Genomic DNA, 57,671 nt, shown 5'->3' with positions numbered 1-57,671 from the left:
CCGTGAAGCTGGTCGACCGCGTCTTCGACCAGTTGCTCGAGCGTATCCGCGGCGGAAACTATCCGCCGGATTCACGCCTTCCCGGCGAGCATGAGCTTGCCTCGATGCTGGGTGTGTCGCGGCCGATCGTCCGCGATGCGCTGGCGCGCCTGCGCGATCAGGGCATGGTCTATGCCCGGCAGGGCGCCGGCACCTTCGTCAGCGCGCATGGATCGCCGACGACGCAGCTTGCCTATTCACCGGTCAAGACGATCGCCGATATCCAGCGCTGCTACGAGTTCCGCCTGACGATCGAGCCGGCGGCGGCCTATTTTGCCGCCAAACGCCGCAATGAGCAGGCGATCCAGAAGATCGCCAGCGCGCTTGCGGATCTGCGCGAGGCGACCAGCCATCAGCTTCACCGCACCGACGCTGATTTTCTCTTCCACCGCGCGGTGACGGAGGCTGCCAACAATCATTATTACACGGCCTCGATCGATGCGCTGAAGGCCCATATCGCCGTCGGCATGCATCTCCACGGCCTCTCTTTGCTCGGCCCCCGCCAAGGGTTGGAACAGGTCTATGAAGAGCATAACGCCATCTACAAGGCGATCGCCGACGGGCGACCTGACGATGCGCAGAGACTGATGAAAGCGCATCTCGAAGGCTCCCGGGACCGTCTGTTCGAGGGCAGGGTGCTCGACCTATCCTTCTGAAGCGCATCCCGCTCGAAAAAGCAGAAAGATCATCACGATGTTTTCGCTGCTGCCTCGGCAATGCCGATAAGCGCGCTTTTGATCATGCCGCCCTGATCGTCGGGATGCTGGAGACGTCCACCTCCCGTTCGGCGTGCCAAGCATCATAGGCAGCCTGCATGCGCAGCCATATTGCGGGGCCATCACCGAACAATTTCCCAAGTCGGGCAGCGACATTGGGCGAAACCGGCTTCTTCTCGTTCAGAATATCGTAGGGTTGCTGGCGCGAGATTCCGAGCAGATTGGCGATTTCCACCTTGGTTTTTCCCGTTGCAGGGATGATGTCCTCAAGCAGTGCCCCAGGGTGGGAAGGGCAACGCGTCGTCGGCCTCGTCGTTTCATATACGGGCATTAGGTCATTCCCCAGTCAGAGCCACCTCAGTAATGTGACAAGATCACATTTGATCTTTTGATGCCAGAGATCGATTGTCAGCCGGATTTCTGCTTCTTGATGATGCTGATGTTGCCGCTCACTTCGAGGATGGCAAATTTTATCTCCGTCACGCTCTCGATGCCTTCCTGGCTTCGAGCCGCTTGCATGACATCTTCCTTCTGCAGCCGGGCACCTTTGAGTGCGCCTTCGTCGTAGACGCCATCCGTCACCAGAATGGTTGGAACACCATCGATGATATGAGCTGCGCGAGGCCACCACCTCTTCACGTAGGACAGGCCGATATCGGTCGTAAACAGCGTGAGGATCAAGATGACGGCGTTGGTGATCGAGAAGTCATCGCCCAGCATCGCCTGCTGGGTGGTTTCGGCGATCACCAGCACGATGACCAGATCGAACGGTGTCATCTGGGCCAATGTCCGTCTTCCCGACAGACGGATGATCACGAGTAGCGTGAAATAAATTGCCAGTCCGCGTAATACCGCGTCCACCGTACCGCCCTCATGGAAAGATGAAAGTCGATTGGGTGCGCGTCTCGCCGCCCATGCCGATGAGGGCGCGACGAGGGCCGGGGAGTTGCGTTTGCAGACGGAAGACGATCTGCGTCGGCCCAGACGCGTCGGCCGGGAAGACATAACCTATCCGGCCGTCGCGCGCGAAGGTCGCTTTTTGGGGCGGATCGACCCCTTGAACTGAAAAGCTTTGAAGAAAGGCGGCATCGATCGTGAGGACCCTGTCTTCGGATGATGGCGTGAAGGTCACGGTCATGTCCTCGGGGGCATTCCATCGGGAGATGACGGGAAAATCCACGGAGCCATCGGGCAACAGCAGTGTTTGCCGCGAAAACGGACCACCTCTTCCCAGCAATCCCAGCAAGCAGGTCACCAAAAGAAGCATGAACACGATCCAGGAAATACGTTGAACAGCCCAGAACCTTTGCTGAAATTCGCTATGATCGAGCACGCCTTCCGGCAACGCGGGCAACTTGTGTATCTTTTCCATGCTCCCTCCCTGTGCGTTTGGCGGAGAACTTGGCTTGGGCGCAATAGTTCCCGGCAATGAGGGGGTCGTCGCCGTGTACATCGGATGTGAAGCTGTCCAGGCGTCTTCGCCGATCAAGGGAACGAAGAGTACCCCGCCTAGATCTTCTTCCTCGAATGCGGCGGCGCCGGTGCGCGTGAACCGTTTCAGGCGCTGCCCTTCACCGCCGCCGACCGGGATGATGAGCCGCCCTCCGAGGTGCAGCTGTTCTTTCAAGGCGGTTGGCACCTCGGGTGCGCCCGCAGAAACGATAATGGCATCGAACGGAGCGGCTTTCGCCCAGCCCTTGCTGCCATCGCCGACGCGAACGTCAATGTTGCGGTATCCCAGCTTCTCGAACCGTTCCCTGGCCTGAAACGCCAGCTTTTCATGACGCTCGATGGAGTAGACATGTCTTGCTATCCGGCTGATGAGGGCCGAAGCATAGCCGGAGCCGGTTCCGACCTCGAGCACTTTGTCACCGACATTCAGATTGGCCTTTTCGAGCATCAGCGCCACGATGAACGGCTGCGAAATTGTCTGGCCCTCGCCGATCGACAGCGGTGCATCCTCATAGGCGAATTCCTCGGAGCCTGGAGGAACGAATTTTTCGCGCGGTACCATGCGCATCGCTCCGATGACGCTTTGATCGCGAATGCCACGACGCGTCACGTGGTGCTCCACCATGCGATCTCGGATGCGCGTCATATCCATGGATCAGCTCCACTGTCGCCGATTGCACTGGGGGCAAACTTCTGGGCGGTGCAGAATATAAAACAAATGGGCGACCGGAGAGTTCCTGAGATGCGCAGGCTGCGGAACGGAGCGGCTTGCTAGACGACTGGCCGAAGGCGAAAATGGAAGAGGCGCTGGCCAATGCAGCCTGATGCAGCCGCAAGAAGTGGCCGACGCCGTCCTTTTCATGCTGTCGCGACCGCGTAATGTGACCGTCCGCGATCTGGTGATTCTGCCAAATAGCGTGGATCTGTAAACACCAGCCCAGACTGCAGCTAGCCTGATCCTTGCCGATTTCAAAGGAGAGACCATGAGCGACACATCTCGCACGCCAGAAGCAGATGCCAAATATGTCATCGGCGTCGACGTCGGCACCGGCAGCGCCCGCGCCGGCCTGTTCGACCTGACCGGCCGGATGCTGGCGTCCGCCAAGCGGAATATCACCTTGTTTCACGAAGCGGGTTCCATGGTTGAGCAATCGAGCACCGAGATCTGGGCGGCGGTTTGCGCGGCAGTGCGCGAGGCGGTTTCCTCGGCCGGGGTCGATCCGGCGTCCGTCAAGGGGCTCGGGTTCGATGCCACCTGTTCGCTCGTCGTCCTTGGCGAAGGCGGCAAACCGCTTCCCGTCGGGCCTTCGGAAGATCCGAACCGGGACATCATCGTATGGATGGACCACCGCGCCGTCCCGCAGGCGGAGCGTATCAATGCACTCGGTCATGACGTCCTGCGTTACATCGGCGGCCGTATCTCGCCTGAGATGGAAACGCCCAAGCTTCTCTGGCTGAAGGAAAATCGTCCTGAAGTTTTCGACGCTGCGTGGCAATTCTTCGACCTTGCAGATTTCCTGACCTGGCGGGCGACCGGCGATCTGTCGCGTTCGACCTGCACGGTCACCTGCAAGTGGACCTATCTCGCCCATGAAAAGCGCTGGGATGGCGATTATTTTCATCAGATCGGCCTCGGCACGCTTGCCGACGAAGAGTTTGCCCGCATCGGTCAGGCTATCGTCGAGCCCGGTTCGGCACTCGGTCGAGGACTGACCACGGCTGCAGCCGGCGAGCTCGGCCTGAAGTCGGAAACGCCTGTCGCTGCCGGACTGATCGACGCCCATGCGGGCGGAATCGGAACCGTTGGCACGGGTGCCGGTCCACAAGCCAATCTGGCCTATGTTTTCGGCACTTCCTCCTGCACGATGACATCGACAGCTGAACCGTCGTTCGTGCCCGGCGTCTGGGGGCCTTATTATTCGGCCATGGTGCCGGGACTATGGCTGAACGAGGGTGGTCAGAGTGCCGCCGGCGCGGCGATCGACCAGCTGCTCTCCTTCCATCCGGCTGCCGCGGAAGCGAGGGAGCTTTCTAAGAGGGCCGGCGTTTCGCTGCCGGTTCTGCTTGCAGATATGGCCGCCCGAAAGGCGGGCCGTTCTTCCGACGCCGTCACGCTTGCGGCCGGATTGCACGTCGTTCCCGAGTTCCTCGGCAACCGCGCGCCCTTTGCCGATCCGCATGCCCGCGCAATCATCGCCGGTCTCGGGATGGAGGATGATATAGGCAGCCTGGTCTCTCTTTACGTCGCGGGGCTTTGCGGTATCGGCTACGGCCTCAGGCAGATCATCGAGACGCAGGCCGATGCGGGCGTTACCATCGAAAACATCGTCATCAGCGGTGGCGCCGGCCAGCACGATTTCGTTCGCCAGCTGCTCGCCGATGCGAGCGGCAAGCCGGTCATCGCGACAAAGGCAGAGGAACCGGTACTCCTGGGGGCCGCCATCCTGGGCGCGGTCGCCGGCGGGCTGTTTGCGGATGTGCGTGAAGCGATGACGACACTCTCGGCGGTCGAAACGACATTCCTGCCATCAGAAGGGCCGATCCCTGATATTCATGACAAGCGCTATGAAGGGTTCAAGGAGCTTCAGGCTCTGGCGCGCAAGCTGCGTATCGGCATTTAAGATATCCCAACGCCAAGTCAGGCGGCGCGGTAGCTCGAGGGCCGCTGGATTATGATTCCGTCAGCCCCTTATGTAAGCTTAGATCTGCAAGCTGTAGGAGGCGGGCTGATGGCGAGTTGTTGTGGTTTTCCATCTACGGGCGGACAGGAAGTTCCGCACGGGCCGCGGGCCTCGATCCACTCTGCTTCATCCCGCCCGGTGTTGCAAACTGCCCGAATTGAAGGTGGTCGCGTTTCGGTCGGAACAAGCCAGCCTTTGTTGCCTCAAGACGGTGAGGGACCGGTCAGGTCGGTTCGAATAAACGCGTTCGAACTCTCTGTCGGCGCAGTCACCAACGAAGAATTCGGGCGGTTTGTCGAGGCAACCGGATATGTGACCGAGGCGGAGCGACTTGGCTGGTCCTACGTTTTCTATAAATTCCTCGATGGAGATGTTCCGACATCGGGAGTAGTCGGCGCCGAATGGTGGCGGAAGGTCGAGGGCGCAAATTGGGCCCACCCAAGCGGTCCTGGTTCGTCGCTTGAAAAGCTCGGGAACTTTCCTGTCGTGCACATCTCCTGGCAGGATGCGTCGGACTATTGTCACTGGGCGGGCGGACGATTGCCGAGCGAAGCTGAGTGGGAACACGCCGCACGCGGTGGCCTCGACCAGCCTGTTTACCCATGGGGCGATAAACAGCCGACCGAGACGTTCACCCCCTGCAACATATGGCAAGGACGTTTTCCCGACTTTGATACCGCGGTGGACGGATATGCCGGCCTGGCGCCGGTACTCTCCTTCGAGCCCAACGGATATGGCCTCTACAACATGGCCGGAAACTGTTGGGAATGGACCGCCGATCCATTCCGCGTCCGTTCTCTGCGAAGGGCGGCAACTTCAACCAATTCGGCATCCAAAGAGGAAGGCAAAAGAGTTCTGAAAGGCGGCTCTTACCTTTGTCACGCGTCTTATTGCCATCGGTATCGCATCGCCGCTCGAATGGGCAGCACAGGGGACTCCACAACGGGCCACATAGGCTTTCGCATTGCTTTCGACATCAACGCGTCGGCAGATTGACAGTTCGGACATGTTAAGTTAATCCATTAACTGACTGGCTGCAGGACGTTCTTGAGGAGGGGCGTCCTGCGACTTACGGCCAGCATTGCGCTAGGAGGAGACAGATGAAACTCGTCAATCGCATAGCCGTTACCGCGCTTGGCCTCGCGCTTTGCGCACCAGCAAAGGCCGAAACCCTAAAAATCTATTGGAACGCCGGCCACGCTTACCAAGCTTATGCCGACGTCATCAAACAGTTCGAAACGGATCATCCCGGCTGGACCGTGGAGTGGGGCCGTTTTCAATGGCCGGATCTGCGCACGAAGCTGGTGGCCGACCTGTCTGTTGGCAATGCGCCGGATCTTGTTGCCGAACCTGGTGGCTGGGTGCCGGAATTCGCGTTGCAAGGAAAGATAACCACCCTCAACGACTTCGTCGCTAAAGACGGAAAGGGGATGGGTTATCCTGATGACTGGCAGGACTTTTCGGTGGCGAGAAATACCATCGACGGAAAGTACTACGGCGTCCAATTACACCTGACATGCGCGACGCTGGTTTATAACGTCGATCTGCTGAAAGCGGCAGGTTTTGAAAAGCCACCTGCCAATTGGGAAGAGTTCCGCAACGCTGCCATCGCCGTAACGAAAACCGGAAGATTTGGCTTTGCTCCCAACCAGGTGGCCGCCTATTTCACGCCGTGGATCTATCAAAATGGCGGCAAGTTTTACGACAAAGCCTCCAATAAAGTGACGTTCGACAGCCCTGAAGCCGCGCAAGCGCTCCAGTTCGTCGCGGATCTGATCCACAAGGATAAGGCCGCAACCCTTCCTGTCGCCGGCGCCGATTACGAGGGCCCGCAAAAACTATTCACGGCTGGACGGGCAGCCATGATCCTGACAGGACCATGGGATGTCGGACCCATCAAAACAGGCAATCCGAAACTGCATTGGGATGTTGCGCCTTCGCTGACAGAGAAGGATCAGGCAACGATGTCCGGAGGCGTCAGCCTCTTCATTCCGAAGGATGCCAAGCATCCGGCGGAAGCGTGGGATCTGTTGAAGCGCTTCGTCTCGCTCGACGCCGAACTCGCTGCCTCGATACCAAATGGCATGACGATGCCGCGCAAATCCTGGGCTGCCGATCCAAAGGTCAAATCTGATCCGGTGCTTGGGAAATTCAGTCAGTGCCTTCCATACGCAGTGGACTCGTCGGCAGAACTCTCCCTGACGGGCAAGAATGCGACTGTTCAGGACCTTTTCAAAGCCGCTGTTCAGGACATTCTCTATAACAACAAACCCGCCCAGGCAGTGCTGTCGGACTACGCTGCGAAGGCAAACGCAGAGCTTCAGAAAAAGTGACGAAAACTAGAACCGGAGATCGCCGGCATGAAGTTCTTGAACAGCCACCAAGGCCGTCAGGCAACGTTTGCCTACATCGTACTGTCGCCGGCGATCCTCTATTTCACCGTCTACTTCTTCTACCCGATTGCCGTCGAACTTTGGGCCAGCTTCTTTCGCGGGCAGCCGCTGATCGGTGATTCCGAATTTGCCGGATTTGACAACTATATGCAGGCGCTGACGGATGAGAGAGTTCGCGATGCCTTCATCCGGACCGCTGTCTTCGCAATCTGCGGAACGATCGGGACTCTGCTGCCTGCCCTTTGCCTGGCCGCCATCCTCGTCGGGCCCGTCAAGGCTGCAACGACGATCCGGGCGATCATCTTTTTCCCCTACATCATTTCCTTCGTCATCGTTGCGCTGATGTGGAAAAGCATTCTCGACCCATACACCGGCATGTTGAATGCAGTGTTGGCCTCCCTGGGGCTGCCGATGCAGAACTGGCTGAGCACACCGTCGACCGCCTTGCCAACCATCATCGCAGTCACGGTATGGAAGGATATCGGATATGCAATGCTGATCTACATTGCGGCGATCCAATCGATTCCCAAGGATCTTTACGAGGCGGCTGACGTCGATGGGGCATCGGCCAGGCAGAAGTTTTTCCGGATTACCGTTCCGCTGTTGACGCCTACGACGCTCTTTCTCGCCGTCATCAGCATGATCGCCCACCTCCAGGACCTTTCGGCCCCATATCTCTTGACGGGAGGCGGCCCTGCTGAAGCGACAAGATTGTATGCCCTGCATGTCTACGAAACGGCTTTTGTCGAACTCAACATCGGTTATGCATCGGCGCTGTCATTTCTGATGTTGATCGTCATCCTGATCGTCACTGCCTTGCAGTTCCGCTTTCTGAACCGGGAGATCTCTTACTGATGGCAGGTGTGGCAAACCAGCGCCCGGTCGCGGCGTCTCTGATCACCTATCTTGTGCTCGCATTCTTCGTGATCCTGGCGCTTTTTCCTTTCTTCTACATGGTGTCGTTGTCACTGCAGAGCGATGCCGATCTGTTCAGTGGCGTGCCCGTCATCATTCCCTCGGAACTGCAATTCTCGAACTACATCACCATTTGGGACAAAGCTCCCTTTGCCCGCTTCATCGTCAATAGCTTCGTGATCGCCGGAGGCATAACCATACTCCACCTCCTGTTCGATCCCCTGATCGGATACGTGTTTGCCAAGCTTGAATTCCCGGGCCGGCGCTTCATGTTTGTCGCCTTGCTATCGACCCTGATGCTGCCCTTCTTCATCAGAATGATCCCGCTTTATATTCTCACGGCCGAGCTCGGCTGGCTCAACACCTATCAGGGGCTGATCATGCCGTTTGCGATGAGCGCCTATGGCATCTTCATGATGCGCCAGTTCATCCGGCCAGTCCCTTCGGAGCTTCTCGATGCGGCAAGGGTGGATGGAGCGTCGGAGTGGCGGATCTATCGTGCAATCGTCCTTCCGCAGCTTGGGCCCCCAATGGCCACGCTCGGGCTTCTCACATTCGTCTTTCAGTTCAACGAGTTTCTCTGGCCGCTGGTCGTCGTCAGCTCGGTCGAAATGCGGCCAATCACCACAGGGCTCACTCTGTTCAATTCCGAATTCTTTACACAGTGGAATCTGACTGCAACGGGCGGGGTCATTCTCTTCGTCCCGAGCCTTCTGCTGTTCGTGTTTATGCAGCGTTATTTCGTCCAGTCGGTGATGATGTCCGGGATGAAATAGTCGAACGAGGACCACCATGAACTCTTCTCCGAATGTCATCGTATTCTTCACGGACCAGCAGCGCTGGGACACCGTTGGACTTCACGGTCATCCACTCAGGCTTACGCCGAATTTCGACCGCTTGGCCCAAGCAGGCATGTTTGTTCCCAATTCCTTTACCTGCCAGCCGGTTTGCGGTCCGGCTCGGTCCGCGCTTCAGACCGGGCTCTATCCGACGACGACCGGCTGCTTTCGAAACGACATCCCGCTTCCTCCGCAACAGAAGACGCTGGCCCACCATTTCGCCAAGGGCGGCTATGAGACGAGTTATATCGGCAAGTGGCATCTTGCCTCCAGGGAACCGGTGCCGCCGGAGCAGCGGGGTGGGTATCAACACTGGTTGGCGTCCAACATCCTGGAATTCACGTCCTATGCCTACGACACCACCATGTTTAATGCGGCAGGCGAGGCGGTGAAGCTGCCGGGCTATCGGGTCGATGCTTTGACAGACGCCGCAATCCGCTATGTCGCCCAGCCGCGGGACAAGCCGTACTTCCTGTTTCTCTCGTTCATCGAGCCACACCACCAAAACGAGTTTGACGATTATCCAGCTCCGGTTGGCTACGAGGAGCGTATCCGAGAGAAAATGGAATTGCCTCCGGATCTGGCCATGCTTGGCGGATCGTCCTCAGAGCATTATCCCGGCTACATGGGAATGGTACAGCGGCTTGACGAAGCGCTGGGGCGGCTCGTCGATACGTTGATCAGTCTCACGCAGCTCGACAACACTGTGATTCTATTTACCTCGGACCACGGCTGCCATTTCAAGACGAGAAACAAGGAATACAAACGGTCATGCCACGAGGCATCGATCAGGGTTCCGACGTTTTTTCATGGGCCCGGATTTATGAACCGCGGCCCCTACGACGGGTTGGCAAGTCTTATCGATCTGCCCCCAACCTTGCTCGCGGCCGCCGGGCTGCCGGTGCCGGACGAGATGCAAGGACGGTCGATATTCCGAAATTCGCCGTTGGAGAACGAGAGTATTTTCGTGCAAATAAGCGAGAGCCATGTCGGACGAGCCTTGAGGACCAGGCGCTGGAAATATGAGGTGGGTGGACCGGAACTAAGTGGCTGGGACGACATGAACGGTTCCGCTTATGTCGAGACCCATCTTTACGACCTCGAAAAGGATCCGTATGAGCTGGATAATCTTTGCAGGCACGGCGAATTCGAGGACGTTCGCGAGAGCCTGCGAACAGAACTCCTACGCCGGATCGCCGACGCAGGTGAACCTCTACCGACGATAACGCCGATATGAATGAACACGGGAAACAGGCGCGGCCGTTGCAGCCGGTGTCCAACGAGAGGAACGTGACGGTCGCTGACGTCGCGCGCCATGCAAGCGTTTCTACAGCTGCCGTTTCCTTTTACTTCAGTGACAGGGCCGAACATCTGAAGCGTGTCGGCCCCGAGGCCCGGGAGCGTATCCGAGCAGCGGTTGAGGCGCTTGGATATGTGCCAAACAAGACTGCGCGTCATTTGCGCCGCCAGAAGAGCGAGCGCCTGTGCATCATTCTGCCGAAACTTGGCATCCCTTACGCCGATAAGATGGTGCAGGATCTGGGCCAGGCTGCCGTAGAACGTGGTTTGCTGCCAATCGTGTCAACGGCATCGAACATCGCTGAGCTGCAGAAAGTCCTTGCGGAAGTGGAAGCCGGCTTGGCCGATGGTGTAGTCGCTGACGTTGAATATCTGAGCGAAGAACAGGTCGACGGAGTTTTCGCCGGCATGGGCAAAGATTGTCTCATCATACACCCGACGGCCCGATCAATGCGATTTAGCGTGCTGAACAACGGCCTCGTGGCGGCACTCGAAACAGCATTCGAGGATCTTATTTCGAAAGGGCACCGAATATTTGCCTATGTTCAAAATACCGGCCTTAGTCCCAATCACCGTCTTCAGGCCATCATGGACCGCCGGAGGCGGCTCAAGGGTGATGTCGTCATCGACACGATGGTGGGGGCCAGCGAAAGATCGTTAGCCGCCGACTGCGCGCGCAAGATCGTGGCTCTCGAGCCACGCCCAACCGCGGTTTTTGTCGAGTCGGACTATACTGCCGTGACGGTGATCGAGGAGTTTTCCCGCCTGGGTATCGCGGTGCCCCGGGAGATTGCCGTCGTGGGATGTGGCAATGCGGAGGAGGGCTTCTATTGCGAGCCGCGCCTCACCACGATCGGTCCGGAATGGGGATCGTTGGAGGAAGCGGGGCGCTATCTCATAGACAGCATCGCGACAAGCGAGCGTCAGCCGCCCAGGGCGTTCCACACGAGTTGGACGTATATCCTGCGAGCGAGTGCTTAAACTGTCGAAGCTGAGCAGTCGGCCCTCTCCAGCAGTCGGCGTCAGCCCGGGCGCGCATACAACCATATGCACCGGCACTGCGACAGAGTTTCGCCCTTGGGCCGGTCATCCGAGGAAGCACTTGTGGACAACCGGCGAATCCACCCTGGCATCCGGCCTATACGGCGTCTATTGGCGCGACCGACTGGCGCACGATCATTTCGCACTCCAGCTTGACCTTGTGATTGTCATGCCGCATCCGCGGCGCGGCGATCATCTCGGCAAGTTTCTCGACGGCATAGCGCGCCATGTCGGCATGGGGCAGTTGCATCGTCGTGAGCGGCGGCAGCATATCGCCGGAATAGGATTCATTGTCGAAACCGATGACCGAAAGGTCGCGCGGGATAGACAGGCCGGCTTCCTTTGCGGCTTCATAGACACCCATGGCGATGCGGTCGCAGAAACAGCATATTGCCGTGGGCTGGTCATCGAGCGCTTGCAGGCGCTTGAAGGCTGCATAGCCTCCCTGAATCGTCCAACGCCCCTTGATGATGAGATGGTTGTCGACAGGAATGTCGCGCATTGTCAACGCTCGGCGATAACCCTTGATGCGCTCGCGAGAAGCTTCGATCGCGTCCTCCCCACCGATATAAGCAATGCGCGTATGCCCGGCATCGATCAGCGACAGCGTTGCCTTCATGACAGCCGACAGGTCTCCGGGCACCACGCTCGGCAGGGGCTTGTCGACCGTATAGCAGTTCAAAAGTACGGTCGGCCATTCCGCGAGCTGCGGAGCAAGCGTCACTTGCTGCGTGATCAGCCGCGCATAGATGACGCCGGCCGCGGGCAGCGTCGCGAGATGGCTCAGAGCTGCCTGCTCTGCCTCCTCGTCGGCGTCGGTCGGCATCACCGAGAGCAGATAGCCCAGCTCGTTCGCCGCCTCTCCGGCTCCGTCGATCAAGCCGGCGACATGGGGCGAACTTGTCACCTCGTTGATGAGCATGGCAATCAGCGGACGCCTGTCGATGCGCCGAGCTTGCGTCCTGTAACCCATCCTGGCCGCCGCACTTAGAACAGCCTCACGCGTTGCCGGCGATATGCGCGTTCCCGGAGCATTGTTGAGCACAAGCGACACGGTCGCCTGCGAGACGCCGCAGGCGGCAGCGATGTCGGACATCGTCGGCTTTTTGATCACGCGAACCCCTTGCAAGACTGACTATCCGCTTAGCACGAAGTTTTACCAACGCAAAAGCGGCGAGGGCTTGCTTGATAATAATTTTAGTTATAACTAGTGATTTATAACTAATCACTCTGGGAGGAGTGCATGGCAGGCGTAACGCTCGCTGGGGTATCCAAAAGCTATGGCACGGTAAATGTCATCCGTGACATTTCGCTTTCGATCAACGACGGCGAGTTCCTGGTTTTCGTTGGACCTTCCGGCTGCGGGAAATCGACGCTTCTGCGCATGATCGCCGGTTTCGAAACCATCACCGGCGGCGACGTCCTGCTCGGCGGCAACCGGGTCAATGACATGGCCGCCCGCGATCGCGGGGTGGCCATGGTCTTCCAGAACTACGCACTGTACCCCCACATGACAGCTCGCGAGAACATGGCCTTCGGTCTGCGCAATATTGGTACGCCGAAGGTCGAAATCGCCTCACGCATCGACAAGGCCGCCGCCATCCTCCAGCTTGAGCCTTACCTCGACCGCAAGCCGAAGGCGCTTTCCGGCGGCCAGCGTCAGCGTGTTGCGATCGGCCGCGCCATCATGCGCGAACCGGATGTCTTTCTATTTGACGAGCCGCTCTCCAATCTCGATGCCGCTCTTCGCGTCTCGATGCGCACCGAGATCGCCAAGCTCCACCACCGCCTCGCCGCAACCATGATCTACGTGACTCACGATCAGACGGAAGCCATGACCATGGCAGACCGTATCGTGGTCCTCAGGGACGGGCAGATCGAACAGGTCGGCGCGCCGATCGAGCTTTACGAGCGCCCTGCCAATGCCTTCGTGGCTGGTTTCCTCGGTGCGCCGCGCATCAATCTGCTCCCGGCAACAGTCACAGCCGTCGACGGCGAAACGGTCGAACTCGCCTGTGCGGGAGATGCCCGCCTTACTGCCAAGGTTCGTGCCAGTCCCGCCAAAGGCGACACGGTGACGATCGGCCTGAGGCCGGAAATCCTGTCGCCGGCCGATGAAGGAGCGCTCAGCGGAATCGTTGATGTCGTTGAGCAGCTCGGCTCGTTGCAACTTGTCTATGCGACACTTGCTGATGGCACCGCCATCGTCTCCGAACTGCGCGGCGGCGCGGCGCCTTCGATCGGCTCGGTCGCCCGGTTCGCGATCGGCCCCGGCACGCGCCACGTCTTCGATGCAAACAAGGTCTCGATCACCCTGCATTCTGAGGTGGATGGAGCATGAGCGCCAGCAGCCTGACCGCCGCGCGCAGGCGCGATGCACTCGCCGCTTACATCTTCCTCGCGCCTTTCGCGGTGATCTACGCCACGTTCCTGGTCTACCCGTTCTTCAAGGGCTTGTGGATCAGTCTCCACGACTGGGAGCTTGCCGGCAGCTACCGGAAATATATCGGCCTCCTCAACTATGAGGACATGTGGTTCGACACGATCTTCTGGAAGACCGTGGGCAATACGCTGGCCTTCGTCGCCATGACCGTGCCGACCATGACAGCACTGGCCCTGGTGCTGGCTCTTGCCGTGTTCGGGCAGGGGCGGCTCAAGGGTGTGCTGCGGTCCGTGTTCTTCATGTCGAGCGTGTTTTCGGTATCGGTCGTGACGCTGATCTGGTCGATGGTGCTGTCTGCGGACAACGGCCTGCTGGTGCCGCTCTTCAATCTCATCGGCGTCAAGCCCATCAATTTCCTCGGGCATCCGACGCTCGCCATGCCGTCGATTGCGTTGACGACGCTTTGGTGGGGTGTCGGCCTCCCCATGGCGCTGTTTCTGGCGGCATTAAGCCAGATACCGCCGGAACTTTACGAAGCGGCCGAACTCGATCATGCCGGTCGGTTCAGCGTCCTGAAAAACATCACCCTGCCGTCGATCCGTCACACCGTGCTCCTGGTTCTGGTCCTGCAGATCGTCGGTCAGTTCCAGATTTTCGGTCAGGCCCACCTGATGACACAGGGCGGGCCTGCCAATCGGACGCGTACGCTGGTTCAGTACATCTACGAGACGAGCTTCCGCGACTGGCAGGTCGGTTACGCCACGGCCATGTCCTTCGGGCTCTTCATCCTGATGCTTGGCTTCACAATGCTGCAGCTCTGGCTCGGCCGCAGGGGGGACGAATGATGGCAAGCGCACGTACAAGCGGCCTGCGCCGCGCCACGGACGGTCTCATCCTCGCCGCAACCATCGCCTTTGCGATCCTCTGGCTTCTGCCCGTCCTCTGGGTCGTCACTATGTCGCTGAAGCCGAATACCGAGCTAATGCGTTCCACGGCAGGCTTCCTGCCGCTCCCATTCACGCTCGATAATTACATCGGCCTCCTGAAACTCGATACCGTGCCGCGCTGGCTGATGCACAGTCTCATCGTTTCGGTAACGATGACAATTTTGGTTCTGGTCGTCTCGTCCATGGCCGGCTACGCGTTCGCGCGCCTGGAGTTCCCCTTCAAGAAGACGCTGTTCATGCTCGTGATTGCCGGCCTGATGGTGCCCGAGCAGGCAGTGTTCATTCCGCTGCACACGATGGTCTCGGGCTGGGGACTACACAATACCCACTTCGCGCTGGTCATGCCGCGCGTCGCCGTACCGATCGGTGTGTTTTTTGATGATGCAGTTCTTCCGCAGCGTTCCGAAAGAACTGGAGGAAGCGGCCGCCATTGATCACGCCTCACGGCTGACGATCTTTCTGAAGATTATGTTGCCGCTCTCCGTACCTGCACTGACCACGCTCGGTCTGTTCACCTTCATCTTCGCCTGGAACGACTTTCTCTGGCCGCTCGTCTCGGCGACCAAGGCCGACATGTACACGGTCACGGTCGGCCTCGCCTCGATCCAGACCAACTTCGCTTTCTCGGAGGGCATCGGCGCCGTCATGGCATCGGCGGTCTTTGCCAGCCTGCCCATCGTTCTTCTGTTCCTGATCTTCCAGCGCTTCATCGTGGCAGGTGTTGCCATGAGCGCCGGCAAATAGGCACCGGCCGAACCGGCCATGCCGGGACGGGTTTTTCGCAACGGCATCGCAAGGAGGATATGATGCACAAGACGAAAATGCTGCAACGTCTGGCGCTCGCCACGACACTGATGACCGCGCTCTGGGGAGGAGCAGCCCAAGCAGTCGACATCTCGTTCTTCCGCTTCTTCGGCGATTGCCAAGGCGAATACGGCGAGGTGACAGACGTGACCAAGGCCAATGGCGAATGTGGCATCATCACCGCGCTCACCAACAAGTTCAACGCAGAAAACACCATCGGCGCCAAGGTCGTCACCCAGACGGCCGAATGGGGCGCCTATTACGACCTGCTGACCGCGACTTATTCCACCGGCAACATCCCTGATGTCGCCGTCATGCATGCCTCGATTATGCCGAATTTTTCGGACCGGGATCTCCTGACGCCGCTGACCAAGCCTATTGCCGATCTCGGTATCCAGACAAACGACTTCGTACCGGCGGCGCTGAAGAACGCTACCGCCAAGAATGAAATTTATGCCCTCCCATACGACCTTCATGCGCTGCTCTTCCACGTCAACATGGACTTGATGAAGAAAGCGGGCCTTGTGAACGCAGACGGCTCGCCGATCCTGCCGAAGTCGCCCGAGGAACTGCTCGAGCAAGGCAGGAAGTTCAAGGAAACGACCGGCAAGTACTATATCGGTTCGGAAGCCCAGAGTTCGGAAGGCATGATGGTGCGCCTGTTCGACACGCTTCTCTGGCAGCAGGGCGTCGATGTCCTCGCCGACGACGGCAAGACGGCCAGCATCAATACAGCGGAAGGGCTGAACGCAGCCAAGCTGATCTCGTCGATATTCTCGGAAGGTCTTGCCAATCCGGCGCTGGATTATCCCGGCTCCGAACAGGCGTTCCTCAACGGCGAAACCGGGATTCTGATCAACGGCACCTGGGGCGTCGACAACTACGATACCCAGGCCAAGAGCGGCAAAGTGGCCCTCAAGGACTATCGCGTCGCCAATGTGCCGCAACTCTACGCCAAGCCCTCCGTCTGGGCCGACAGCCATATGTGGGTGATCCCGAAGGATGACGATCGCAGCGAAGACAAGACGAAAGCCGCTCTCGCCTTCCTCAAGTTTCTGAACGACAACAACTTCCAATGGTCGCGCACCGGCCATTTGTCGACCCGTCAGTCGGTTCTGAATTCCGAAGAGTTCAAGGCCCTGCCGCATCGCGCCGAGTTTGCCGACACTGCCAAAAATGCCACGTCACTGCCGCAGATCCAGAACCAACGTGCAGTCTACAACGCGATGATCACCGACTTGAACGCGATGTGGCTGACCGGCACCGATCCGCAGGCAACGCTTGAAGCGATGCAGGCCGGCGTCGAGCGCGTCCTGCGTCGCAATCGCTAGTTCCTCCAACCCCTCTTGAGGGGTTGGTCTCCCGCCGGGATACGCGCTGCTCCGTGCGTATCTCGGAACCCCATTGAAAAAGCCGACTTCCAAGGACAACCGATGAACGCCTATTCTCAGTCGCTCGCCCCAGCGAACACGCCGCTCCGCGAAACGCTTTCCCTTGATGGGACCTGGGAGTTCCGCCACGAGACCGATCGTGCTTGGCGGCATGCAAAGGTGCCGGCGCACTGGCAGGCGTGTTTCGAGGATCTCGCCGTCAGCTTCGGATCGGCAAGCTATCGCAGGACCTTCGCGCTCCCCGCAGAATGGTCGGCTCGGGAAATCGCCATCCGCTTCGGTGCCGTCAGCGATTTGGCCACCGTCTCCATCAACGGCACTGAGATCGGCCGTCATGAAGGCGGTTATCTTCCTTTCGAATTCGTGATTCCACCCCCTCTGTTGAAGGCGGAGAACACCGTCGAGGTCCTGGCCTGCCTGCCGGATGCTTATCGCAACGAGAGTGGTGCCGATTTTGCGGAGATCCCGCACGGCAAGCAGAGCTGGTATGGCCCGCAAGGCGGCATCTGGCAGTCCGTCCTCATCGAGGCCCGCGATCCCGCTCACATCTCATCGCTTCGCCTCGACCCGATTTGGCCGGGAGCCAGGCTGGATCTTAAAGCCCGCTTTGCGAGCATGGTTGCAGGCTCGCTGAAAATCGAGATCATCGGCCCGCAGGGCATGTCCGTCTTTACCGGAAACATTCCGGCCGCCGGCAATACCCTCGAACATTCGATCCAGCTCGACGCCGTCGCGCCATGGTCGCCGGACAGCCCGAACCTCTATACGATCACAACGATCCTCAGCGCCGACGGTGTCGAGATCGACAGCAGGCAGGAAAATTTCGGCTTTCGCCGCTTCGAAGCCAAGAACGGCTTCCTGCATCTGAACGGCAAGCCGCTTTATCTGCGCGCCGCGCTCGATCAGGATTACTATCCCGATGGTTTCGGCGCGCCGCCTTCGCTCGACCTGCTCGAAGACCAGTTGCGCAAGGCTAAGGCAATGGGACTGAATTGCCTGCGCTGCCATATCAAAGTGCCGGACCCGCGCTATTACGAGGTCGCCGACCGGCTGGGCATGCTGATCTGGAGCGAAATTCCAAATATCGAGACCTTCACCCCGGCCTCCGCCGAGCGCCTGCGCACGACCATGGAAGGTATTCTCGCCCGTGACGGCAATCACCCCTCCATCGTAATCTGGACCCTGATCAATGAAGATTGGGGCACCCGGCTGCGCGAAGCGGCCGAACAGCGGCAATGGATTTCCGACATGGTCGACTGGCTGCGTGTCGAAGACCCGCTACGGCTCGTTGTCGACAATTCCGCCTGCTTCCCGAACGTCCACGTCAAGACCGACATCAACGACTACCACTTCTACCGAACGGCGGTGGATCGGCGCGAGGAATGGGACACGCTCTGCCGCGAATTCGCAGGCAATGCCGACTGGACCTTCTCAACCGAAAAGGAAACCGTGCGCACGAGGAAGGAACCGCTTGTCCTCTCCGAGTTCGGCGTCTGGGGTTTGCCCGATCCTGCCCGTCTGCGCGAAAAGAACGGCCGCGACCCCTGGTGGATGGCCTATGGTGCCACCTGGGCGGATGGCACGGCACTGCCGCAGGGCATCGAAGCCCGTTTCCGCGAACTCGCTCTTGAGAAAGTGTTTGGCGATCTCGGCCAGTTCATCGAGCAGGTGCAGTGGTATCAATACATGAATCTGAAATACGAGATCGAGGTTATCCGAACGCACGCGCCGATCGGAGGTTATGTCATCACCGAACTCACCGACGTCCATTGGGAAGGCAACGGGCTGATGGACATGGCACGCAATCCGCGCGTCTTCGCCAAAGCGCTGCCGGCCGTCAATTCCGACATCGTCATCGCGCCGGGTGCTGCCCGCCACGCCGTCTATCAAGGCCAGACGACCAGCTTCGACATCAAGGTGTCGAGCGGCGGAACAGCACTGCCCGAAGGCAGTCGCCTCGTCTGGGAATTTGGCGCTGAAAAAGGCGAGATACCGCTGCCGGCCATGGCGCCGATGCAGGTTCATAATGCCCCGATCACCGCGACAGCAGGTGCGGTGCCGGTGCCCGAGATCCAAAAGGCCCGGTTCCAGGTCGTGTCGCCCGATGGAAGCGTGCTGTCTCAGAATTCCGAGACACTCGCGGTCTACGTTAAGCGCGATGTGCCCCCCATTCGCTTTGCTTCGCACGACGACGGGATTTCCGAGAGGTTATCAGCCCTTGGCCATGTCAGCGTGTCGCTGCACGAGGCGGATGTCTTCGTCACCAAGGACATCGATGCCGATCGCGTCGAGGCAATCCATTCCGGCCAGCGGGTGCTGCAGATCGTCAACAAGGACCCCGGCCGCCTGCGCGATGACGCGCCGCCGCGCGATGGCCCGATGTCGATCGAAATCGATCCGGGTGCCGGCGGCATGGTTTCGGGGCCGTTCTTCAGTTTTCCCGGCTACAATCTCGTCAATCGTCACAAATCGATCTGGCGCGGCGATTGGGTCGGCAACTTTTCCTGGTTGCGCCGGGATGGTGTCTTCGCTCATGTGCCGGGCGGTCCGCTGTTCGACCTGTCCTTCACCGGCGTCGCGCCGCACCAGGTGATGGCCGGCCTCCGTCCCTGGGAATTCCAGGGTCGCGTGCACGCCGGTGTCGTCATCGGCTGGGTTCACAAACCCGCTGCCTTCATCATCGAAAAGCGGCTCGGCCGTGGTAAGCTGGTTGCGACGACCTTCCGCCTCCACCAGGAGGCACCGGACGCCGACCCGCTTGCCACCGCGCTATACGATGGCCTCCTCGCTCTTGCCATTAGACCGTGAGCTCAGTGACAGTCAACAGAGGTCGCGGCGACTTCGCTTTGGCTCAAGCGCTAGCGGGAGGGTTCGGGTCGCTGGTCGAGTATATGGCCCGAAGCGGGCGAAACGGATCGAAAGGCTTCGTAGCAAGCCTCCCAGGCTGCACTGTCTTCCAGGAGAATCATCCCGTAGGAGATAGGTCTGTTATGCGATCTTCGGCTGCGATATTCTCGACCGATGAAACTCAGTCAGACCATACGGTTCGCTACCGCCGAGGACGGCACCCGTATCGCCATGGCGTCTTGCGGGCAGGGTCAGGTGATCCTGCGGGCCGCGCACTGGCTGAGCCATGTCGATTACGATCTCGAAAGCCCGGTGTGGCGGCCGTGGCTCCAGGCGCTGTCCGCCCACAACCGGTTTGTGCGCTACGATCCGCGCGGCTGCGGTCTGTCGGACCGGCATGTCTTTGATCTTTCGGTCGAAGCGTGGCACGCAGACCTTGCTGCCGTGGCAGCGTCGATCGAGGAGCCGCGCTTCGTGCTCCTCGGTCTTTCGCAGGGCGGCGCGCTCGCTATCGCATATGCCCTCAAGTATCCCGAGCGAGTATCGCATCTGGTGCTTCTGAACGCCTACGGTCAGGGTGCCCGCGCCAGAGCTCAGACCGAGGCGGAGCGGCTGGAAGCCGAGACCCTTGTCAATTTCGTTCGCATCGGCTGGGGACGCGATAATCCGGCGTTTTGCCGGTTCTTCACCAATCTCTTTATCCCCGACGGCACGCCTGAACAGCATCGCTGGTGGGGCGATCTCGAGCGGCAAACGGCAACGGCCGACGTCGCCGCACAACTGCTTTGGCAGATGCAGGGGATCGACGTGCTCGACCTTGCGGCGATGTTGCGCGTCCCGACGTTGATCGCACACTGCCGCGGTGACATGCGCGTGCCGTTTGACCAGGGTTGCAAGCTCGCCGCCGCGATTCCGGGCGCGAGCTTCGTGCCGCTTGAGAGCAAGAACCATGTGCTCTTGCCGGACGAGCCCGCTTGGAATGTATTTCAAACGGAACTTGCTGCCTTTCTCGGGCAGGATCGGTCGGTGCGGCCGCGCGCGGTCATTGAGGCCGGTCTGACACCCGCCGAGGCCGCCCTTCTCGACCTTGTCGCGGAGGGGCTAGATAACCGCGCGATCGCCGAACGGCTTGGCAAGAGTGCAAAGACCGTGCGAAACCAGCTGTCGGTGATATTCAGCAAACTCGGCGTGCATAGCCGCTCGCAAGCGATCGTCGTCGCGCTCTCCCGATAGTCCCGCTCTGCAGGTGGATAGACACCTCCTCCGATGCCGACGGGACATGTGTCCCTCCAAGGAGTGGATTTCTTCGCAGACGCGGGACAACCGCCTCATGCTCGCCGAGACGGCAAGCTTCATCCTTGGCATCGCGGATGGCAGGACGCCATCCGAGCACCGGGAGGAATTCACATGACGGAAATCAACGAAACAACGCTCAATGAACTCGTGGGCCGCGTCCTTGGCGACCTCGGCGGAGCGGTCAGCGTGCCGCTGGTCCGGATCGGAGATGCTCTCGGGCTGTACAGGACGCTGAAGGAGATCGGGCCGGTGAAGGCCGACGAACTTGCCGATGCCTCGGGATGCGCACCTCGTTATGTCCGCGAGTGGCTGGCGGCACAGGCTGCCTCGGGTTATGTGCACCATGAGCGAGGATTGTTCTCGCTGACGCCCGAACAGGCCTTCGTATTTGCCGAGCCGGATAGCCCGGTCAATCTGATCGGCGCGTTCGATACCGCTGCTGCGATGGTCGAGAACCAGCCGAAGGTGCAGTCCGCCTTCAAAACCGGCCGAGGCGTTGCCTGGGGCGATCAGGCCGGCTGCATGTTCTGCGCCGTCGCGCGACTATTCCGCCCAGGTTATGTCAACGCCCTTGTGCAGGACTGGCTGCCGGCGCTCGACGGTGTCACCGACAGGTTGAAGATGGGTGCGAAGGTGGCGGACGTTGGGTGTGGGCACGGGTTATCGACGATCCTGATGGCGCAGGCGTTTCCCAATTCCCGCTTTGTGGGCTACGACTTCCATCCAGGCTCGATTGCCGCTGCGTCCGCGCACGCCCAGGCACACGGGTTGACGAACCTGAACTTCGAGGTCGGCCGGGCGCAGGATTTCGACGGCCGGGATTTCGATTTGATCACCTGCTTCGACTGCTTGCACGATATGGGCGACCCGAAAGCGGCTGCGGCTCATATTCGAAAGGCGTTAAAAGAGGGTGGCGTCTGGATGGTGGTCGAACCAATGGCCGGAGATACGCTGGAGGAGAACATCAATCCGGTTGGACGGCTCTATTACTCAGCTTCGACGATGATCTGCGTTCCGACCTCGCTTGCGCAGGAGACAGGGCTCGCACTCGGCGCGCAGGCGGGAGAGCGGCGATTGGCCGAGGTGATCCGCTCAGGCGGTTTCACTCATATCCGGCGTGCAGCCCAGACGCCCCTCAACATGATCCTCGAGGCCACCTGACAGGTCGCGCCTCCCGTTGGAAATGCCGCGCCGCATTCCCGGCCTCGTCAGGAAAGTCGACGAGTGCGGCGTCTGGCTTGCAGCAGAACGCCAGCCGCCCTATCCTCAACGGCGGCGGTAAATCGTGCGAAGGCTTTGCTCTTGGCGGGCTGTGTGGTAGGAGCGGGCCATGACATCATTGATCGATTTCGATTGCCAAGGCTGCGGAGCCTGCTGCTCCTTCTCGCCGACCTGGCCCAGATTTTCCACCGAAACAGACGCTGCTCTCGATTTGCTGCCGGCGCATTTCGTAGCCGCGAACCAGCAAGGAATGCGTTGCGACGGTGCGCGTTGCTCCGCATTGGTCGGTCGCGTCGGTTCAGAGACATCCTGTCAAGTGTACGATCTTCGGCCTGACGTCTGCCGCGCCTGCGTCCCAGGGGATGACGCATGCTTGACCGCGCGCGCGTTCTTCGGGCTCGGTCAGCCAAGTTTGCCGCCCGGTCACATCGATGCGGAACCGCCAATCAACTGAGGCGGGTTCCGTCCGGCTCCTCTCTTCGCCTGTCGACTTTGCTGCAGCGATTGTGGTCCGAAAGTCCAGCCGGAGGTAAGGCCCGGTGGAGCCATCCGATGTGGACTATCTGCCTAATAGCGCGACAAGCGATATCGGCATTTCGACCGCGAAAAAATCCACTGCCGCACCGATAATCATCATCCACACGACGATCAGGAAAATGAGCGCTGCAATCCTGACTTCTACAGGTTGCATAATTTGCGCCATCCCAGCATATGCGTCCCCCCCGAGACAAACCCCTGTTATCCCTCGTGCAAATTCCCTATGGCGAGGGATGATGCGCAACGGTCGAGAGCGTGGGCGCATGCGGTGCCGAACTCTTCGCTTTCTCGAAACTGATGTCGCTTTGACCGATGAAGTCGGCGGACGTAGCTCTGTCGCTGCGTTCGAGATGATGGCCTTCAAGGAAGGAGTGGTAGGCATCTGCGATGCCCTCCTTCAGACTTATCTTAGGAGACCAGCCGAGAGTGCGAAGCTTGTCGACGCTCAGGAGTTTACGTGGCGTGCCATCTGGCTTGGTGAGGTCGCGCGTGATCTTGCCTTCGAAACCAACGATCTTGGAGACGAGGTATGCCAATTCGAGGATGGTAATGTCTTCGCCACAACCTACGTTCACATGACCTTCGGCGGAATAGGTTTTCATGAGATGGAGGCAGGCGTCGGCGCAATCGTCAACATGCAGGAATTCGCGCCGCGGCGTGCCAGTACCCCAGATGCATATCTCTTGCTGCTGGTTGACCTTGGCCTCATGCGCCTTGCGTATGAGCGCCGGCATGACATGGCTTGACCCGAGGTCAAAATTGTCGCCTGGACCGTAAAGATTAGTAGGCATGGCCGAGATGAAATCTCTACCGTGCTGTTTGCGATAGGCTTGGCAGAGCTTTAATCCGGCTATTTTGGCGATCGCATACCATTCATTCGTGGGCTCAAGCGATCCGGTCAGAAGTGAGTCCTCAACGATCGGCTGATCGGCGAATTTCGGATAGATGCAGGACGAGCCCAGAAACATCAGTTTTTCGACGTGAGCTCTATGGGCGGCGTGGATGACGTTCGCTTGGAGAATCAAGTTGTCGTAAAGGAAGTCGGCCGGATAGGTAGCGTTCGCGAGAATACCGCCGACCCTCGCAGCAGCCAGGAAGACAGCGTCGGGACGATGCTTACTCATCCACGCCTCCACCTGCTCCTGCCGTCTGAGATCGACCTCGGCGCGGGTGGCCGTCAAAATCTCGCAGCCCTCGGAAGCGAGACGTCGGACGATTGCAGAGCCCACCATGCCGCGGTGGCCCGCGACATAGACCCTCTTTCCGGCTAGGCTGTAGATCACCTCAGGCATAGGCAAAACCTTTGGTTGCGCCGACCGACGGAACATTTCGTGCCATGACTTTCAGATCCTCGCGAACCATCTCTGCAACCAGCTGATCAAGACTGGTCTGATGTTTCCAGCCAAGCTTCGTGTGCGCCTTCGTCGGATCGCCGATCAGAAGATCAACTTCAGTCGGACGGAAATAAGCCGGATCGATCTCCACCACACACCGACCGGATGTCTTATCGTATCCCTTTTCCTCAACCCCGTTCCCACGCCAATCAATCGGCATGCCCACATGGGCAAAGGCTTTGTCAACGAAGGAACGAACCGAGTGCGTTTCGCCGGTCGCAAGGACATAGTCCTCCGGTTCGTCCTGTTGCAGCATCAGCCACATGCCACGCACATATTCTCGTGCATGTCCCCAGTCGCGCTTGGCGTCCAAATTGCCGAGATAAAGCCTTTCCTGCAGCCCAAGATGGATCGCAGCCGCCGCCCGGGTGATTTTGCGCGTCACGAATGTTTCGCCGCGGATCGGGCTTTCATGATTGAACAAAATGCCGTTCGAGGCGTGCATGCCATATGCCTCGCGATAATTGACCACAATCCAATAGGCGTAGAGCTTGGCCGCCGCGTATGGGGATCGGGGGTAGAAAGGTGTCGTTTCGCTCTGCGGGACTTCCTGCACTTTGCCGTAGAGCTCTGAGGTGGATGCTTGATAGAAGCGGGTCTTCTTGGTCAGCCCCAGGAGGCGAATTGCTTCAAGCAGCCGAAGGGTGCCGGTTCCATCGGCGTTAGCCGTATATTCCGGCGTCTCGAAAGAGACTTGAACGTGGCTCTGTGCGGCGAGATTATAGATTTCGTCCGGCTGCGTTTCCTGAACGACGCGGATGAGGTTCGTTGAATCGGTCATGTCCCCGTAATGCAGAATAAAGCGAGGATTTTCGACATGGGGATCCTCGTATAGATGCTCGATGCGACTGGTGTTGAAGGACGATGAGCGTCGCTTGAGGCCGTGAACAATATAGCCCTTCTCCAGGAGCAATTCGGCCAAATACGCACCGTCCTGACCCGTTATACCCGTAATCAGCGCGACTTTATTTTCGTTTTTCACTGCGGTCTCCGTAATTTATTTCGACGGAATCAGGCGGACACGCTGTTCGAACTCATGTGAACTCGTGGTACTTCCTCAGTGAGCTCGCAAACAGTTCTGAATCGCTGAAGTTGTACATGGCGTGTTTGTTCGGATTGACGTTATTTATGGCAACGGCAATCTCTGCGTTGCGCGCGGTCTTCAGCTGATGTAGGCAAAACTCTACGGCCCGACGGCTCGTCTTTCCCCATTTTACGACCACTAGCGTTCGTTCTGCTAACGCTGTCAGATGCATCGTATCAGCCGAGGCGAGCACAGGTGCGCTGTCGAAGATGACGATTTGGCCCTGTGAGGCGGCCATCGCGACGATGTCAGCCGCATCAGTCAAACGAACGCGCCGATGGAGACTGGCATTGCCAGCCGGGATGAAGTCGATGCCGCTTGGATGGTGATGGATGATGTCCCGCATTCCGGCCTGTCCACACAGGAATTCGTTCAACCCCTGCTTTAGCTCTGATTTGAAAAACGAGTCGAGATTTCCGAGTCTGAGGTCGCCATCGACAAGCAGCACCGGAATTCCGTTGGCGGCGAGATCTATTGCCAGGGATCTGGCGACAAGCGACTTGCCCTCTCCGCTGTGAGCCGACGTCACAACAATACTGTTGGGCAACTTTCCGCCATTGGATTGTTTAAGCGAAGTCATGACCGAGCGAATTGCTTCGTCAAACATCCCGTCTTGGATGCTCCCGAAGAGCATCGACGGATCTCTCCGGTCTTTCCGTTTCAGGTGCGGGATGAATCCGGCGGGTACGATGCGCGACATTCCGGCCATCTGGTCGAAGCTGCGGACTGAATTGTCCAACATCTCGACCACGAAAGCGGCCGTCACCGCGATCGATATCGAAGCCAAAAGGGCGCCGATCAAATAGAAAAGCCGCCCGCGTCCCTGCGGCGCCAGCGGCACCGCGGCCGGTGACAAAACTTCCAGTTCCGCGCCCGGCAGCATCGCTTGCGCAGCCAGGCCACGGCGCTGCTCCTCGAGCTTATCCAGCGCCGTCTGCTCTTTGTCAGCCATGTGCTGGAGTCGGGCCAACTCGGTTTGCGCCAGGGCAGAGCGAGTGCGTTTCTCATGAGCGGCCGCCAATGCCGACCGGATTGCGTCGTCCTCATGATCGAGCGCCGCAAGCTTGGCGCGTATCGATTGGAGATATCGGTCGGTCGCAAGGCTGAGATCGGTGCGGGATTTAAGGATCTTGGCGCGCGTGTCGACCACGGCGTCGGCGGTGTTGCCATATGTCTCAAGAAGGCGCTCGAGATCTTGCTCCTGCGCACGAAGCTCGCGTTGCATTGCACCAATGCTGTCGGGAATGACCATATTCTGCAGGACGAGCGAGGGGTCGTCGGCCGCTTCGAGTGCGGTTATCGTTGCTCTCGCTTCAGCGCGGCTTTGTTCGATTTTTGTCCGCCGCTCGCCCAGCTCCATTATCGACTTGATCTGTTCAACCTGATCGTCGTCATTTGAGGCAACGTCGGTCGTTTTCTGGTACACGTCGGCGGCATCGCGTGCTGCCTTGGCGCGCCCCATCTGTTCGTCGATGCGCAGCAGAAGCCATTCTTCTGCTGCGTCCACTCGACCGCGCAGACTGTCCTTCCGCTCTTCGAGGTAGATGCTGATGAGCCGGTTCGGGACCGAGGCGGCCAGTTCGGGGTCGCTCGCATCGAAACCGATCTGAATGACGTCACCCTGGCCATCGCGCCAAACGCGGAGGGCCTTGTAGTACTTTGGGATTATCGGCTCGATGCTGTCCCGTATCGGCAAGGACGGTTTTTCGCTGTCGATCCAGCCGCGTAGCATTGATCGGATCTTGTCGATAGGCGAGATTTCTTGCAGCGCCGGATTGAATTCCGGCCATTCATTGAGCCGCAGGTCGCGGATTACCCGCTCTGCGATGCTTCTGGAAAGAAGCCGTTCGGTCTCGGATGTGGCGTCCAGCGGATCGTTGCGGCTGGACTCGTCGGTGCCGAGCTTTGTCGCCAGAGGCGTGTGGATGATCAGCCGGGACTCGGCATGATAAGTCGGCTTCAATCCCGAAATCGCGGTTGCGGCAACCGCCATAAGGAGCATGACGATGGCCATTATCATGACCACCCGTCGCCGGATAAGGCGCAGGCCCGAAGTCAGATCAAGGTCATCCGAACGAGTCTCTACCTGAAGCCGGGGATCGTAGCGCATCGACGAGAGCGAGGTGTTGCGGTCTGGCGGCACAGTCGAAATAGTCATCGTTCACCCGCCGTCGTTTGAGGTTGCGCGGAGATCGCGTCGTAGAGTTTGTCCAGCGATCGCATGTAAGCCTTCATACTGAAATTGTTGAGATAATGAGCGCGGGCCTTGGCCGACAGATAGTTGCGGACTTCCGGGTCGGTGACGAGCTTAGCCAGCGCCGCAGCCAGGGCATCCTTGTCTCCGACAGGTACGAAGACGCCGGTTTCACCGTCGGAGATGACTTCGCCATGCGCGCCGACGCGCGTGGTGACGACGGCGAGCCCATGGGCAAGCCCTTCGACCACAGCCATTGCCAAGCCCTCGGCATGCGAAGGCAAGACCAGGATATCTGCCCGTGTACACAAGGCTTGCGCCTCGTCGGCGCCAAGCCAGCCCGGCATTTTCACCAGATCTGAAAGTCCCATGGCGGCAGCCTGGCGCCGGTAGTCTTCCACAGGTCCGTCGCCTGCCAGCACGGCTCGCCACCGGAGCTCTTTCATGATCGGATGACTTAAGGCAAGCAGAAGCTCCTGAACGCCTTTGCGTTCGCTCAGCCGGCCGAGAAATATGATCAACGGCATCTCGCCGACATGAACATTTCGCGGCCCGGGGTCGGGAACACAATTGCCGATGACGACTACGCGGCGCTCTTCCACGCCGAGAAGCGTCGTGAGCGTCATGCGGTCGCGCTGGCCCAGTGCCACGACTTGGTCGGCATGTTGGAACATCCGGCGTACAAGCATTTGTTGACGCGGCGAGCGTGCGGCAAAGTCGGTCGCGTAGTCGTAGTCGTGCAGGTGCAATATGTGAGAGCATCCGAGGAGACGGGCAGCCTCGGTCAGGATCAGTTTTCTTGCGGTGCTGCCGCGACCCGCGACATGAATATGGTGAATGCGTGCCGGAGCAATTATCCGGTCCTTCGCCATCATCAAGACGGCGCCGAGCAGGCGCACAGGCGACGCAACTGAGGACCACCGAGGCCCTCTGGTATCGGTGACGAGGTGTGTTTCGCCGGCCTCCTTCGCCGTGTTCGATATATAGCCGACGAGCCTGCCAATTCCGCCACCGTTTTCGCAACCACCCGGGACGTAGTGGCGGACGGTTGCTGCTGCGTTCCGCATCGCTACCCGATTCCCATCCGTGAGCGCGTTCATTAGCATGCCCCGACCACCTTACGATAAACGGCCGCAGCCTGTGCTCCGACCTGTTGAGGCGAATTCGGACCTGTAGCCCATGCAAGCGCGCTGGTCCCGAAATTGCTTCTGAGCTCGTTATTTTCCGCCAATGTCCAGATGGCTCTCGCGAGCTGTTCCACATCTCCCGGTGGAACCACCATTCCCAGTCCGTTTGGCAGAACGGTGGCTCGCAATTCGCCGACATCAGTCACGATAACTGGCTTGCCAAATGCCGCGGCAAGATTGAGGACGCCGCTTTGAGAGGCTTCCGTATAGGGAAGGACAACGATGTCGGCATCCAGAAAGAGCTGGGCGACCTCCATATCCTCGATGAAGCGGTTGCGGATATCATAGCGGCCGGCGTCCCCCATAAGGGGCTGGAAGATCCACGGATTATCGCCGCGGCCAGCGACCGTGATGCGTAGATTGGGGAGCAGGTCCTTGAGCATCGCCTCGGCACGGATCAGATGCTCCAATCCCTTGTAAGCAAAAATCCGTCCGAACAGCAGAACGCGCAAAGTTCCATCTGCGCCGCGCCGCGCCATCTTGTGCCGCCGAGCGAGTTCCGCGTAGCGATGAATGGCGGGATGCGACAGGACATGGACACAATCAGGCGATTTTGAATATCGCTCGAGGACCATTCGTTTCAGCCCTTCGCCATGGACGACGACATGACCCGATTGCCGCACCATCAATTGGGGAGCCCAGGCGGGCAGCGTGCGGGTGTCGGAATCGCCGGGATGCACTTCCACGTCATGGACGGTGGTCACGATCGGGATTGGGCGCCAGAACGGCGCGGCAAAGTTCAACCAGAGCGTCGAGTTGCTCAGAAGGTGAATGACGTTCGGCCGCTCCTGCCGGATAAGACGTGTGAGTTGGTGCAGGAACCAGGGATTGGAGAGCGAGCGGTGCCTTGGCCAGTCCATCAGGTGCAGATCGACAGCCGGATCGATCCATGGAGCAAGATGTGCGTAGCGCCGGCGCGGAACCGCTAGGACGACGTGCGCATGTCGCGCAACGCCGCTAGCGAAGGAGATGGTGTAGTCTTCCAATTCGGAAACCAGTAGCAGCGCCTTCATCCCGCTGACTCCGACACGCCGACATCCTTACCAAGTCGAGGCAGGTCGCAGGCTGTGCGCAATGCATCACGCGTCCGCCTCAGCAAGTTTGGTTCTCCGGCGAAAAAGAGCCCTTCCATAGCAAGTCTGAACCGGGTGCGTGTATCGGCGCCCTGCAGTCTGGCTGAGGCCACCCGGTACGGATAGTGATCGGTCAGACGCAGCCTTCCCGCCAGATCGTGCGCGGAAAGAAACCGGTTCGTCGCTTCAACGGTAGCCTGCCAATGGGCCATCCGCCTTCGCAGCATGGCGGCGTCATCGACTGGCCGATACCAATTGTTGTTGTGAATCCGATAGAACCCGAGTGGATCCGACAAGGCGACAACGCCCCCCAGAAATGGGTAGATGCCTGTGAGCCAGGCATCTGCAGACATGCGGAACTGCTCGGGAATATCCCCTGCAGCATCCCACGCGCTACGCCTTACAGCGATAGCTGATGTCATCGGGAAGGGCCACCAACCAGCCGATCTGGCGAGCCGTGGCGACAAATTTCCTGAACACAGGGTCCGAGGGATTGGCTTGAAGGCTGGTGAACCATCGGTCTGCGTTGGCTGAAGTCGGTGATAAACAAGCGATGCCTGAGGATTGGATTGGAAAGCAGCGGCTGTTGCCGACAGCTTACCTGGCGCCCACCAGTCATCGGCGTCGAGAAAACAGAGGATGTCGCCACTGCTTAACTTCACAGCAGCATTTATGGCGGCGGCCTGTCCCTGGTTTTCCTGGAAAAGCACCGCCACCCGCTTGTCATAGCCGTCGAGAACAGAGCGCGACTGATCGCTCGAGCCGTCGTCGACGACGATTATCTCAACGTTGGACGCCTCTTGGCTCAAGGCGCTGTCAATCGCTCGTTCGACGAAGCGACCGTAGTTGTAGTTGTTGATAAGGACGCTGAATGTCGGCCGCTCCATGACACCCCTCAAGCGCGTCGCTGGGCGACACGTCGGTGCGCCAGAGTTGCGAACGCTCGCGCGTTTGGCAGCGCGAATTGATGGAAGGAGTTCAGCTCGATCAGGATTTCGCTTTGAGCCGGTAGGGTCACCGCCGACAACGCCGCAACGCGTGACGCTCCCTTTATATAACGTACAAAACCAGGACCATGACGCAGAACCATTGCAATCCCAACCCTTCTAAGCGTCACCTGCCAACAGCCGGCTGCGCCAGAATTATTGCCTCACTTCACCGGAACTGCGGCTCGGCGCGACGTGCTTCGCGGTATGCTTTCATCGTCAAGCTACCGGTGATTGGTCACGGGTGACATCTCCTCTTATGGGCAATGTCGTAGGCCCCAGCACCAACTTTTGGGGGAGGGGTAGACTGCAAGCTTAATCCAAACAACGCCCTTGGGTGGTGGGTATGGACGTTAGGCTTAGCCCCGCCTTCGTTTGCGTTGGTTGACCGGGGATATGGCGGGATGATTGTTCGTTGGTAAGCAGCGCAGCTATGAAAGGGGACCCATGTCTTTCCAAATTGCCGCGATCAACAGCCTCTCATCTGTCCAAGCAAATCGGGACGGGTAATGAGAGCGTATACGCTTAGAATAGCGAATGGGCCGACTGTCAGTTGGCGGGCAATAGAGTGCTGGGGCGCCGGCCTATGCCTTTTTCTTCAGACAGGCGCGCTTTTCCCGCTCATGCTGGCGGATGCCGACGGAGGCCTGAGCGATCATGCCAGGTCTATACTGCGTCTGCTTTGTTTACCGGTATACGGGTTTACATTGCTGATGCTGGCACGAAATTCTCCGCAATTCATCATAGCGCTGAAGCGAAATTGGTTTGTCCCCCTGATGGTCGCCATGCCCTTCGTGTCTGTCTTCTGGTCGGTTGGCCCGTCGACGACTTTCAGGCGTGCCATCGGCCTGCTCTTCACCGTACTTCTGGCCTATGTGTTGGCCATACGCTTTACACCGAGGCAGTTGCTTCTCATCGCATTTGCCACCTTCGGAACATGTATCGTCCTTAGCCTGTTGCTTCTTCTAGTGTCACCGGGGCTCGCTCGCATGCCCACGGACAGCGCGGTTCGCGGCATATTCATCCACAAGAACAGCCTTGGTTGGTACGCCGGCATGATGATACTGGTGTCGACCGCCATCGTAATGGACGGCAATCCAGGCTTGCGGCGAGCAGCTTTGATCTTGCTGATGGCGGGCGGGGCTTGTCTCTTCCTTTCCGGATCGATGACCGCGACAATTGCGACGGTATCGGCATATTGCCTGATCGGCTTCTACTCCATGTTGCAGCGAATCCGTGGCGTCGGTCGCATTGTCTTCATCCTGTTTTTCGTTCAAATCTTCGTCGGGATCCTCCTTTTGCTTCACGAGTTCTTGGTCCCATTCCTTGAGGCGCTTGGCAAGGATGCCACTCTGACGGGTCGAGTGCCCTTGTGGGAGCTGGTCGATGGTCAGATCGCCGATCATCTGCTGCTCGGCTTCGGCTACCAAGCGTTTTGGACAGAGGCGAATCCCGAAGCCTGGATTATCTGGTCAAAGATCCAATGGATGGCTCCCCACGCCCATAATGGATTCCGCGATACGCTGCTGAGCTTCGGAGCAAGCGGAATGACTTTGTTCGCTCTGATGCTTTTGCAGGCACTCCGCCAAGGCGCGGCCCTCCAATGCGGGGACCCGCGTTATGGCTGGCTCTGGTTGAACGTCTTCACGGTTGTGATTTTGGTGATGAACCTGACCGAGACAATCTTCCTGATCCAGAATGACGCGATTTTCATTCTGTTCACAACGGCCATCATCATGTTCTCTCTATACAAGCCTGTTGTTGCTTCGACGGCCCCCGGCCGGCAATTGCGAGCACCGGCCCGCAGCAAAACGGCGGAGCTGCAAATCTCATGAGGCTGCGCTTCGCACCGATCTTGAGCATTTTGCTTGCGATGCTCTTTCCGCAGCCGAGCAAGCTGGCTCCGGTGCGCCCAGACGCAGATGCGCCCGACAGGCTGCAGACGGCGGTCAGGGAGGCAACCTGCGCGGAAGCTTCGCCGGCGACCTTTTCGGACAAGCTGAAGGGGACTTCACTGAGCAACATAATGACCGGAACATCCGCGCCCCGGGCAGTATTCTATGTCTCTCCCGATGGCAAAGACACCTGGAGCGGGCACCTTCCTAAAGCAAATTCTCGGCGTACAGACGGTCCTTTTGCCAGTATTGAAAGAGCGCGGGATGCTGCGCGCCAGAAGGGCGGCCAGAATACGATCGCAATGGGCAATGGGGATTACTATCTCGCTGAACCGATAGTCTTCGATGCTCGCGATGCGGGCCTGATCATCGCGGCGAGATGCAACGAGGCGCCGGTTCTGCACGGCGGCCCGATCATTCGCAATTGGACGGCGCAGGACGATGGTCGCTGGAAGGCGTCACTGAAGCTGCCTGCGGGCCGGGATCTGGGCGATCTTTTCGTCGGCGGCGCGCGCCAGACGCAGGCTCGCTTTCCCAACGCTCCACTCGATGGAGATCCGCGCAAAGGGTGGCTTTTCGCGGCTAAGTGCACGCAGGACGACGACTTATGGCATGGTAACACGCGTTTTTGCTTCCATGCCGGCGATCTTCCGATCTCAAAAAATGCAGCAGGCCTTGTCGCCCACATCGTTGGTGGTTTTCACCCCGGCAGCCAGTGGGGCAGTGATACCCTCCCAGTGGTTTCAGTCGACACCGCGAACCGGGCGATAAATACCCAAGGCACCGGCTATTTCTTCACCGCAGAAGGCAGCCGCTATTTTTTGACCGGGGCGGCAGCGCTGCTCGATGCGCCTGGGGAGTGGTGGTATGACCGCACCAAGGGTCAACTCGATTATATCCCGACCAATGGGCTACCAACAGGTTCTACGGCTGTAGCCGGCATCCTGCCGACCTTCTTCAGGCTGGATGGAGCCGACGGGATGGTTGTATCGGGGCTCCAGTTTCGGGATGGGGATCCGCGGGGCAGCGGCAAGTTCGGTACCGACACCAGAAGCTTTGGGGCCATACGGCTCGATCACTCGGATGGTGTTCGGCTGCTCGGCAACTCCATCGACAATGTCGGCGTCGGCATCCATGTTTCCGAGAGCAAAGGTGTCTTGATTGCCGGCAACGTGATTGGAGATGTGGCTGGCAACGGGATTTACGTTGGCACGACCTATGGCAGCTTCGGCAAATCCGACGGTGCCAAAATCCTCTCGAACCATATTCATGACATTGGAAGGGTCTACTTTGAAACCGCGGGCATATGGTTCCAGGCGGCCGACAGTATCAGGATCGCTCATAACCTGGTCGAAAATACTGCGCAGTTCGGTATCGCCGGCGGCTCATTGTGGGGGGCACAAGACGCAGTCCACGACGCAGTCATCGAACATAACGAGATCCGTAATGCCAATCAGCAGACGGCAGATGGCGGTGCCATCAAGCTGATGGGCGAGCAGGCAGACCTCCTGAACAGCAGCATCCGCTACAATCTGGTCACCGGGACAGGTCAACTTATGAACAGGGCCGATGGGACGTTTTGGCCTTTCGGATATGAAAATATCAATGAATGGCCGACGCCTATCAGTTGGGCGATCTACACGGATGGCAAGGCCAGTGGTGTGCGCATCGAAGGAAATACGCTCTCGGACAATATATCGGCGATCGGCATCAACGGCGGCTGGAGCAACTTGGTGACGGGAAACGTCATCACGCATGGATCGGGCGCGGCTTTTCGCGTTGATGACGGTACGGGCAGGGGTTGGCGTCCGCCATGGGCACGTCCCAATCGTATCGAGAGCAATATCGTGTCGATCGACAGTAGCAACGGGCTTGCAGCCTATGTCTACGCTCCTGACCATGGGCCTGGATACGTGCAGTTCGCGCATAACCGCTACACCGGCAATTTGAACGACAAGAGCTTCCGAATACATCCGGAGATCATGCCTTCGGGAGAATTTGGCAGTTTACAGGATCTTCAGAAGGTTGGGGCGGACACCGAAAGCGTAGTCGCGCCGCCCGAGTAACAAAAGGGCGACGCGACGAGCGATGTTCCGCACCGGCGAGATCTGCCCGAGCGGCTGGATCGAGATGAGGAAACTCGCCCAGCACGATTGTTGCGGCGATCGGACGACCGCCGCAACAAGTGATAGTTACAGGAGAAAATCGCCTGCGCCCACGTGGACGAGGCCCTTCAGCTGAACCTCGAAATCATGAACGCCGTCGCCGTTCAGGTCGCCCTGGATAACGGTAGCGTCGTTCGCGGATCCAGCCTGGTCGTCATAGTGCCAGGCGAGCGCGCCAGCCTTATGGTCGAACAAGGCATTCTCCTGCGCCTGGAAATGGAAGGTTCCATTGCCCAGCCCAAAACCATTCGCATCTATCGCCGCGATGTCGATCTTATCGACGCCATGCTGGAAGTCGGTGATGATGTCGCGGTTCGAGCCAGACCCGGCTTCCGTCGGTGCTTTGAAGACAAACGTATCCGCGCTGACGCCACCGGTGCTGACGCCACCGGTCATGATGTCTTTTCCGGCGCCACCGATGATGACGTCCCCGCCGGCGCCGCCATCCAGCTTGTCCGCCCCAGCCCCGCCATTGAGAACGTTGCTGCCGCCATTGCCGCCGGTCAGCACGTCGCTGTAGCTGGAGCCAGTCAAGTTTTCGATGCTGGCGATCTTGTCACCGGTGGCCTGCCCGCCCGCTGCGGCCTTGGTCGCCAAATTGACGCTGACCGCACCGGAGCCCGCATAGCTGGCCGTGTCGGTGCCATAACCGCCGTCGAGCACATCCGCGCCGGCGCCGCCCTTCAACACGTCACTACCGCCGAGACCCTTGAAGGTTTCGTTGCCGCCGTTGGACTGACCGGTATGTGGCAGGATGTCATTGCCGTTGGTGCCGGTGAATACCTTCGTCGGCGTGGTCGGTGTGGTCGGCGTTTCCGGTTGCGTTGGCGTGGTTGGCGTTTCTGGTTGCGTCGGCGCGGTTGGCGTACCCGGTTGTGTTGGCGTGGTTGGCGTTCCCGGTGTCGAGCTGGAGCCCGATTCGTAGGCACCCATGTCGACAGTTCCAACGACGCGAGCGTGGCCGTCCAGATCGACCGACCCGACGCCGTACTTGGCGGTTCCGCTGTCGATTGCCGCCGAGCCGGAGCCGAGGTGGAAGTTGTCGCTCGCTGCCCCCGAGAATTTGGGGTCGACGCCGAGCTTGTTGCCGTTCGCCGCGCTCGGCATCGCGTTGCCGCCGTCGGTCTTGACCGATGCCTGGCCGGCCGTGCCGTTGTAGGTGATGTTGTTGGCCCAGACGACGTTGTTGTTGGTGTAGCTGTCGGTCGACGTGTTATCGATCGCAGTGTTGTTCTTGTTCACCGATGGGTCCGCTACGGCGATGTTGTTGGCCCAGATGTTGTTGCTCGACGCCGAGTTGCTGAGCTCACCGCGCCAGGTGCCGCTGTTCGCCGGGTCCTGATTGTTGTGGTATGCGGTGTTGTTTTTCACCGTGACGGAGTCGCTCCAGGTAACCTGGATGCCTTTGCCGCCGTTCTCGTAGACGAGGTTATTGTCGACCAGGGTCTTGAACGTGTAGTTCGGATGACCGCTCGTCTGCGTGCTCTGGAAATCGTCGATGATGATGCCGTTGCCGTCGGTGTGCTCACCCGACTTGGTGACGTTATCGTGCGAGATGTTGTCCCGCACGATCGTCCGGTAGCCGTCGGTCGAGGTATCGCCGGTGATGTTCCGGTTCTGGTAGATCGAGATGCCCGAGAACCAGCCCGTCGACGCGTTGTTGTAGGTCTCGTTGCCTTCGATGCGAATGAAGTCCGACTGGTTGAACTGGATGCCCGACTCGCCGCTGCCGTGGACCTTGTTGTTGAGGATCTGGACGTGGTGGGCATTGTTCGCTTCGATGCCGTCGCCTTTGGCGCCGCCGATGTCAAAGCCGTCGATTGTCACGTAGTTGGCGTTGACACTGATCGCGTTCCACGAGCCCGCGGGCGGCCGGATCAGCGCCCCGCCGGGCACTTCCGAGCGCAGCGTGATGTCGGCTGCCGCCGAGCCGTCCGTGTCGATGTTAATAGCTTCGTTGTAGGTCCCCGCCTTCACCACGACCTCGTCGCCGGGTCTTAGGTTCGCCGACATCGCCTCGCTGATCGTGCGGAAGGGAGAGGAGGTACTGCCGTTACCGCCGCTGCTGCCAGTTGTCGCTACGTAATATGTTGTCATGGTCTTGTTCCTCAACCCCCGCCCGTTAATATTTGTGGTTAATCCAGCGTTACGGCGGCAGGTTATAGGGTGACATTTTTGAGGGCGCAACAGCAACGCAACAGTAAGTGCTTGAGAAGCATAGCCTTATTGCTGCCACAATATCCGAATCGATCCAAAGTTACGTTTTGAAATATTTGGTGAATTTGGAGTCGCCCAAAATGTGGCAGTATTAATATCTCGCTTGCCGGGAGTTATTCTTTCTGCAACCAGAGCGATATGCATCCATTGAAAACTTTAGAAAAATCTGATGGGCGTGGCTGGATTGCTCCCGCCAAATGCGGAATCGACTTTTTTTTCTGAATTCGGCAATTTTGGGCAGCATCGCCTTACGATTGATGCTGATCGAGATGGTAATGGGGAGGTCGACGGTATCGATTCGGCCAACCCATTGCCCAGCATTTCAAGCGCCACCGCTTTCCCGCCGAGATCGTCTGGCATGCGGTGTGACTACACCTTCCGTTTCCGCTGATGTCGACAATCTGCTTGCCGAGCGTGATATCGATGTCTCGTTCCAGGCCGTGTCTGAGTGGGCGATCAAGTTCGGCCGCTGGTGCGAGACCTCGGAACGGTGGCGGGGAAGTCCTCTTTATGAAATCCAGCTTGCTCCGTCGGCTGACCCGGCTTGGATCGATCCGGTGTGCAAGATGCATGCACCATATTCATCTCATAAGCGTGCCGCCCCGCAGGGTCCCTGGTTTTTCTCGCCGCGTTGTAAAGAAGCATATCGACGGTTCTGCCGCAGACTATGAGTTGCCCCGGTCGCAGTAAACGGACAGGGGACAACTGTTTAACTCGGATGGCAACGGTGATGGCGGCGAGCTTGGCCAATCCCATGACGTTCACGAGCAGTTTGTCGTATCGGGTTGCGGCGCGTCGAAACTGTTTGAGCTTGCTGAAGAAGCGCTCGATGCGCTTGCGCTCCTTGTAGAGGTCTGCGTCGCGGGCGCGCTGCACTTTCGGTTGCGCTTTGGCGCGATGGCGAGCCGCGTTCGGCTTTGCCGAGGTCAAACCGCTCTTTCGGGACAGCGCTCATCAAAAAGAGCAGCCTGGCAAGCAGCTGGGGTACATCGCCTTACTTCGAATATGTAACCTATCTCGGCGTAAGACGTAGAAACATGAAGTCTCTTCTACGTCCAATAGTTAGAGACGCAAGTATGGAGGCAATCGTCTTGGCAGCATATTCTGATGACAGTTTAGATCGCGAAAGCGTAGGTCATGAGAAAGCAATCAGCAGACAGAAGCCAAGATTCAGTTCTCAACCAAACGAGTTCTTTGGAATGTATTAATGTCCTTGGTGTTCGCATTTCGGCAGTTAATCTCAAGAGTGCCACCGGATTTATTCAAAAAGCGATCGAAGACGGCAGGAAGGAATATGTGTGCGTTCGCGACGCGCACGGCGTGGTCCGGTGTCAAGATGATCCCGAGCTCCGGTCGATACATAACCGGGCTTTCCTCGTAACACCCGACGGCATGCCGTTGGTATGGGCATTGAAGCGTGCCGGTCATGCGGAAAGCGACAGGGTCTATGGACCTGACCTGATGTTATCCGTTTTCGATGCCGGCAGCTCCAAGGGCTTGCGCCACTTCCTTTATGGCGCAACGGCCGAAACGCTCGAACAGCTGCAGGCGCGCCTTCTCGCAAAATTTCCGCAAGCTCGGATCGTCGGCTCCTATGCGCCACCTTTTCGCAAACTGTCGCCGCGGGAGGAAACGGAGATTGCTGACCAGCTCAATCGATCGGGCGCCGATATCATCTGGGTCGGGCTGAGCAGTCCAAAGCAGGAACTCTGGATGGCGCGCATGCGCGATCGTCTGGAAGCATCGATGCTCATCGGTGTCGGAGCCGCATTCGATTTCCACGCCGGCCTCAAGCGGCAGGCTCCAAGGATCATTCAAAGAAGCGGCTTCGAATGGGCGTTTCGTCTTTTATGCGAGCCGCGACGGCTGTGGCGGCGCTATGCGGTCGTCGTGCCGACGTTCATCTCACTGACGGCATTCCAGAGACTGGGGCTTCGAAAGTTTCCGATCGAAGACGCGGTTTTTGGACCAAGCGCGCCAAAAGAAGCAGCTGCAAAGGTGTAAAGCCATCATGTCCTTATTTGCGTCGCCAGCAATGACACCGAGGCCGCCGAAGGCAGCCACCTCAAATGACATGACGTCGCGGGCGATTGCGGCAGGTTCCGTGCCGCCCATAGCAGCTAAGACCGCCGATCCCTTTGACCGGGCAGGGCTGTATATGCCCGTCGCACTACGGAGTCGGCTTCCTCGGCTTGCAACCTCGTCCTTCCTAGTCGCCGGCGACATTGCAAGCTATTTGGTTGCCTACTTTGTTGTCCTGTCCTTTTTCCCCAGTGGTTTGGAGGGCACGCTGGCGGAGCGTACGTTCACGATCGCAGCATTCGCCGCGATTATTCTTTACACATCGGCCGGCCTCTATCCTGGGTATCGGTTGTATGACCATGAACATCTGCGGCGGCGCACTGTCGCTGGCGTCAAGGTGGCTGTCCTGGCGGCGTTTGGAGCAATTATCCTGCCGGAGGGGGAACGACTGCTGCTTGCCGTCATTGGGTTCCTCGCTCTCGGGCTGATTGTTCAGCCATTTGGGCATTGGCTTGCACGGAGCCTGTGCTGGAAACTTGGAATCTGGGGGGAGCGCGCGGTTGTCATGGGGGGAGGCGACCTTACTCCCGCTCTCGTGGCGCATTTCAAGAGCCACTGGCAGTATGGCATCAGGCCGGAGGCCATCTCCCTCGATAGTTTGGAGGCATTGCCCGATGGCGGGCCATCCATTGCCGTGATTGCGGGCGCCACAGGCGCGCTTGCATCCGATTTGGCGGCGATGCGTCGGAAGTTCGCCGAAGTTATTTTGCTGTCCGATACGCCGAGCCTCAAGGTAAGCGGATTGCGACCTGCGGATGTCGGCGGAGAGATCGGTATTCGCCTTATCAACAGTGGGAGTTCAATCAACTCGGACTTGGTTCGCCGGATCCTCGATCTCGCAATCGCCATCCCTGCATCGATTGTCGTCGCCCCATTCATCGCGTTTGCAGCGGCTGCAATCTATGCCATTGATCCAGGCCCCGTCTTCTTCTGGCACACCAGGGAGGGGCGGTCCGGCAAGCCGGTGCACGTCCTCAAATTGAGGACGATGTATCAGGATGCAGAGCAGCGCCTCGAAGCAGTCTTCCGAGATGACCCTAACATGCGCGCCGAGTGGTTGAGCCACTTCAAGCTCAAGGACGATCCGCGCGTCCTTCCGGTTATAGGTCATATGCTGCGCTCTTCGAGCATCGACGAGCTGCCGCAATTGGCAAACATCATTGCGGGGCAGATGGCCATCGTCGGACCGCGTCCGTTTCCAGAATATCACCTCTCAGCGATGGATAGCGAATTTCGTGACAAGCGGCGTTCGGTAACACCGGGGCTGACGGGCCTCTGGCAGATATCCGAACGAAGCAATGCGGACATCGAACTGCAGCAGCAACTTGACGAGTTCTACATCGACAACCGGTCCCTGTGGCTCGACTGCCAAATTCTTCTCAGCACAATCCCCGCGGTGTTCAAGCGCGGGGGAGCCTACTGACCATCCTCGCTTCCGCGAGGCAACCATCAACAACGGAGCATACCAATGCACGGACAAAAGCGAATTATGGTAACCGGCGGCACCGGGTTTCTGGGATCATTCCTGTGCGAAAGGCTTTTGCGAGAGGGCAATGACGTCCTCTGCGTGGACAATTACTACACCGGTTCGCGCGACAATGTGCTGCATCTTCTTGACGATCCTCGCTTTGAGGTGCTCCGCCATGACATTACCTTCCCGCTTTATGTGGAGGTCGACGAGATCTACAACCTCGCCTGCCCGGCATCTCCGGTCCACTATCAGCACGACCCCGTGCAGACCGTGAAGACCAATGTGCACGGGGCCATCAATATGCTCGGCTTGGCAAAACGCACCAAGGCGAAGATCTTCCAGGCATCCACAAGCGAAGTTTATGGCGATCCGGCAGTCCACCCTCAACCCGAGGAGTATCGAGGCAGCGTCAGTCCCATAGGCCCGCGGGCATGTTATGACGAAGGCAAGCGGTGCGCAGAGACGCTGTTCTTCGATTATCATCGCCAATATGGCGTGGAAATTCGGGTGGCGCGGATTTTCAATACCTATGGTCCGCGCATGCAGACCAATGACGGCCGTGTCGTCTCCAATTTCATCGTTCAGGCGCTTCGAAACGAGCCGATCACCATCTTTGGCAACGGCAGGCAAACACGATCGTTCTGCTATGTGGACGACCTGATCGATGGCTTTATCCGTCTGATGGCGGCGCCCGCTGGGGTCACGGGCCCCATCAATCTCGGCAACCCCGGAGAATTCCAGGTCCGTGAATTGGCAGAAATGGTGATCGAAATGACGGGATCGAAGTCCGGCATCGCCTTCAAGGATCTGCCAGTTGACGATCCGACACAGCGCAAGCCCGATATCAGCCGCGCAACGCAACAACTGGGCTGGCAGCCGAAGGTGAACCTTCGTGAGGGGCTTGAGAGAACGATCGCCTATTTCGAGTGGAAGCTTTCCGGCGGCGTGAAGAACAGGCTTAGCGTCAAGTCCTCGCAAGAGGCTTATCCGCATCTGGCGTCTGCCAACGTCGAACTCACTGCTCCTGAAGCCATTCGATAGGGACATGAATAGCACCGTTGATGATCGAAAGCCGCGGCTCGTTTTTTTTCAATGGGACCATCAGCCCAATGCGAACGCGGCCGGTTACCTGCTGCTGCACATGCAGCAGCAGGTCAAATGCCTCGCAACACATTTCGAGGTCGTCGTCATTAACCGCGACTGCGATTATGCGGAGATATGCGACAGGTACGAACCGGATCTGACGCTGTTTGAAAGTGGTTATCGGTCGCATGGCTCGCGTCGGATAAAAATCACCAACACCAATACCCATATCCCTATTCCCAAGCTTGGCCTTCATAACGCCGACGCATGGTGCGATCGACGCGCGGGCTTCCTTTCCGATATGGAGCAGTGGGGCATCGAGGCGTATTTCGCGATCGCAACGATGGCTCCGGAATATATGCCGGCGGTGAAGGAGAATCTGTTCGTCTGGCCAAATTTCATCGATCCCGAAGTCTACCACGACTATGGCCAGCAAAAAGTCATCCCGGCCATGCTCACAGGTCAGGCCTACGGCCTTTATCCCTGGCGACAGACGGTCTTTCCGATAATCCGCGACCGTTACCCCTGCCTGGTCTCGCCGCAACACGCCTATGAGAGCAAGCTAGCTTCCCAGCTCCTGTCTGGAGAGGCTTATGCGCGCGCGCTCAACGCGAGCCTCGTCGTCCCCACATGCGGCACTATGGGCGGCGAGGTCGTGCGCAAGCATTTTGAGATCCCCGCGGCAAAGGCCTGTCTCGTGACGGAACGCACGGCAGCCGTGGAGGCAGCCGGCTTTGTCGACATGGAGAACTGTGTCTTTGTTGACGGGCGCAACGTCGTCGAGCGACTGGATTACCTTTTTGCCCATCCCGACGAAATACGGCGTATCACGACAGCAGGTTACAGTTTGATCCATGCGCGTCATACACTGAGCCACAGGCCGCAAATATATCAGTGGTTCATGCTGAACAAGGGCCTGCAGTTTGGCGAAAAGATCATCCAGTCCGGCCCCTTCGGCGATCTTACAAAAGTCCAGCGGATCTCCAAGCAAGAGAGCGTCCATATCGTGGGGGAAGCGAGCGATCGCGCTTTACTGAAGCAGGGCGACCTGCTTCTCGAGCAGGGCAGGGTGGAGGAGGCGAAGCACTGCTACGCACGCTGCCTGGATTATGTATCGTACCTCCCCGAAGCTAAATTCCGCCTTGCCATTTGTGCGTTGCAGGAGGGCGACGCCGAGAGCGCCTATGACCTTCTGGTGGACCTGGTCAAGGTGACCATGACTGAATATGGGGCACTCAACCCGGATCCGGTCGAGTGGGCGTACTACCTTCTCGCTTTGATCTGCAGAGGCCAGTGTGAGCGGGCGCGGAGGCTGCAAGATTTCTATCCATCTCTATTCCACGACGAATTCAGGCGCGCGCGCCTCGTCATCGCGCAACTCGGTCGCTCAGGCGATGGGGTCGTCTCGGGACGGTATGGCAGGGATCGAAAAAGCATTCATCAGCTTCCCGATCGGAGCGATTCCGAATGGCTTGCATGGTTCTCCGATATTCTTGAGCGGTGTCAGCAGCCAGATCTTGCAAATGTTCTTCATCACGCTCCCGTCGGCCGAAGCGGCGCCGGCGAGAAAGCGACATTTCTACACTTCAAACGTGATGCTGGTTGGCGTCTGCGACTATATTCAGGCGTCGATGGCCTGATTGTCAGACTGCGCCTGAATGGCCTGAGGCCGAATGTACCGCCGCTGCCTGAGTTCCGATACTTCTGGCATCTTGCGCGGCGTCTGGTCCCCCATTCGCGGAGAGGCCCGTTGCGCAGGATCCGAACGGCGCTTTCCAGGCTTCCAATAGGCACCGGCAATTAGCTGTGAGCGCACATGCAAACAGCCTCACCTGGAGAGGCGTGCATGACAAACTTCTCCGGTGAGGCTGAAGATGCAATCGGGGACTCGGTGGCGTATTTGTCGCGCAGCCACCGAGCATGTTTAGAGCGAGAATGCGCTCGTGATGCGATGCAAGATCTAATCGGTCGACCCCGTCAGCACAGGCTGTTTGTCGCAGAGCCGCCCGAAAGAAAAAGATCGTTGAGCTTGAACACGACTTCCGTTCTGTTCGTCGCTTTGACCTTTTTCATAATATTGCGGACATGCACCTTTACAGTGCTTTCTCGCAGGTTGAGCTCATAAGCGATAATTTTGTTTGCCTTTCCGCGTCGGAGCGCCTCCACGACTTCGACCTGACGATCCGTGAATATGCCGGAAAGCGGGCGTGCGGTCGAATTGCTCGAGTCCAGCAAGTGACGCATGGCGAACAGGGCGCTTGCAGGCACAAAAATTCCTCCTGCCACTGACAGCGCGATCAGCTCCATACAGACACTGACGCTGACCGAGGCGGGTATGAACCCTTTGGCTCCGTACTCAAGTGCCCTAACGATTTGACCGAAATCGTCGCTATCGGCCAATACGATGAGTGGCGTTGATGCGAATTCCGACGAAAGCTTCCGGATTTGCTCCGAAACCGTCGGTTCATCGATCTTTTTGCCGCCGACGTTCAAGAGGATTGCCGAAAGCGGAGGATATTCGTCGCGCTTCTGCTTCCACTCCTCAATTGACCCAAAAGCCAAAATCTGCAAATCCGCTTTTTGGGCAGCCATGCATTGCGCCAGGCATTGACGATCGAGCTCACGATTATCGAGAATGACAAGCGAATGCGTGTGTCTTCCCGGCGCGGCAGATGTGTTCGGATTATCTATCCTGAGGGGAAGAGCTACGTTCTCCTGCCTGAGGTCCAAATTCGGTATAAGTGCTGAATTCACAGCTTACCCTCCCCTAACACGTTACGCTCAACTAAGACCCGAGTACCAACCCCTCTCAATACGGGGGTTTAGGAAACTCTAAAGTAGGAATCGAATACCACAATTCGCCGAGCGTTACAGTAGCTAATATAGGCTAAGTACTACACAGATTCCATAAATGGATAAGATGTTGAAGATAAGCCTGAGTATAGACCTAGGTCTTACTGGAGAGCTTGCGGGATAGTCTCTGTTGTTGCGTCGCCGTTTGGCGATGAACCCCTAAATGCATGGAAACCATCGCTGTCTCCGACGTAAGCAGCCGACGAGTGCGGGGGGTAACCCCACCACCAATGATGGTCAGGGGCATAAACCGGGGCGTAAGTCGTCTTAAGTAGATACGCCTTTCGGCGGATAAGCTTAAACGTTTTGTTTCTTTACTCAGATGAAGAAAACAATTCTCTTTGGAATGGAGAGAAGTATTTCTCATGTTGGTGTGAAGCCTTGGACGCAATCGAACGACTATTTGTTTGACTGAAAATCGGGCCTGTTAGGAGTAGGGAGTTTGCAGGGATGATTGCATCAAACGTCAAGCTGGGTGAAGGCAGCGTCATCCACCATCGAGATCTTGTGAATCTCTACGGCTGCACGATCGGAGCAGGAACCCGCATCGGCACCTTCGTCGAGATTCAGAAGAACGTCATCGTCGGAGAAGACTGTAAGATCTCCAGCCATTCCTTCCTCTGTGAGGGCGTGACCCTGGAAGATGGCGTGTTCATAGGCCACGGGGTCATGTTTACGAACGACACCTACCCGCGCGCCGTCAATCGGGATGGCAGCCTGCAGACGGAGGCCGACTGGATTCTCATCCCCACGCTTGTCAAGCGCCTCGCATCGATCGGCAGCAACGCCACAATTCTGCCCGGCGTGACGATCGGAGAGGCTGCCCAGGTCGGAGCGGGAGCGGTTGTAACAAAGGATGTGCCGGATGGCGCCATCGTCGCGGGCGTTCCAGCCAGGGTTATCGGCCGTGTCAATGACGGGCCAGTCGACATGCACGCGTTGGAGGGAATGTGATGATCGGCATCGCTGTTGTTGGGTATGGATATTGGGGGCCGAACCTGGTTCGCAACATCTCGGAGGCAGCCGGAGCGCACCTCGTTTCTGTCTGTGATCTCAATGTTGACCGGTTGGCGGCTGTCAAAAGCCGCTACCCCGCCGTGACGATCACCGATGATTTCGAGGAAGTGCTGCGTGATCCAAGAGTGGATGCCATCGCTATCGCGACCCCGGTCTTCACCCATTTCAAGCTTGCAATGCAGGCTATGATGGCCGGAAAGCATGTCTTCGTCGAAAAGCCGATGGCATCGACGACGGAGGAAGCTTCGCGGATGGTCGAAGAGGCCACACGTCGACGCCTCGTGCTGGCGGTGGATCACACCTTCGTCCATACCGGCGCCGTTCGCAAGATGCGTGAACTGGTCGAGAACGGCTTGGGGGACATGTATTATTATGACTCGGTTCGGGTCAATCTGGGGCTCTTTCAGCATGATGTCAGCGTCATCTGGGACCTCGCGGTCCATGATCTCTCCATCCTGGACCATGTCGTGCAGGAAAGGCCGGTGGCTGTTTCAGCGACAGGCATGAGCCATGTACTCGGCGAGCCGGAAAACATCGCCTACCTGACGCTCTTCTTCGAAAGCAAGCTCATCGCACACATCCACGTCAATTGGCTGGCGCCGGTCAAGGTGCGCCGCACGCTGATCGGTGGCAGCAACAAGATGATCGTTTACGACGATCTGGAGCCCAGCGAAAAAATCAAGGTCTACGACAAGGGCATCACGTTGAACCCCAATTCTCAGGCTTACGGTGAGAAGGTGCATCAGATGATGGTCGGCTACCGCAGCGGCGACATGTGGGCGCCCAAGCTCGATATGACCGAAGCACTGAAACGCGAACTGGATCAGTTCGTCGAGTGCATCGAGCAGAATTCGCGGCCCATTACGGACGGCCATGCCGGCCTGCGCGTCGTTCGGATTCTGGAGGCAGCAAGCCGGTCGTTGGCCCAGCGCGGTCGCATCATCGAGCTCGAAGAGGCAAGGCGCATCGCATGATCCCGTTCCTGGACATTAAGGCACAATATCAATCAATCAAGGGTGAGATCGACGCCGCCGTGCTCGGCGTCCTCGCCTCGGGGCAGTACGTATTGGGCGACGAGGTCGCGCATTTCGAGCAGGAATTCGCAGATTATTGCAACGTCAAGCATGCGATAGCCGTCAACACCGGAACGAGTGCCTTGCATCTTGCCCTGCTTGCGGCGGGCGTTGGTCCCGGCGATGAGGTCATTACCGTGCCATTCACGTTCGTCGCAACCGTGTCGGCTATCTGCTACACGGGCGCACGGCCCGTGTTCGTCGATGTTGAGCCCGTGACACTCACGATGGATCCGGCGGAAGTCGAGGCAAAGATTACTCCCCGGACCAAGGCCATTGTTCCCGTCCATCTCTACGGTCAAATGGCCGATATGGACGCGATCAAGGCAATTGCCGAGCGCCACGGGATACCCGTCATCGAAGACGCCTGCCAGGCCCATGGCGCGCAATACAAAGGCCACCGCGCCGGCAGTATCGGCCTATCCGGCTGCTTCAGCTTCTATCCGGGCAAAAACCTCGGCGCCTGCGGCGAGGGGGGTATGGTCGTTACCAATGACGATGATCAGGCCAAGACGATGCGCATGCTGCGAGACTGGGGTCAGGAGCAGCGCTATCACCATCTGCTGAAGGGCTTTAACTATCGCATGGACGCCATTCAAGGCGCGATCCTGCGTGTCAAGCTCCGGCACCTTGAAGCCTGGACCGAGGCGCGTCGCACGCATGCGCGCCGCTACTCTTCGCTGCTTGCCGGGTCGACGGTTTTGACGACCCCTGTCGAAGCATCCGACCGGCGTCACGTCTATCATGTCTATGCCATAAGAAGCCGTGATCGCGATGGGCTTCAACGGCTGCTCAGCGCGGAAGGCATTCCGTCCGGGCTCCATTATCCCATCCCTGTTCATCTGCAGAAAGCCCATGCCGACCTTGGTTACCAGGCCGGGGATTTCCCACTCTCGGAAGCCGCGGCACGGGAGGTCCTCTCGCTGCCGATCTATCCAGAGATGCCTGTACGTCACGTTGACCTGGTGGTCGCCGCGCTGGAGTACGCCTATGTCAGTTAACCGCGCCGGCGAGGCTCGACTGGTGCAGGCGGTCCATGGTCGCCATGAAAGGCCGGCAGATCCTGGCTACCAAACTGGGTTGGTCGAAGAACTCAGACAATCATACGGGCGCGCTGGCCTGATAGACCTCTATGGTCGTTTCGCCACAGGCGACGGGGTCGTCGACACTCTGATGCGGAAAGCCATTTGGCAAGCGATCGCGCGGAGCTGCGGCACGGGACTGCAGGTTGCGGGCGGCGCCGGTTTCAAACATCCGGAAACGTTTGAAATCGGCAATGGCGTGTTCATCGGCGCTCAGGCCTATATCCAGGGCCGCTTCGACGGCACTTGCGTGATCGGCGACAATGTCTGGATCGGCCCGATGGCTTATTTCGACGCACGCGACCTGGTTATCGAGGATTGTGTCGGCTGGGGCCCTGGCGCCAAGGTGCTTGGCTCGACCCACACAGCACAGCCGGTGGATGTGCCGATCATTCGCACCGATCTCGAAATCAAGCCGGTCCGCATCGGCGCATGGGCCGATATTGGAACGAACGCAACGATTCTTCCCGGCGTGAGCATCGGAAAAGGGGCGATCGTCGGAGCGGGTGCAGTCGTTGTCTCCGATGTCGAACCGTTTTCAGTCGTGGCGGGTGTGCCGGCGAAGTTCATACGCTGGCGCACGGAAGCCGATCCTGTGCTGGATTTATCGCATGGAGGAAGATCGTGAGAAATCAACGGGTACTCATTACCGGCGGAGCCGGCCTGATCGGGTCGCATATCGCCGATCTCGTCGCATTGGAGAAGCCGCGGGAGATTATCATCCTCGACAACTTCGTGCGCGGACGCCGGGACAATCTCAGCACGGCAATAGGTGGCGGGTCCGTCAACATCATTGAAGGAGATATCCGTGACAGAGCCTTGTTGGCGAGAACCTTCGAGGGCGTGGACATCGTCTTTCACCAGGCGGCCATCCGCATCACGCAATGCGCGGAAGACCCACGCCTTGCTTTCGATGTGCTGGCCGAAGGCACGTTCAATGTTCTCGAAGCTGCCGTAAAGGCAGGCGTGTCGAAAGTCGTCGCTGCCTCTTCTGCCTCTGTGCTGGGTTTGGCCGAAAGCTTTCCGACCACCGAAGCGCATCATCCCTATAATAACAGGACGATCTACGGGGCGGCCAAGACGTTTAACGAGGGGCTGCTTCGCAGCTTTGCGGAGATGTACGGTCTGCGCTATGTGGCGCTGCGCTATTTCAACGTATACGGGCCGCGAATGGACGTTTACGGCGCCTATACCGAAGTGCTGATCCGCTGGATGGAGCGTCTGGCGACCGGGATGCCACCCCTCATCTATGGAGACGGCAGCCAGACGATGGACTTCGTCGATGCACGTGACATCGCCCGGGCAAACCTGCTGGCTGCGAAGAGCGATGTCACGGATGAAGTGTTCAATGTCGCGAGCGGCAGGGAGATAAGCCTCCGGGAACTCGCGCAGATGCTGAGCGATATCATGGGGGTCTCACTCGAACCGCAGCACAAAGAAGCCCGCGCGGTAAACGGCGTAACCCGTCGTCTTGCCGATATCAGCAAGGCCGAGAAACTCCTGGGCTTCAAAGCGGAAATATCGATGGAACAAGGGCTTCGCGACCTTGTCGCCTGGTGGAAGATGAAGACCGATGCGGCAGGAGGCCAAGCTGCATGAGCCCGTCGCTACCTGTAGTTCCAGTTGCCAAGCCCGTTCTCGGAGAGGAGGAGGCGGAGGCTGTCCGCCGCGTTATTCTATCAGGATGGGTGACGCAGGGGCCGGAAGTTGCCGCTTTCGAGAGTGAATTCGCTGCCTTTGTCGGCGCTGCACATGCCTGCGCCGTTTCAAACTGCACGACCGCACTGCATCTCGCCTTGATGGCGGTAGGTATCGGTGCCGGTGATGAAGTCATTACGGTCAGTCATTCGTTCATCGCAACCGCGAACGCCATCAGATACTGCGATGGCGTGCCTGTCTTTATCGACATCGAGGCGGACGGTTACAACATCGACCCTAGCCTGATCGAAAGGGCAATCACGTCCCGGACCAAGGCAATCCTGTGCGTTCATCAGCTCGGCATGCCTTGCGATATTCGCCCTGTCGTTGAGATCGGGAAGCGCCTCTCGATACCGGTCATCGAGGATGCGGCGTGCGCAACGGGAAGCGAAATCCTTTGGGATGGAAATTGGGAAAAAATTGGCAGGTCGCATGGCGACATTGCCTGCTTCTCCTTCCACCCCCGTAAGGTCGTCACGACCGGTGATGGTGGCATGTTGACTACGGCCAATCCCGAGTATGACCGAAAATTTCGCCTCTGGCGCCAGCATGGCATGAGCGTCACCGACGCCGTCCGTCACGGCTCGAGGCAGGTGATCTTTGAAGACTATGATGAACTAGGCTACAACTACCGCATGACTGACCTTCAGGCGGCGGTCGGACGGGTGCAACTGCGGCGGCTGCCGGAGCTGATTGCGCAGCGCCGGCGGCTTGCCGAGCAGTATATAGAGCGCCTGTCCACGATCCCTGGGCTAACGCTGCCAATCGAGCCCGGCTGGGCTCGCAGCAACTGGCAGAGCTTTTGTGTGAGATTGCCTGATGCTGTCGACCAAAGGGCGGTCATGCAAGCGCTGCTCGATCAGGGGATATCCACCCGGCGCGGTGTGATGAACATCCATCTGGAGGGGGCCTATTCGGGCCAAAGTTCCCATCGTGCTGCCACAAGTCTGAAGCGAAGCGTGGCAGCGCAGCGGCAAACAATAATCCTGCCGCTTTATGCTCAGATGGCGGATCTCGACATCGTCAGGGTTGTCGAAGCACTTCGAAGCTCATTGGCTGAGGCGGCCAGCATACCCGCCGCCGTACAGCACGATCGGGACATCGCGCTTGTATGATTTCCTGATTGCGTGATGCAATCCTCGTTGTGCCGCAGGGCCTAATGCGCATCGCCTCGATGCGCATTTTTTATTAGGCAAATTTCGCGATCCATCCTCTGATCACTGCGGGCATCATCTCGGGCGGAAGAAGCTGGATCAGCATGCGCAGCGAGTAGATCCCCGTCAGAGCTACGGCCAAGGCGCCGATGCCTATCGCCGGCCATAACGGCAAGACCCAAAATGCCGAAAATACCAACACCGATGCAGGCAGGAAAAGCAGCACGTGCCTGCGGTTGGCTGCGGACCCGCGGAAGCCGGTAAGCCGCCGCACGATCACGTAAATGAGGATGCTATGCCAGACGTAGAGGCCGAAAAACGCCATGCCGGCTCCTGGCGTACCGAACTTCGATACGAAGTGCCATGCCAGCCCTACATGCACGAGCGTAGCCGCCGCCTCCGTCCAGAAGAAGATGGCTTGGGCACGCTTCGCCAAGATGATGAAACCCATCGGCCAGGCGATGATCCTGAGCATCATGCCAAGGCAGATCCAGCGCAAGAGATCCACCGCCCCATGAAACTCCGAAGAATAGAACAGGCTCATCATGAGCGGCGCCAGCGTCAACGTGGCGAGCAGACCAGGGCCGGCAAGAAGGATGCTGATTTCCATCTGTTCATTGACGAGGCGGTTGCATTCGGCGTGATTGTCCGCAGTCGTGGTCAGGCGCGGATAGAAGTCCGTTCCCATCGCCTGCAAAATGAAGCCGGCATAGAGACCGCCCAACCCCCAGGCCGCCTGATACAATCCTGCGGCCATCACGCCCCCGTCCTTCAATACGATGATGCGGATCGCATAGGCCGCGCCGAAGGTCAGAAGTCCGCTCGCCATGAAGACGGCGCCGAATCTCAGCAGAGGTGCCCACTCTTGACCAAATTGGCGAGCCGACATTCGCGGCGAGTGTGCGCCTATCCGTCTGCTGTACCACCAGGTGGAGAGTGTTGTGACGGCCGCAATCGCTACGACCGACGGTGCGATCGCCTGCGCGCCGAACAGGTAAATCAGCGGGACAGTGCTCACTGTGCTGAAAAAACCTACGAGCACATTGATGCGGGCAAGATTTGCAATGCCACGTAAGCCCTGGATCAACGCCGTCTGCCCGGACGACACTATCCGGAAAAATACAGCGAGCGAGAGCAGCGCGATGCCACCGGCGTGCTGGTAGTCGCCGAAGGTGAAATTCGAGACCGGAAATGCCAGCGCTGCAAGAAGGAGCGCGCCAAGCAGGCCGAGTATTATCGATATGCGTCTTAGCGCTTTCGCCGACTGTGCGATCCTCGCTTCGTCGCCGGTACCGGCGGCCTCGGCGATCTGGCGCACCCCGCTGCCGCCCAGTCCCAGACCAGCGGCCGTTTGCGCGATATCGACGATTGACTGGTAGAGGCCCATGAGCCCCACGCCTTCTGGCCCAAGCAGAACGGCCAGGGCCTTGTTACGAATGACGCTTAGAGCGACGTTCACGAGCGAGGAACCGCCCATCAGCATCGTCGACTTGAGGATCTGGGTATAAGTCTGCCCACTGGCTGGGATCATGCGCAAAGTCATCAATTGTCCTTGGCCGCTATGCTGTGGGGCGGGATCTCCGGCGCAATGTCGCCGACATGTTGCCCAACGCCGCTTCGGAGATACGCGGCACAGGCATTGCTGTTGAGGCAGGAAGCGAATTCAAGACCTGGTCGGGTTTATGGCAGCTCGTATCAAGAGCAATTTCTCTCGCGCAGGTAGTCGGAGCGCCTTGGCGCTGGTCAATCGTCCGCTGCGAGTTCGTTTGCAATACATGCTTTTCGCGGGTCACTGGCTTGCCTGACTGGCGCGTGTTTCAGTTTCACGCGGCAGGTCGGCGGGCGCGGCCTGAGACACGCGATCCGCAATGGGGGGTCGAACGACCCTCACAACATCACCCGGGATCAGTGCCGTTGTCTCGGAGGCCTGGAACTGCCTGATTTGGCCTTCGCTTCGCCGGCTCACCGTAAACGTCAGCGGGAGCGCCTCGTCGGTGATATTCGAGCTTCCCCCTGTCGCGAGGTCATCGAGAAGCAGTTTTTGCGTCATCTCGCGCTTCAATTTGAGCTGGTCGAGACTTGCCTGTTCCGACTGCAATTCGGAAGCGACTTCGCTTCGCCGCGTATCATAAAGCCCCTCAAGATTTCGCGTTGTCTCACTGATCGCCTGACGGCCCCGCATGATGGCGGTGACAAGGTCGAGCCGATCGGAGCGGTAGGTGGTGAGCAACCGTTCCAGATCCAATTGACGCGACGAAACGGTGAGGCCTTTCGAAACCAGTGTTTTGACGCTGGTCAGCTGGTCCTCGATCGATTTGATATTGTCCTCCGAGCCCTGCACCTTCTCGCCCAGCATGCCGACTTCACTATTCAAAAGATCACGCAATTCCGTGAGCGCCTTCGACTGCCTGTCCAGCGCATTTGCGCGAGCCTGAAAAATGACCCGTTCCTCGTTGTATATTCCCGCGGCGTATTGCTGATTGACGCCGAGCGTCTGATCGAAAATTATCTCCTTTGCCCCTGTCATCTCTGCTTGGAGCCGTGCTAATTTGGCAGTGCTGCGCAGCAGGGAGTGGTCGATTTCCCGCAGCTCGCCCGCGAGTTTGATCGTCTGCGATTGCTGCAGACTTGTGGCGCGGAACGGGCCGCCGCTCATTGCCAGGGATTGCAGGACGGTAAGTCCTGAGCGGAATTTGTACTGCCCAGGCGTGGTTACGTCTCCGACGACATAGATTGGCGGGTATTCGAGAATTTCGATCGTGACTGCGGGTGGCTGAACCAATCCGATTTTTTCTTGCAGACGCTTGGCAATCTCGTTCGTGAGGCTGGTGTTATCGCGATTGCCGACGGAAACGGATCCAAGAAAGGGCAAAAAGACAGCGCCTTCATCCGAGACGGTATATTCACCGCCAAGCGCATCCCATCTTTCATATTGGCCTTTGGACTGCATCCATTGGACAATCGTCAGACGGATTTTCGTCTGCGGAGCAAAAGCAGTGTCATCGGCGAGAGCCGGCGGCACAGCTCCGGCAAGAAAGACGAGTGTACTGATGACAAGCGTCGCCGGAAAGAACACGTTAAGAACGCGATACGATAGCTTCATTTACATGTCCAGCCTGCAAAAGCGTCCTTAAACGGACACCGGTTCAATGCCTTAGGCGCTACGCGAGCATCGGGCGCCAGGTCCGAAGCCGCAATGCCAGTGTGCAATCTGGCGAAGCCTTGAGGAAGGTGGCGGTTGTTTGCATCGCCCTATCATTATTGATGAGGTGGGGGAGGGGGCTTAGCCTAAACCGAGTAGGAACATATACCTTCGGCGCGGTACAGAGGCATCGGCCCGAGAAACCACGAGGTCATGCGCGCAGGAAGAGGCGCGCTAAAGCATGTCGCGCAAAAGTGTGCAACGGTTTTGCGCTAACGACATGCGTAAAAAGCGCGACGCGCTTTAGCCGCAAGGACAGCGATCCCTCGCCGCAGAGCCGTCGTGTTTGGATCGTTGATTTTGCAAGTCGATGATATTGACCGGCGTCGTCGCCTTATAAGTCGGCGCAAAGAAAAAGGCCTCCAAACGAACACCTTGCGTGTCTCGCCCATCACGTCGTCCATGCCAACACTGCGGTTTGCCCAAAGGATGCCGCCTGTAGAGCAAAAGGCGTAGGACCTACTCGCTTATTTTTGGGCTATCATTCAGGGCTTCGTAGCAAACGATCCCCGTAGATTCGATCCCGACAATCTCGCGAGAGAAGGCCACGCCATGTATCGCAACGCTCGCCGGTGGACATCACGCTCACTCCTGCTGGATTCGTTGGTTCCCCGATGGTTGACCGTCGGCGGAAAGGGAAGGCCTCGCAAGCCTGCCGATAAGCGCGAGGATAGTGCTCAACTTGCGACATCCGTGCAAACGGCGGATGGAAACAAGCATGATGGTACGCTTGTCGACAATCCCCACAACAACGCGGCGCTCAATGAGCATGATGTTGGACAGAGTGCGGGCGTGATCGGCGACGCGGACAGTGGGGTGGATATCAGCCACCCAGCGCCGTCCTTGCCTGCCCTGCCTGACGCTTTCGCAGCAAATCGCGAGACCGGGGTTCAAAGCGGGAACACTGCCGCGTCTCGGTTGTTCGCCCACACGCCTGGTTTTGCAGGTTTCGAGCGGGATGCGCACGGCGTTGCATTCGGGGCGCAATCGTCCCTTTATCGCAGCTACGCTGGAATGAGCCTCATAGGCGACGATCCTTTGGCTCCGTATTTGCCGCAAAGCCCTGCACCGAGAGTTTCGGGAGAAGGATCTGCCGCGGTGACGGGCGAGCGTGCTCACTCGGGCAATGTCGTCATTCTCGAATCGAGCCCGTCAGCGCAGGCGACTGCGCATCAGGCTGGCGCGGATTCACTGGCGTTTGGCATGCCCTTTGGTGTGTGCGGATGCGGCTACTTTACCTCCCCCACGCGGATTCTCGATTGGGCCCACGGCGGCGCCGTGCTTCAACAGGACGGTCAATTGCCGGGAACCAGGCTGACCGAGGGGCCGGACTTTGTATCGACGATCAAGCGGGCCATCGGCGCCTCGACCAGCGACCCGCTTCTCGATCGTAACCTGTCCCCTCTCTCGGGCTGGCGCGGGACCGCAACGTGGACGGCGGATTCGACGATCTTGAACGGATCGTTGCCAGGAGGCGGAGAAATCGGAACGGGCACCGCCACCAAGGGTATCGGCACTCTTTCCGGCTCGGTGACGACGCCACCTTCTACGCAGCGATCGTTGACGACGCAAAATCTGGCGGCCGCGGCTGCGGCCAACAACCTGATCGTGCTGGAAAACCAGAAGCAGGGTAACCCGGAGAGCGAGTGGGGCATCGACGGCGCCGGCAGCTCCAACATCGAAGGGTTTGCGACCGACATCAGCGTCGACAACGGCAAGACCATCAGCTTCAAGATCAATACCAATTCCACCAACTACCGGATCGATATCTACCGGCTCGGCTATTATGGCGGCATGGGCGCCCGCAAGGTCGACACCATTCAGCATACCGGATTGCAGACTCAGCCAAATCCGTTGCGCAACGCCTCGACCGGCACGGTGGATGCCGGCAACTGGGCTGTGTCGGCCTCATGGACCGCACCGGAGGACGCCGTATCGGGCGTCTATATCGCCAAGCTCGTGCGTCAGGATGGCACCTCCGGCCAAAATCATATCCCGTTCATCGTGCGCGACGACGACAGCCAAAGCGACATCGTCTTCCAGACGGCAGACCAGACCTGGCAAGCTTATAACGGTTGGGGTGGGGCAAACCTCTATGGCGGCAACGGCCCGGCGACGGGGCAGGGTGCGGGTCGCGCCTATGCGGTCAGCTACAACAGACCGATCGCGACCCGTGGCGGGGTTGGCACTTTTGCCGGTCCGCAGGATTATCTGTTCGGCGCCGAATATGCGGGCATCTATTGGCTGGAACAGAACGGCTATGACGTCTCCTACCTGTCGGGTGTCGACGCCGACCGCTATGGCAGCCTGTTGCTCAATCACAAGACCTATATTGATGCCGGGCACGACGAATACTGGTCTGGACAGCAGAGGACGAACGTCGAAGCCGCGCGCGATGCGGGCGTCAACCTGATGTTCTGGAGCGGTAACGAGGTCTATTGGCGCACCCGTTGGGGCAATGCCTATAGCGCCGACGGTACGCCTTATCGCACGCTGATCTCCTACAAGGAGACATTTTCGCCCACCGCGAGCATCGACCCTTCCAACGAATGGACAGGCACATTCCGTGATCCGCGCCTCAGCCCACCCGCCGTCGGCGGCGGAAACCCGGAAAACTCACTGACCGGACAGTTGTTCAAGGTCGACGATGTCGGCAGCAATCTCCAGGCGATCACTATTCCCTATGACGACGCCAACCTGCGCTTCTGGCGCAATACCAGCGTTGCCAATCTTCAGCCTGGCCAGACGGCAACGCTCACCAAGAACTATCTTGGTTACGAATGGGACGAAGCGGTCGATAACGGCTTCGATCCAGCCGGTCTTGTCAAGCTATCGTCGACGACGCTTCCGGTCAGCACCTACTTGCTCGACTACGGAAACACGACCGGCAATGCGACCTCGACCCACAATCTGACGCTCTATCGTGCGCCGAGCGGTGCATTGGTGTTCGGCGCCGGTACCGTCTACTGGACATGGGGCTTGAGCGACAATCACGATAATCAGGCGACCCCCACTGATCCCCGCGTGCAGCAGGCAATGGTCAATCTGCTTGCCGACATGGGCATTCAGCCGGGAACACTACAATCCGGACTCGTTGCCGCAACCGGTTCCACGGACAATCTTGCACCGACCTCCATCATCACCGTACCCGCGACGGCGGCCGTTGGATCCACCGTGACGATTACAGGCACCGCTGCCGACACGGGCGGCGGAGTCGTCGCCGGTGTCGAGGTTTCCACCGACAACGGGGCGAGCTGGCATCCGGCGACGGGTGATGAGAATTGGACTTATTCCTGGTCGCCGCAGGTCGCCGGTAGCTACACCATCCGCTCCCGCGCCGTTGACGATAATATCAACCTCGAAACGCCCTCGTCCGGGCGCACGGTCACCGTGAGCGGACCGAGTTACACATCTCTCTTCGGTTCGGCAACGCCAGCGGTCGTCAACACCGACGATACCTCGGCTGTTGAACTCGGGGTCAAATTCCAGACCTCTGCGGCTGGCACCATCACCGGCATTCGTTTCTACAAGGGCAGTCAGGATACGGGCACGCATACCGGTTCATTATGGTCGAGCACCGGTACACGGCTTGCGACCCTCACCTTCACCAACGAGACCGCCAGCGGCTGGCAGACCGCCTATTTCACCAGCCCGGTGGCATTGACGGCCGGACAAACCTACACTGCGTCTTACCACACGAATACCGGTCACTATTCGACAACCGCCGACTATTTCATCTCCAATGTGACGAGCGGGCCGCTAACGGCGCCGGCCACCGGCAACGGCGTGTACACTTATGGCAGCGCCAGCCTGTACCCCACAAGCACCTTCCGGTCGACGAACTACTGGGTCGATGTGATGTTCAATCCGTCGACCTCCAACACGACGCCGACGGCAGTTGCCGATGCGGGGAATGCGACCGAGAAGGGTGGCGTGGCCAATGGTTCGGGCGGTGTGGTT

General features: G+C 58.7%; 42 protein-coding genes and 4 pseudogenes (1 of these 46 running past the window's edge). 31 read left to right on the top strand and 15 right to left on the bottom strand.

The window, feature by feature from the left end; genetic code table 11:
- Nucleotides 1–695: the 3' portion of a FadR/GntR family transcriptional regulator gene (locus BS630_RS26125; RefSeq protein WP_003549481.1), read on the top strand. Its footprint begins 70 nt before the window's first position; 695 of the gene's 765 nt are visible here — the last part of the coding sequence; the start codon falls outside the window, past its left edge; it ends in the stop codon at nt 693–695.
- An 82-nt stretch (nt 696–777) separates the two neighbouring features.
- Here the strand turns inward: BS630_RS26125 and BS630_RS26120 are convergent, their stop codons facing one another.
- The 3 genes from BS630_RS26120 to BS630_RS26110 all read right to left on the bottom strand — a co-directional run bounded on the left by BS630_RS26120 (nt 778) and on the right by BS630_RS26110 (nt 2,859).
- The gene (locus BS630_RS26120) at nt 778–1,086 is read right to left on the bottom strand and encodes a HigA family addiction module antitoxin (RefSeq protein WP_077979705.1); all 309 of its coding nucleotides are present in this window, start codon (nt 1,084–1,086) and stop codon (nt 778–780) included.
- Between the two features lie 77 nt (nt 1,087–1,163).
- A complete protein-coding gene (locus tag BS630_RS26115; protein ID WP_077979704.1) occupies nt 1,164–1,616 on the bottom strand; it encodes a DUF421 domain-containing protein in 453 nt (150 codons plus the stop codon).
- Between the two features lie 10 nt (nt 1,617–1,626).
- A complete protein-coding gene (locus tag BS630_RS26110) occupies nt 1,627–2,859 on the bottom strand; it encodes a protein-L-isoaspartate(D-aspartate) O-methyltransferase (RefSeq protein WP_077979703.1) in 1,233 nt (410 codons plus the stop codon).
- A 110-nt stretch (nt 2,860–2,969) separates the two neighbouring features.
- On the opposite strand from BS630_RS26110, the pseudogene BS630_RS38175 reads away from it, so the two are divergent.
- From BS630_RS38175 to BS630_RS26070, 8 genes and pseudogenes are all read left to right on the top strand, one after another.
- A pseudogene (locus tag BS630_RS38175) lies at nt 2,970–3,136 on the top strand (glucose dehydrogenase); the annotation flags it as partial.
- 54 nt (nt 3,137–3,190) lie between these two features.
- A complete protein-coding gene (locus BS630_RS26100; protein ID WP_077979702.1) occupies nt 3,191–4,828 on the top strand; it encodes an FGGY-family carbohydrate kinase in 1,638 nt (545 codons plus the stop codon).
- Nucleotides 4,829–4,936: 108 nt separating this feature from the next.
- Nucleotides 4,937–5,884 carry a formylglycine-generating enzyme family protein gene (locus tag BS630_RS26095; protein ID WP_077979701.1) on the top strand — a complete coding sequence of 316 codons (948 nt, stop codon included), beginning with the start codon at nt 4,937–4,939 and terminating at the stop codon, nt 5,882–5,884.
- A 104-nt stretch (nt 5,885–5,988) separates the two neighbouring features.
- The gene (locus BS630_RS26090; RefSeq protein ID WP_077979700.1) at nt 5,989–7,221 is read left to right on the top strand and encodes an ABC transporter substrate-binding protein; all 1,233 of its coding nucleotides are present in this window, start codon (nt 5,989–5,991) and stop codon (nt 7,219–7,221) included.
- A 27-nt stretch (nt 7,222–7,248) separates the two neighbouring features.
- Nucleotides 7,249–8,136 carry a carbohydrate ABC transporter permease gene (locus BS630_RS26085; protein ID WP_077979699.1) on the top strand — a complete coding sequence of 296 codons (888 nt, stop codon included), beginning with the start codon at nt 7,249–7,251 and terminating at the stop codon, nt 8,134–8,136.
- Nucleotides 8,136–8,972 (top strand): carbohydrate ABC transporter permease, encoded by an 837-nt coding sequence (locus BS630_RS26080; protein WP_077979698.1) that lies wholly within the window; start codon nt 8,136–8,138, stop codon nt 8,970–8,972. The genes BS630_RS26085 and BS630_RS26080 overlap by 1 nt, the downstream gene beginning before the upstream one ends.
- Before the next feature lie 16 nt (nt 8,973–8,988).
- Nucleotides 8,989–10,272: a sulfatase family protein gene (locus tag BS630_RS26075; protein ID WP_077979697.1), complete on the top strand. Its 1,284-nt coding sequence runs from the start codon at nt 8,989–8,991 to the stop codon at nt 10,270–10,272.
- Nucleotides 10,269–11,315 carry a LacI family DNA-binding transcriptional regulator gene (locus tag BS630_RS26070; protein WP_077979696.1) on the top strand — a complete coding sequence of 349 codons (1,047 nt, stop codon included), beginning with the start codon at nt 10,269–10,271 and terminating at the stop codon, nt 11,313–11,315. Before BS630_RS26075 ends, BS630_RS26070 begins: the two co-directional genes overlap by 4 nt.
- A gap of 157 nt (nt 11,316–11,472) precedes the next feature.
- On the opposite strand, the gene BS630_RS26065 is transcribed toward BS630_RS26070, so the two are convergent.
- A complete protein-coding gene (locus BS630_RS26065) occupies nt 11,473–12,489 on the bottom strand; it encodes a LacI family DNA-binding transcriptional regulator (RefSeq protein WP_077979695.1) in 1,017 nt (338 codons plus the stop codon).
- 129 nt (nt 12,490–12,618) lie between these two features.
- Between BS630_RS26065 and BS630_RS26060 the strand changes: the two genes are divergently transcribed.
- The 8 genes and pseudogenes from BS630_RS26060 (at nt 12,619) to BS630_RS26025 (ending at nt 22,718) form a co-directional block, all read left to right on the top strand.
- Nucleotides 12,619–13,716, top strand: a complete 1,098-nt coding sequence (locus BS630_RS26060) for an ABC transporter ATP-binding protein (RefSeq protein WP_077979694.1) — start codon at nt 12,619–12,621, stop codon at nt 13,714–13,716.
- Nucleotides 13,713–14,603 (top strand): carbohydrate ABC transporter permease, encoded by an 891-nt coding sequence (locus BS630_RS26055; protein ID WP_077979693.1) that lies wholly within the window; start codon nt 13,713–13,715, stop codon nt 14,601–14,603. The genes BS630_RS26060 and BS630_RS26055 overlap by 4 nt, the downstream gene beginning before the upstream one ends.
- Nucleotides 14,600–15,449 (top strand): annotated as a pseudogene (locus tag BS630_RS38745) (carbohydrate ABC transporter permease). Before BS630_RS26055 ends, BS630_RS38745 begins: the two are co-directional and overlap by 4 nt.
- Nucleotides 15,450–15,511: 62 nt before the next feature.
- The gene (locus BS630_RS26045) at nt 15,512–16,840 is read left to right on the top strand and encodes an extracellular solute-binding protein (protein ID WP_077979692.1); all 1,329 of its coding nucleotides are present in this window, start codon (nt 15,512–15,514) and stop codon (nt 16,838–16,840) included.
- 102 nt (nt 16,841–16,942) lie between these two features.
- Nucleotides 16,943–19,708 carry a glycoside hydrolase family 2 protein gene (locus BS630_RS26040; protein WP_077979691.1) on the top strand — a complete coding sequence of 922 codons (2,766 nt, stop codon included), beginning with the start codon at nt 16,943–16,945 and terminating at the stop codon, nt 19,706–19,708.
- A 213-nt stretch (nt 19,709–19,921) separates the two neighbouring features.
- Complete coding sequence (locus BS630_RS26035) at nt 19,922–20,980, top strand: alpha/beta fold hydrolase (protein WP_077979690.1); 1,059 nt, start codon at nt 19,922–19,924, stop codon at nt 20,978–20,980.
- 174 nt (nt 20,981–21,154) lie between these two features.
- A complete protein-coding gene (locus BS630_RS26030; protein WP_077979689.1) occupies nt 21,155–22,204 on the top strand; it encodes a class I SAM-dependent methyltransferase in 1,050 nt (349 codons plus the stop codon).
- A 169-nt stretch (nt 22,205–22,373) separates the two neighbouring features.
- Nucleotides 22,374–22,718 (top strand): YkgJ family cysteine cluster protein, encoded by a 345-nt coding sequence (locus tag BS630_RS26025; RefSeq protein ID WP_077979688.1) that lies wholly within the window; start codon nt 22,374–22,376, stop codon nt 22,716–22,718.
- Nucleotides 22,719–23,022: 304 nt separating this feature from the next.
- On the opposite strand, the gene fcl is transcribed toward BS630_RS26025, so the two are convergent.
- From fcl to BS630_RS25995, 6 genes are read right to left on the bottom strand one after another with little or no spacing between them, the layout of a single operon-like run.
- Nucleotides 23,023–24,093: a GDP-L-fucose synthase gene (gene fcl, locus BS630_RS26020; protein ID WP_077979687.1), complete on the bottom strand. Its 1,071-nt coding sequence runs from the start codon at nt 24,091–24,093 to the stop codon at nt 23,023–23,025.
- Complete coding sequence (gmd, locus tag BS630_RS26015; protein WP_077979686.1) at nt 24,086–25,177, bottom strand: GDP-mannose 4,6-dehydratase; 1,092 nt, start codon at nt 25,175–25,177, stop codon at nt 24,086–24,088. The genes fcl and gmd overlap by 8 nt, the downstream gene beginning before the upstream one ends.
- A 52-nt stretch (nt 25,178–25,229) precedes the next feature.
- On the bottom strand, nt 25,230–27,437 hold the full coding sequence (locus BS630_RS26010; protein ID WP_077979685.1) for a GumC family protein: 2,208 nt from the start codon (nt 27,435–27,437) through the stop codon (nt 25,230–25,232).
- Nucleotides 27,434–28,579, bottom strand: coding sequence for a glycosyltransferase family 4 protein (locus BS630_RS26005; RefSeq protein ID WP_077979684.1), 1,146 nt, complete (start codon nt 28,577–28,579; stop codon nt 27,434–27,436). The genes BS630_RS26010 and BS630_RS26005 overlap by 4 nt, the downstream gene beginning before the upstream one ends.
- Nucleotides 28,573–29,673: a glycosyltransferase family 4 protein gene (locus tag BS630_RS26000; RefSeq protein ID WP_077979683.1), complete on the bottom strand. Its 1,101-nt coding sequence runs from the start codon at nt 29,671–29,673 to the stop codon at nt 28,573–28,575. The genes BS630_RS26005 and BS630_RS26000 overlap by 7 nt, the downstream gene beginning before the upstream one ends.
- Nucleotides 29,670–30,620 carry a glycosyltransferase family 2 protein gene (locus tag BS630_RS25995; protein WP_077979682.1) on the bottom strand — a complete coding sequence of 317 codons (951 nt, stop codon included), beginning with the start codon at nt 30,618–30,620 and terminating at the stop codon, nt 29,670–29,672. The genes BS630_RS26000 and BS630_RS25995 overlap by 4 nt, the downstream gene beginning before the upstream one ends.
- 608 nt (nt 30,621–31,228) lie before the next feature.
- On the opposite strand from BS630_RS25995, the gene BS630_RS25990 reads away from it, so the two are divergent.
- A complete protein-coding gene (locus BS630_RS25990) occupies nt 31,229–32,554 on the top strand; it encodes an O-antigen ligase family protein (protein WP_077979681.1) in 1,326 nt (441 codons plus the stop codon).
- Entirely contained in the window at nt 32,551–34,680 is a 2,130-nt protein-coding gene (locus BS630_RS25985) for a right-handed parallel beta-helix repeat-containing protein (RefSeq protein WP_077979680.1), read from the top strand. Before BS630_RS25990 ends, BS630_RS25985 begins: the two co-directional genes overlap by 4 nt.
- Nucleotides 34,681–34,806: 126 nt before the next feature.
- On the opposite strand, the gene BS630_RS25980 is transcribed toward BS630_RS25985, so the two are convergent.
- Nucleotides 34,807–36,876: a choice-of-anchor Q domain-containing protein gene (locus tag BS630_RS25980; RefSeq protein ID WP_077979679.1), complete on the bottom strand. Its 2,070-nt coding sequence runs from the start codon at nt 36,874–36,876 to the stop codon at nt 34,807–34,809.
- A gap of 429 nt (nt 36,877–37,305) precedes the next feature.
- Here BS630_RS25980 and BS630_RS38160 point away from each other — a divergent pair.
- Nucleotides 37,306–37,463, top strand: a pseudogene (locus BS630_RS38160) (IS6 family transposase); the annotation flags it as partial.
- A gap of 247 nt (nt 37,464–37,710) precedes the next feature.
- On the opposite strand, the pseudogene BS630_RS38740 reads toward BS630_RS38160, so the two are convergent.
- Nucleotides 37,711–37,907, bottom strand: a pseudogene (locus tag BS630_RS38740) (transposase); the annotation flags it as partial.
- A 226-nt stretch (nt 37,908–38,133) separates the two neighbouring features.
- On the opposite strand from BS630_RS38740, the gene BS630_RS25965 reads away from it, so the two are divergent.
- Genes BS630_RS25965 through BS630_RS25950 form a run of 4 tightly spaced genes read left to right on the top strand, consistent with a single transcriptional unit; the run spans nt 38,134 to nt 43,436 of the window.
- A complete protein-coding gene (locus BS630_RS25965) occupies nt 38,134–39,000 on the top strand; it encodes a WecB/TagA/CpsF family glycosyltransferase (RefSeq protein WP_017957541.1) in 867 nt (288 codons plus the stop codon).
- A 7-nt stretch (nt 39,001–39,007) separates the two neighbouring features.
- Nucleotides 39,008–40,501: a sugar transferase gene (locus BS630_RS25960; protein WP_077979678.1), complete on the top strand. Its 1,494-nt coding sequence runs from the start codon at nt 39,008–39,010 to the stop codon at nt 40,499–40,501.
- A gap of 45 nt (nt 40,502–40,546) precedes the next feature.
- Nucleotides 40,547–41,590 (top strand): UDP-glucuronic acid decarboxylase family protein, encoded by a 1,044-nt coding sequence (locus tag BS630_RS25955; RefSeq protein ID WP_077979677.1) that lies wholly within the window; start codon nt 40,547–40,549, stop codon nt 41,588–41,590.
- Nucleotides 41,591–41,594: 4 nt separating this feature from the next.
- Nucleotides 41,595–43,436, top strand: coding sequence for a glycosyltransferase family protein (locus tag BS630_RS25950; RefSeq protein WP_077979676.1), 1,842 nt, complete (start codon nt 41,595–41,597; stop codon nt 43,434–43,436).
- Nucleotides 43,437–43,609: 173 nt separating this feature from the next.
- Here the strand turns inward: BS630_RS25950 and BS630_RS25945 are convergent, their stop codons facing one another.
- Nucleotides 43,610–44,386, bottom strand: coding sequence for a response regulator transcription factor (locus BS630_RS25945; RefSeq protein ID WP_025398418.1), 777 nt, complete (start codon nt 44,384–44,386; stop codon nt 43,610–43,612).
- A gap of 549 nt (nt 44,387–44,935) precedes the next feature.
- Here BS630_RS25945 and BS630_RS25940 point away from each other — a divergent pair.
- Genes BS630_RS25940 through BS630_RS25915 form a run of 6 tightly spaced genes read left to right on the top strand, consistent with a single transcriptional unit; the run spans nt 44,936 to nt 50,470 of the window.
- The gene (locus BS630_RS25940) at nt 44,936–45,439 is read left to right on the top strand and encodes an acyltransferase (protein WP_025398417.1); all 504 of its coding nucleotides are present in this window, start codon (nt 44,936–44,938) and stop codon (nt 45,437–45,439) included.
- Nucleotides 45,439–46,476 (top strand): Gfo/Idh/MocA family protein, encoded by a 1,038-nt coding sequence (locus BS630_RS25935; RefSeq protein WP_017957535.1) that lies wholly within the window; start codon nt 45,439–45,441, stop codon nt 46,474–46,476. The genes BS630_RS25940 and BS630_RS25935 overlap by 1 nt, the downstream gene beginning before the upstream one ends.
- Nucleotides 46,473–47,576 carry a DegT/DnrJ/EryC1/StrS family aminotransferase gene (locus BS630_RS25930; protein ID WP_077979675.1) on the top strand — a complete coding sequence of 368 codons (1,104 nt, stop codon included), beginning with the start codon at nt 46,473–46,475 and terminating at the stop codon, nt 47,574–47,576. Before BS630_RS25935 ends, BS630_RS25930 begins: the two co-directional genes overlap by 4 nt.
- A complete protein-coding gene (locus tag BS630_RS25925) occupies nt 47,566–48,285 on the top strand; it encodes an acyltransferase (protein ID WP_077979674.1) in 720 nt (239 codons plus the stop codon). Before BS630_RS25930 ends, BS630_RS25925 begins: the two co-directional genes overlap by 11 nt.
- Nucleotides 48,282–49,256: an NAD-dependent epimerase/dehydratase family protein gene (locus tag BS630_RS25920; RefSeq protein WP_077979673.1), complete on the top strand. Its 975-nt coding sequence runs from the start codon at nt 48,282–48,284 to the stop codon at nt 49,254–49,256. The genes BS630_RS25925 and BS630_RS25920 overlap by 4 nt, the downstream gene beginning before the upstream one ends.
- Nucleotides 49,253–50,470 (top strand): DegT/DnrJ/EryC1/StrS family aminotransferase, encoded by a 1,218-nt coding sequence (locus BS630_RS25915; RefSeq protein WP_077979672.1) that lies wholly within the window; start codon nt 49,253–49,255, stop codon nt 50,468–50,470. Before BS630_RS25920 ends, BS630_RS25915 begins: the two co-directional genes overlap by 4 nt.
- A 73-nt stretch (nt 50,471–50,543) precedes the next feature.
- On the opposite strand, the gene BS630_RS25910 is transcribed toward BS630_RS25915, so the two are convergent.
- Nucleotides 50,544–52,052, bottom strand: a complete 1,509-nt coding sequence (locus BS630_RS25910; protein WP_077979671.1) for an O-antigen translocase — start codon at nt 52,050–52,052, stop codon at nt 50,544–50,546.
- 246 nt (nt 52,053–52,298) lie between these two features.
- Nucleotides 52,299–53,612: a polysaccharide biosynthesis/export family protein gene (locus tag BS630_RS25900; protein WP_077979670.1), complete on the bottom strand. Its 1,314-nt coding sequence runs from the start codon at nt 53,610–53,612 to the stop codon at nt 52,299–52,301.
- 651 nt (nt 53,613–54,263) lie between these two features.
- On the opposite strand from BS630_RS25900, the gene BS630_RS25895 reads away from it, so the two are divergent.
- A partial coding sequence (locus tag BS630_RS25895) for a DUF4082 domain-containing protein (RefSeq protein WP_077979853.1) occupies nt 54,264–57,671 on the top strand: 3,408 nt, incomplete at its 3' end.

It is taken from the genome of Rhizobium laguerreae (genome assembly GCF_002008165.1).
GTDB lineage: Bacteria > Pseudomonadota > Alphaproteobacteria > Rhizobiales > Rhizobiaceae > Rhizobium > Rhizobium laguerreae.
This window is presented reverse-complemented; position numbering and strand designations above follow the sequence as displayed.

Coding starts and splice junctions, on each gene's coding strand:
- BS630_RS26120 (WP_077979705.1), bottom strand. CDS start 1,086: ATGCCCGTATATGAAACGACGAGGCCGACGACGCGTTGCCCTTCCCAC.
- BS630_RS26110 (WP_077979703.1), bottom strand. CDS start 2,859: ATGGATATGACGCGCATCCGAGATCGCATGGTGGAGCACCACGTGACG.
- BS630_RS26100 (WP_077979702.1), top strand. CDS start 3,191: ATGAGCGACACATCTCGCACGCCAGAAGCAGATGCCAAATATGTCATC.
- BS630_RS26095 (WP_077979701.1), top strand. CDS start 4,937: ATGGCGAGTTGTTGTGGTTTTCCATCTACGGGCGGACAGGAAGTTCCG.
- BS630_RS26090 (WP_077979700.1), top strand. CDS start 5,989: ATGAAACTCGTCAATCGCATAGCCGTTACCGCGCTTGGCCTCGCGCTT.
- BS630_RS26085 (WP_077979699.1), top strand. CDS start 7,249: ATGAAGTTCTTGAACAGCCACCAAGGCCGTCAGGCAACGTTTGCCTAC.
- BS630_RS26080 (WP_077979698.1), top strand. CDS start 8,136: ATGGCAGGTGTGGCAAACCAGCGCCCGGTCGCGGCGTCTCTGATCACC.
- BS630_RS26075 (WP_077979697.1), top strand. CDS start 8,989: ATGAACTCTTCTCCGAATGTCATCGTATTCTTCACGGACCAGCAGCGC.
- BS630_RS26070 (WP_077979696.1), top strand. CDS start 10,269: ATGAATGAACACGGGAAACAGGCGCGGCCGTTGCAGCCGGTGTCCAAC.
- BS630_RS26060 (WP_077979694.1), top strand. CDS start 12,619: ATGGCAGGCGTAACGCTCGCTGGGGTATCCAAAAGCTATGGCACGGTA.
- BS630_RS26055 (WP_077979693.1), top strand. CDS start 13,713: ATGAGCGCCAGCAGCCTGACCGCCGCGCGCAGGCGCGATGCACTCGCC.
- BS630_RS26045 (WP_077979692.1), top strand. CDS start 15,512: ATGCACAAGACGAAAATGCTGCAACGTCTGGCGCTCGCCACGACACTG.
- BS630_RS26040 (WP_077979691.1), top strand. CDS start 16,943: ATGAACGCCTATTCTCAGTCGCTCGCCCCAGCGAACACGCCGCTCCGC.
- BS630_RS26035 (WP_077979690.1), top strand. CDS start 19,922: ATGAAACTCAGTCAGACCATACGGTTCGCTACCGCCGAGGACGGCACC.
- BS630_RS26030 (WP_077979689.1), top strand. CDS start 21,155: ATGACGGAAATCAACGAAACAACGCTCAATGAACTCGTGGGCCGCGTC.
- BS630_RS26025 (WP_077979688.1), top strand. CDS start 22,374: ATGACATCATTGATCGATTTCGATTGCCAAGGCTGCGGAGCCTGCTGC.
- fcl (WP_077979687.1), bottom strand. CDS start 24,093: ATGCCTGAGGTGATCTACAGCCTAGCCGGAAAGAGGGTCTATGTCGCG.
- BS630_RS26010 (WP_077979685.1), bottom strand. CDS start 27,437: ATGACTATTTCGACTGTGCCGCCAGACCGCAACACCTCGCTCTCGTCG.
- BS630_RS26005 (WP_077979684.1), bottom strand. CDS start 28,579: ATGCTAATGAACGCGCTCACGGATGGGAATCGGGTAGCGATGCGGAAC.
- BS630_RS26000 (WP_077979683.1), bottom strand. CDS start 29,673: ATGAAGGCGCTGCTACTGGTTTCCGAATTGGAAGACTACACCATCTCC.
- BS630_RS25995 (WP_077979682.1), bottom strand. CDS start 30,620: ATGGAGCGGCCGACATTCAGCGTCCTTATCAACAACTACAACTACGGT.
- BS630_RS25990 (WP_077979681.1), top strand. CDS start 31,229: ATGAGAGCGTATACGCTTAGAATAGCGAATGGGCCGACTGTCAGTTGG.
- BS630_RS25985 (WP_077979680.1), top strand. CDS start 32,551: ATGAGGCTGCGCTTCGCACCGATCTTGAGCATTTTGCTTGCGATGCTC.
- BS630_RS25980 (WP_077979679.1), bottom strand. CDS start 36,876: ATGACAACATATTACGTAGCGACAACTGGCAGCAGCGGCGGTAACGGC.
- BS630_RS25965 (WP_017957541.1), top strand. CDS start 38,134: ATGAGAAAGCAATCAGCAGACAGAAGCCAAGATTCAGTTCTCAACCAA.
- BS630_RS25960 (WP_077979678.1), top strand. CDS start 39,008: ATGTCCTTATTTGCGTCGCCAGCAATGACACCGAGGCCGCCGAAGGCA.
- BS630_RS25955 (WP_077979677.1), top strand. CDS start 40,547: ATGCACGGACAAAAGCGAATTATGGTAACCGGCGGCACCGGGTTTCTG.
- BS630_RS25950 (WP_077979676.1), top strand. CDS start 41,595: ATGAATAGCACCGTTGATGATCGAAAGCCGCGGCTCGTTTTTTTTCAA.
- BS630_RS25940 (WP_025398417.1), top strand. CDS start 44,936: ATGATTGCATCAAACGTCAAGCTGGGTGAAGGCAGCGTCATCCACCAT.
- BS630_RS25935 (WP_017957535.1), top strand. CDS start 45,439: ATGATCGGCATCGCTGTTGTTGGGTATGGATATTGGGGGCCGAACCTG.
- BS630_RS25930 (WP_077979675.1), top strand. CDS start 46,473: ATGATCCCGTTCCTGGACATTAAGGCACAATATCAATCAATCAAGGGT.
- BS630_RS25925 (WP_077979674.1), top strand. CDS start 47,566: ATGTCAGTTAACCGCGCCGGCGAGGCTCGACTGGTGCAGGCGGTCCAT.
- BS630_RS25915 (WP_077979672.1), top strand. CDS start 49,253: ATGAGCCCGTCGCTACCTGTAGTTCCAGTTGCCAAGCCCGTTCTCGGA.
- BS630_RS25910 (WP_077979671.1), bottom strand. CDS start 52,052: ATGACTTTGCGCATGATCCCAGCCAGTGGGCAGACTTATACCCAGATC.
- BS630_RS25900 (WP_077979670.1), bottom strand. CDS start 53,612: ATGAAGCTATCGTATCGCGTTCTTAACGTGTTCTTTCCGGCGACGCTT.